This is a genomic window from Micromonospora sp. NPDC005161 (assembly GCF_053599855.1).
In genome coordinates this window covers 283,399-339,665 of sequence record NZ_JBSFYQ010000002.1, presented here as the reverse complement: position 1 = coordinate 339,665, position 56,267 = coordinate 283,399, and the positions used below count along the sequence as shown (strand labels likewise).

Below are 56,267 nucleotides of genomic sequence, written 5' to 3'. Positions count from 1 at the left end.
TCTTCCCGGTCCTGGGCGAGGACACCGAGGGCCGGATGATCGAGCTCGACGCTTCCCAGGTCCTGACCTTCCCGCAGGTGTTCAAGGCCCGCGAGGTCGTGCGCCGCGGGTTCCTGTCGAACCTGCTGTTCGCGAATGTCGCCGGCATCTTCCGGTACTCCGAGCACGTCAAAGAGATCCTCGACAAGCTGCCCACTGCGAAGCAGGGCAAGGTCACCAACGGGCAGCCCATCGAGATCCCGCAGCCGCCGCCTGTCACCGACCCGGAAGGGAAGGTCCAGGTCGACGTGGAGACCGTCATCAACCCCAAGGTCGCCGAGCTCGGCAAGCCCGTCTACAGCATCGAGGACATCCCAACCGTCGAGCCCGACGCGCCTGCGCACACGGCGGCGACGCAGATCGCGAAGGCGGTGACCGAGCAGAGCCGCCAGAAGCGTGGGGAGCTGAAGGAGGCTTACGGGCTCACGGTCAAGCAGGTCGAGCGCGACGAGAAGCGCACCGAGCAGGCCGTGAAGGACCAGGTCGAGCGCGCCTACACCGAGCACGGCATCGCCAGCAAGCATCTGGAAGACGAGCTGAGAAACGCGGCCACCGAGGCCGAGGCCCAGGTCGTCGAGGCCAAGAAGGTCGAGCAGGACAAGGCGTTCAAGACGAACATCCTGGCCATCGTCGAGGGAACGATGGACTCGATCGTGCCCGAGGTGGTGACGCGCGAGGAGACCAAGAAGGAGCAGAAGCGCGCGAACCAGACGATGGACGACGCCCGCTCCCACCTACGAGGATTCGCCCGCACGATACCCATGTTCCTCATGGCATACGGGGACCGTGGCATCCGCCTGTCGAACTTCGACGACTACACGCCCGACGACGTGTTCGAGGAGATCACAGGGATCACCGAAGCCGAGTTCCGGCTCCTGCGCGACGGCCAGGAGGTCACCGAGGAGAACGGCACCGTTACCAAGATCCCGGGCTTGTTCGACGAGGCGGTCTTCGACCAGTCCGTCCAGGAATTCCTGGACAAGAAGGAGGCCCTGGCCGACTACTTCGACGACGCGCAGACCGAGAACATCTTCGCCTACATCCCGCAGCAGAAGACATCTCTGGTCTTCACCCCGCAGCCGATCGTGAAGATGATGGTCGACACCCTCGAGGCCGAGAACCCGGGCATCTTCACCGACCCGGCCAAGACCTTCGCGGATCTGTTCTCCACCGCCGGACTATTCCTGATGGAACTGGTGCGTCGTCTCGACACGGGCCTTGCCAATGTCTTCCCTGACCAGGACGTCAGGCTGCGGCACATCCTGACCTCACAGATCTTCGAGATGAGCCACAACGAGATCCTGCATCGCATCACAATCGAGGCCGTCTCCGGGGGCGTGCCGGAGCGCAAGGCCTGGATCAAGGACTCCGGCCACTTCAAGGTCGGCAACCTCGCCCGAATGCGCCAGACGGAGCGGCAGAAAATGGTCGACGACATGCTGACGGAAGGGCACTGACGATGAGCAAGAAATTCGACGTCGTCATCGGCAACCCGCCCTACCAGGAAGAGGCCAAGGGCGGCGGCACCCGCGACACGCCGGTCTACCACCTCTTCATGGATGCGGCCTACGAGGTCGGTAAGAAGGCCGTGCTCATCACCCCGGCACGCTTCTTGTTCAACGCGGGATTCACCCCCAAGGCATGGAACGAGAAGATGCTCGCCGACCCCCACCTGACCGTCCCGCACTACGTGCCCAACAGCGACGACCTGTTCCCCGGCACGACCATCAACGGGGGCATCGCCGTCACCTGCCGTGACTCCGGACGCAAGGGTGAGCCCATCGGGACGTTCACGAGCTTTCCGGAACTCAACACGATCCTCCACAAGGTGTTCGAGTCCGGCCCTACCCCACTGGAGCGAGTTGGAATCACCAGTTCGCGCTCCTACCGCTACACGGACAAGTTGTACGTAGACCACCCCGACCTGCTCGCGCTGAGGCCCAAGGGCAACGAGGGCCTGGTCGAGACCAACGCATTCGACCAGTTCTCGAAGATTTTCCACGAGTCCAAGCCTGATGACGGTCACGAGTACGTGAGGGTCCTTGGCCTGAAGAACCGTGCTCGGGTCTACCGGTGGATCCGCTCCGACTACTTCGATGGACCGGAAAGCCTCTATAAGTACAAGGCCATTGTTCCAAAGTCGCGCGGGCACCTTGGAACACTCGGCAATCAGCCCGCCTTGGTCATCGGGGAACCGCTGATTGGCGAGCCGGGAGTAGGAACGACCTACACCTTCATCACGATCGGCGCGTTCGACGATAAAGACGCGATGCAGGCGTGCCTCAAGTACATCAAGACGAAGTTCGCCCGCACCATGCTCGGCGTCTCCAAGGTCACCCAGCACAACCCGGCGACCACCTGGAGGTACGTTCCCCTGCAGGACTTCACGTCGGCTTCAGACATCGACTGGTCCAAGTCGATCCCGCAAATCGACCAGCAGCTGTACGCCAAGTACGGGCTCGACTCCGAGGAAATCGCCTTCATCGAGGCCAAGGTCAAGCCGATGGAATGACCGCTGGAGAGGCGTGCCAGAGGTTGACAGCGAGCCCCACACTCCTGGCCCCGCCCCAAGTTTTGCGCGCCGCCTTGCGTGCCGCCCGTAACGGCCAACCGATCGTGCCATCTGCATGGACCCGACAGAGCGACAATCGACTCCATATCAGGCCCCTTAGCCGGTGACGGCTATGGCCTCCGCTGGTGGGCCTTCGGGAAAGACCGCCCAGGGACAGGGAAGCGATCGGAATTGGCGGGCGACGCATTGCCGTGGTCCCGAAATCGCGACTAGTGACGTGATCTCAACAAGAATCCGGTAGGTATCGGTATTCGAAATGGGTGAGGTGAAGAGCGGCGCGGACGATGTCGCCGACCTGCCTTGGGCTGGCTGTGCTGTGACGCAGGGTCCGCCAGCGGCCGACGAGGATCGCGAAGCCGCGTTCTCCGAGGCACCGCATGGATCGAAGGACGGCGTTGTAGGTCCGGTTGTCGACGGCGAGCCGGCGGCCGTCGGCGGGCTGCTTGTACGGAGCGTGGATGCCCTGGCCAGCGCCTTCGTAGCCTGAGTCGGCCAGGGTCGGCAGCCGCAGTTCGGAGGCCGCCCAGTAGAGGGCGCCGGTGACGTCCAACCGCTGGGCGCAGGTCAGGTCATGCAGATGTCCGGACATCGCATCCGAGGTCCAGATCGGTAGCCCGTCGGGGCGCATCACAGCCTGAATGTTCGCCCCGAAGTCGCGGTGTTTCCCGGAGTACCACGCGTCGATCGTGTCGCCTTTCACGCTCACGGTGGTCTCGGCCAGGCGGTCGGTGTCGAACAGCTTCCCGTCGAGGATCACGTGCGACCAGCCGTCGGCGGCGACCCGGCGCAGCGCGTCGTGCAGGGTGGGTGTCTGCGCCGCCAGGACCCGCACGGCCTCGGCAACGTACCGGTAGGCCGTAGCCCGCGACACCCCGAACCCCGCCCCGAGGGTGGCCTTGTCCGCACCCTTGCGAAACCACACCAACACCAGGACCGCCTGGTAGAAGCACGTCAGCGCACGGGTTCCCGGTCGGGTGCCCACCGCCCGACGCTCGGCGCGAAGCAGCCGCGCCACGTGCTGTACGAGTTCCCTGGGCACGTCGAGCCTGGCAGAATAGGCGATCACGTGGAGCCCTCTCGAAGACTGGATTCTGTCGCAAGAACCTGTCTATCGATGGCTCCACGTCCATATCCAACACCGTCCGGTATGGACGTTACGCCCGTGTCATCCCCACTCGGCCGCCGAACCTTGCTGAGATCACCTCAGTGATCGTCTGCCTGTCGGACGCGAAACCGAACAGCCAGGCGTGCCGCTGGCGTGCCGCTGCTTGCCCGGCGGCGTTCAACAGCGTGCGGACCCGCCCGGCGTGGCCATGGCCCGCCGACAGTAGCGAGGTGGCCTCGTTCTTGGTCGGCGGCCATCCCGGCACGTCAAACGCGATCTCCGCGGTTCCCTCGGTGCCATTGGGGAGCTCAGTCATGTCGTCGATTGAACCAGCGTGCATCGGAGTTTCTTGGCCGCGTAGACGGCCAGAAGCTGGGCGACGAGCGATGGACTAGTATCGATCATCTGGCACAAGCCGGGCACAACCGACGCCGACAAGGGCTGTAAACCGCTGCAAGGCAACGAGAGAACCTGCCCAGGCCAGGACGTCGATCCGCCTGATCTGCGATGGTCGGCGGCCCGCTGGACGGGTTCAGGGTTCCAGTCCCTGGCGGCCCCGCACCGCGCCGGTCGTCCGCCCTGCGACAGGGGTCGCCTAGTTGATCGAGTCAGATGGGCCGAGACGGACGGGCCGGGACGTAGGGCATGCTCGTCGTACGAGCACCATTCGAGCACCAACACGTCCATCAGGACGAACAACAAGAGGCGGCTGACCCCTGTTGCGGCAGGTCAACCGCCTCTTAATCTTGTGCGCCCGAAGGGACTCGAACCCCTAACCTTCTGATCCGTAGTCAGATGCTCTATCCATTGAGCTACGGGCGCAGGTGCTCAGCCAGTGTACACACCCGGCTTTCGCGCGGAGACTCCGGGATTCGAACCCGGGAGGGGCTTTAAGACCCCAACCGCATTAGCAGTGCGGCGCCATAGACCAGACTAGGCGAAGTCTCCCTGGTGGCCCGTAGACCACCGCGCCCGAGGATACAGGTCGCCACCCACCGGGAGCAAAGCGACTTCCGACGTACGCCCACCGAGGCCGCCGGCCCCGTGTTTCCACGCTGTGCGCCAGCATGATCGGGACTATGCTCCATCGATATGCAGGAGCAGCCGCCCGCCGAGCCGACCCGCCGAGAGCCTGCTGACCGCGCGCGCCGGCGCCCCCCACGGCCGACCTTCACTCCGCCGACGGCCGCCGAGCAGTCCGTGGAAAAGGCGGCACCGGCGCCAGCGGCACCGGCCACCCCCGGCACCCAGCGCCCCCGACGGGCCAAGCCCGCCCCGGCGGTGCTCTTCCAGCCACCGGAGCCGGACCGCCCCCTGCCCCGCCAACCGGTCCCCGCCGCAGGCAGGAATGACGAGGAGGAGCCCGGACGGCACTCCCGCGCGAGCGGTAGCACGACGGGCGCCAAGCAGCCCGGCCCGGCAGCGGGCGTAGACCAGCCGAGCCCACCGGACAGTTCCGGGAAGGTCGACCAGCCAGCCAGTGCCGCGCCGACCGACCCGGGCAGCAACTCGGCGGCATCGGCGGATGAGCCAGCACCCGGGGGCAGCCCGCAGCAACCGGCCGGTCCGCCGCCTCGGACGCCGAAGGCCCGGGCCAGCCGTGCCACCCCGGCCCGCAAGGCCGCCCCCCGGAAGGCAGCCGGCACGTCGACCGGGGAGGGGACCGCTACGACATCGCCGACAGCCGACGTGACCCCGGCCACGCCGGCCGCCGCGCCGACCAAGCGCACCGCGCGCTCTACCGACGCGGCGGCCACCCCGACCAAACGCACCACGACCCCGACCAAGCGGGCGGCAGGTCCGCGGACGAGCGCGGCCCCGAAGCAGGCCGCCCCCGCACCGCCACAACCAGCGGAACAGACCCCGGCCGAGCAGCCGCCGTCCGCGCCCGTGGCCGGCGACCCCACCCCGACGGCCCACGAAACCCAGGCGGCCCAGGCGCAGGAACGGGCCGCACAAGGTCAGCAGCAGCCCGCACCAGCCCGAGAGGCAATGCCAGTTCGGGAGGCAGCGCCCGCCGAGCAACACTCCGCGCCGGCTTCGGTGCGTACCCCCGAATCGGAGCTGCGGGCGGTCACCGCGCACCTGCTCGACCACCCCGGCTTCGCGCCGGAGTTGCTGGCCCTGGCCGCGGTGCGGGCTCTCGGCCCCGGCGCGGCCGCCTGGGCCGAGCGGCTGCGGGCCCGGTACCCGGACGCCCCGGCGGACGGCCTGGCCCGCCTGGCCACCCGGCGGTTCGTCCGCGCGGCGGGCGCGGGCGGGGCGGCCGCCGCGCTGGCCGGGCTCTTCGCGCCGCTGGCCGAGCTGGCCTCGGTGCTCTGGACGCACTCGAACCTGGTGCTGCACCTGGCGGCGGCGTACGGCCGGGATCCCGCGCACCCCGACCGGGCGGTCGAGCTGCTGGTGCTCACCCAGGTGCACCCGGATGCGGAGAGCGCGCGTGCCGCGCTGGCCGCGGCCGGAACGACGGACGACCCGGTCGAGGGCACGTGGCCGCGGGCGGCGGAGGTCGCGTGGCGGCTGGCCGCGCCGCTCACGGCGCAGGCCGGTGGGTGGCTGGCGTTGCGGCTGGCGTCCCGGCTGCTGCCGGGTGCGGCGGTGCTCGCCGCGGCGCTGGGCGACTCGGCTGCGGCCGACCGGCTCGCGGCCCGGGCGGTAGCCGCCTACCGGCCGTCGCCGGGCGATGTGGCGGGTCGACCGGTCAGAGCCAGTTGAACCAGTCCTGGGGCAGCAGCGCGTAGCCGACGAAGGCGACCACGTCGAGCAGGGTGTGCGCGATGACCAGCGGCATCACCCGCCGGGTACGCAGGTAGAAGTAGCTGAACACGACGCCCATCACCGCGTTGCCGACGAAGGCGCCGAAGCCCTGGTACAGGTGGTACGAGCCGCGCAGCAGCGCGCTGGCCGCGATGATCGCGCCGAGCCGCCACTGGAGCTGACGCAACCGGGTGACCAGGTAGCCGACCACGATCACCTCCTCCAGCACGGCGTTCTGCACGGCGGCGAGGATCAGCACCGGGACGGCCCACCAGACCTCCGGCAGCGAGGCCGGCACCAGCGTGGCGTTGATGCCGAGCTGCGCCGCCACCCAGAACAGGGCCAGCCCGGGCAGGCCGATCAGCGCCGCCAGGCCGGCGCCGCGCGCCAGGTCCTGGCCGGGTCGCCGGGCGTCCAGGCCGAGGGACCGCGCCGGGTCGCCGGGGTCGCGGCTGAGCAGGTGTACGGCGAGCAGCACCGGCAGCAGCGCGAAGACGATGCCGAGCAGTTGGTACGTCAGGTCCAGCCAGGGTCTCGCTGACGCGGAGGTGTTCAGCGAGGCGGTCTGCTTGGAGAGCGGACCGTCGGCGGTCAGCTTCGCGATGATCGAGACCACCGCGTAGACCGCGGACTGGCCGAGGGAGAGACCGAGGACCAGCAGCGTCTCGGTCCCCAGCAGCCGGCGGGACACCGGGCGGGTCAGCTCAACGGTCACCGCACCACTCTGCCCGACGGGCGGCGCCGGTTGCACGGCCGACCGGCCGGCATGAACCGATCGCACATTCTGTGCGACCGGTGAGCACGCTCCGTGGAGATTCTATGGGCGCCCGATCCGCTGCCGTCTGGAGAAGGAGCGCCCCCCGTGGACAACGTCGCACGGTTGCTGAAAGAGAGCTGGACCCTGGTCGAGGAGGACCGGGTCCGGCTGAGCAGCCACTTCTACGCCCGGCTGTTCCTGCTCGACCCTGCCCTTCGGCAGCTCTTCCCGGTGCAGATGACCGGCCAGGGCGACCGTCTGCTGGAAGCGATCATCACGGCGATCCACACCGTCGACGACCCGGAGAGCTTCGACGAGTTCCTCCGGGCGCTGGGCCGCGACCACCGCAAGTACCACGTCGACGAGCAGCACTACAAGACGATGGGCGTCGCGCTGCTGGACGCGCTGCGCAGCACCGCCGGCGACGGCTGGAACCTGGAGTACGACCAGGCGTGGACGGACGCGTACGCGGCCATCTCGGCGAAGATGCTCGCCGGGGCGGCGAACGACGAGAACCCGCCGTTCTGGCACGCCGAGGTGCTGACCCACGAGCGGTACGGCCCGGACACCGCCGTGCTGACCTGCCGGGCGTTGCAGCATCCGCTGCCGTGGCGGGCGGGCCAGTACGTGAGCCTGGAGGTGCCGCGCCACCACCCTCGGGTGTGGCGGACGTACTCGGTGGCGAACGCCCCGAACGACGACAACGTGCTGGAGTTCCACGTGCGGTCGTCCGGGGCCGGCTGGGTGTCCGGTGCGCTGGTCCGCCGGGTGCGCCCGGGTGACCTGCTCCGGTTGGCGGCGCCAATGGGGTCGATGACGCTGGACCGGTCCTCGGAGCGGGACATCCTCTGCGTGGCCGGCGGGGTGGGGCTGGCCCCGATCAAGGCGCTGGTGAAGGAGGTGGCCAGCTACAACCGCACCCGGTGGGTGCACGTCTTCCACGGCGCCCGCCAGGCAGCGGATCTGTACGGCCTGGCCGGGTTGCAGGAGCTGGTCGCCGTACACCCGTGGTTGTCGGTCACCGCGGCGTGCAGCGAGGACCCGGACTTCGACGGCGAGCTGGGTGACATCCCGGACGTGGTGGCCCGGTACGGCCCGTGGACCACGCACGACTGCTACGTCTCCGGGTCGGCCCGGATGGTCCGGTCCACGCTGCGGGTGCTGGCCGCGGACGAGGTGCCGCCGCAGCACATCCGCTACGACACCTTCGGTGACCTCTAGGCGTTCCTCCCCCCACACCGGGGCGCGTGCCCCTGCCCCCTGGGGCACGCGCCCCGGTCCCGCCCCTGTCTCAGTAGCGCCAGGGGTGCCCGGTCTCCCGGTACTCCTCCACCGGCACCAGCGGCACGCCGGGCGCCATCCGGTCCACGTAGAGCCGGCCCTCCAGGTGGTCGATCTCGTGCGCGACCAGCCGGGCCATGCCGAACTCGAACGAGGTGATGATCCGGCTGCCGTCCCACTGGGCGTGCTCCACGTCCAGTCGCAGCGGCCGGGGCACCAGGCCACGGTGGTCGAAGAAGGAGAGGCAGCCCTCGTACTGCTCGTCGGTGTCCGGGTCGGCGTCGACCACCCGGGGGTTGAGCAGCACGACCGGCTCCGCCGAGCGGTCGGGGGGCCGCACCACGGCCGCCGCCCGACCGATGTCGAGCTGCGGGGCGGCGACGCCGACCCCCTTGCTGAACGGATGCAGCTCGTCGAGCCGGGCCAGGGCCGTGCTGAGCCGGTCGACCACCTCCCGGGCGACCTGCTCCTCGGCGGGCAGGTCGAACGGGCGGCCGCGCTGGCGGAGCAGGTCGGCGCCGCGCTGGACGATGCCGAGCCCGCGCATCCGGTCGCTGGGCCGGACCCGGGCCCCGCCGGGGCCGACGTCCGGGTCGGTGTCCGGGCGCGCCCGGAATCGCCACTGCATGCGATAGCGGGCGTTCAGCGGTGGGTCATCGGTCTGCCAGTCGAAGATCGCCCGGCCGCCCTCGTCGCGGCGCTGCGGCGCCGTTCGCAGCGGGCCCTCCTCCGCCGAGAGCGAGGTCTCCACCCCCCAGACCTGCGCGTCGAGCGCCGCCGGCAGGTCCAGGCGGACAGCGAGCTGTCGGGTGGGCAGCCGCACGGCCCGCTGGAACCAGGGACCCCACTTCTCCTGCCCGACGGAGTACGCGTACTCGATGGTGGCCCGGTCACCGGGGTAGAGCGGGAAGCGCCGCTCGCTGTTCTCGAAGAGCAGCCAGATTTCCTTGAACGCGTCCCGGTCGTGTTTCGCCCGCCAGTGCATCGGCTCCGGGTCACCGCCGCCGTCGTCCCGGCGGGCCTGTAGTTGCAGCTCGGCGAAGGTGAGTGGGTGCTCGCGGTGGTGCCGGTTGGAGCGACCGGGGTCGTTCGGGTAGCGGTCGACGGCGACCCGGACCAGGTAGCGGTTGATCGGCTCGGTGCCGGCGTTGTAGAGCTCGCGGTGGATGACGCACCGGTAGCTGTCGTCGGTGTGGGTGAGGGTGAGGGTGGCGAGTTCCCGCTCCACGACGAGGCCGGTGCCGGGTGGCAGCCACTGGCCGGGCAGGTGCGGCTCGCGGTGCTGTTGACCGGCGCGGGCGTGCCGTAGTTCGTCGTACTCCCGGAAGCGCTGCCAGATCGCGCCGCTGGCCTCCAGGACGGCCTCGGCACGGCGGGCGAAGTCCTCGGTCGGGCGGTGCCGGCGCCCCTCGACGTGGCTGACGTAGGACGGGTCGAACCCCATCAGGACGGCCAGTTGCTTCTTGGACAGCCCCCGCCCGGTCCGCTGCCGGGCGAGCTCGGCCGCGAAGGAGTCGGCAGCCCGTTCGAGGGGGGAGGTCGTCATCGGCTTCCTCGTGGCCGGGAGTATCAGTTTCACGTTCCGTGCCCGTACGCACACGCATCTGCCACCTTGCCGACACTTTGCTTGACAATCCACCGACCGACATCGATCCTGCGCCGGTGTTTTCCGAGGCCGCGGCCGGGTAGAAGGCCGGGGCGGAGCGCTGCTCCCGCCGGGAGCGGAGTGACCCTGACCTCCCGATACGGCTCAGGTGAGGCTTCCCTTAGACCTACGCGTGTGGTTAGGCTAGCCTTAGCTCAGGACGGCAGGGTCGTCCGCCGAGGTGCTCCTCGGTCACGCGGACGGGGGATGACACGGTGACAGCGGTGATGCCGAGGCGGGACGTGACCGCCACGCCGCTCGCCCCCGTCACCGCGGCACTGCGTGCCATGTTCGGCACCGACGATCTTCCCGGGCTCGCACCGGGCCTGCTGGTCGACGACGAGTTCGGCTGGGCGCCCGCGACCACCCTGATCGACGGCAGTCGGCTGCCCGATCTGCTGCACGCCGCCACACTGCGCTGGGGCGGCACGCCGCACGCCTGCGCCGCGCTGGCCTGGAAGTCGTACAGCTACTGGACGGCGCTGCCGGTCGTGCTCGGCTGGGCCTCGGCCCGGCGGGTGCCGCTGCTCGACCCGTCCGACGTGCTGATCCACTTCGAGGACCACCGGCCGCTGCTCACCCTGGGTCTGCGCCGCAGCACCACCGTGGCGGTGCTGCCGAACGACCCGCTGGCGCTGGCCGGCCACCCGGAGGTGCGGGTCGTCGCCGGCGAAGCGGAGCTGCTGGCCGCGCTGCGCGCCTCGCTCCTCGACGCCCACCTGGCCCCGCTCATCGCGGCGATCCAGGCGGAGGTCCGGGTCGGCACCCGGACGCTGCTCGGCTCGGTCGCCTCCGGCATCTCGCACGGCATCCTGCGGGCCGCGGACGGGCTGCCCGGCCCGACGGTGCAGACGATCGACACCCTGCTCGGCGCGCTCGACCTGGCGGACCTGGTCGAGCTGGTGCCGGGGCCGACCGGTGAGCCGAGCGTGCAGCGGCGCACCTGCTGCCTCGCCTTCACGCTGCCCAGCCCGAAGGTCTGCCAGGGCTGCTGCGTCCGCCAGGCCTGAGCCTCGGTCAGTCGGTCAACGGCCGCACGTCCCACACCCACACTCCGCCGGTGAAGATCGGCTGGATCCCGGTCAGCTCGGTCATCCCCCGGCGCAGTGCCGCCTCGTACTCCTGTGGCCCGAGGATGACCACGCCGGCCCGCCAGTAGCGCAGGTCGTCGACCGCCTTCACCCGGCTCTGGGGGGTGATCGGCGGCACCGCGCCGGTGCGCCGGATGGTGCCGAAGAAGCTGCTGGTGGGGCGGGGTGGTGCGGTGAACAGCGCGATCCGCGGCTTCTCGGCGTTCCGGCGGGTGTCCGGGCCGAGGAAGTAGCCGCGGGCCAGGGGCATGTCCAATCGGGTCGCTGCGGACCAGCGCAGCGGCTCCGCGTAGTTGGTGTCCGGCAGCGGCAGGGTCACCACACTGCGCCCGCCGGCCACGTACGGCCGCCAGGCCCCACTGGTGACGAAGGCGGGGACCGGGTCGAGGCGGGCCACCGGTAGCGGGGTGGGCAGGATCGGCAGCAGGGCCATCGTGAGCACGGTGGCCGTGACGAAGCGGATCTGCCGTCGAGCGACCGGCTGCGACTGGGCCAACTCGCGCGCCCGCTCGGCGCCGTAGGCGAGCAGCAGCCCGATGATCGGGGTGATCGCCAGGGCCCACCGGGTCGGCACCACCGAGTGCAGGACCGGCAGATTCTCCAGCGCCGCCCAGGGCCCCGGCACGCCGGTGCCCCTGCCGGCGAACCGGATCACCCGGCCCAGTGAGAGCACCGCGAAGAGCAGCCCGAGGGCGGCCAGCCCGAGCACGACGACCGAGCGGCGCAGCCACCAGACCAGGGCGATCACCAGCACCAGCAGCGGCCACCCGAAGAAGCTGTTCTCCTCCGTCGGGTTCTTGGCCAGGCTCGCCGCCGTACGCGGGCTGCCGGCAAGCGACTCCCGGGAGTACGCGACGAACGAGGCGAGGTCGCTGGAATAGCCGCGGATCAGGCGGGACAGCCCGGAGTACGCGCCCGGCCCGAAGAACTGGACGTAGAGCGGGTACGCCAACAAAAGCCCGGCGACCCCGGCGGCGACGGCCAGACCGGCGAGGAACGGCCGGGCCCGTGATCGCAGCTCCCGGCGGCCGAGGGCGAGCGCGCCGACGATCACGCCCAGCCCGATCGCCGTCATCAGCAGGATCTCCAGGTTGAGGAAGGCCTGCCAGACGATCACCAACGCGAGGAGCACGCCGTTGCGCAGCCAGCGGCCCGGCTCGCCCAGCCGCAGCGTTCGCCAGATGATCAGTGGGACCACGAACTGCGACACGATGTTCGGATGCGCATTGGCGTGCGACACCATGGCCGGCGCGAACGCGCAGAAGCCGGCACCCAGCCAAGCCGGCCCGCGGGCGCCGATCAGGACCCGGGAAAGCAGGAAGTACCAGGCCGTGGCGGTGGCAATCATTCCAGCGGTGAGAAAGAGCAGGAATGCCGCGCGCGGTCCGAGGAGCACGGTGACCGGTGTCATTGGCAGCGAAACGGATAATACGGATGTATTCGCCATGAGATTGACGCCGTCCGGCACGTTCATCCGGTCCGAATGGAACGGATATGCGAAATGGGTGACGACCCGTGCACCGTGCGCCATCATCCATTCGAACTGCGACTGATCTGAGCGGTTGTCCCGTACCCCGCTGCCCGGTTCCAGCCAGAGCCGCCCGGTGACCCAGAAGCCGAGCACCACGAAGCTCAGCACGGCGGCCAGATCGGCCCGCTTGCCGCTGCCGGCCGCACGGACGCCATCGCCCTGCGCCGTCGACGCGGCGACCGGGCCGCCTCCGGGCGCGTCCGATTCAGGAGTAGTCATGGCAATTCATAGGGTAGTCAGCGTATGGCACTGCCGTGACATGTTTCGGGGTACTGCCGTACTATGTGCCGGGTTCGCCGACCGCCGATCACGTGCCCACCCCCGACCGCAATTCGGCCACGCCGCTGCCCCGATTCTTCTGCCATCCGAGCGGATGATTCACTCTGTCGGTCCAGGCACGGGTCGAGTTCATATCGTGAGGAATCGACGCATGGCAGAAATCACTGGGGATCAGCGCGTCCAGTCCGAGGTTCTGGAAGGCCTGGCGACCGCTGTCAACCACCGTCGCTGGTTCGTCGAACTGGCGGTGCCGTACCTCGGTGACGACCCGATCGAGATCGGCAGCGGTCTCGGTGACTACGCGCTGGAATGGTCGCGGCGGCTGCCCCGGTTCACCGCCACCGAGGCCGATCCGGACCGACTGGTGCAGCTCAAGGAGCGCCTCGCCGACCAGCCGAGCATCGATGTCCGGCAGATGCTGCTGCCGCACAACGATCGGGGCGACTACAGCGCCGCGGTCTCGTACAACGTGCTGGAGCACATCGAGGACCACGTGGGCGCGCTGCGCAGCATGCGTGACCTGGTCCGACCCGGCGGTGCCGTGATCATCATCGTGCCGGCGTTCCAGTTCGCCATGAGCCCGGCCGACATCGCCACCGGGCACGTCCGCCGCTACACGAAGAAGACGCTCGGAGCGGCGATGACCGAGGCGGGCCTGACCGTGGAGAAGATCCACTACGCCAACGCGCTGGGGCTGCTCGGCTACTTCATGGCCACCAAGGTCTTCCGGCTGATGCCGAAGGAGGGCCCGATGGTGAAGGTGTACGACACGATCGTCCTCCCCGCCACCAAGGCCGCCGAACAGCGCATCCGCCCCCCGTTCGGCCAGTCCGTCTTCGCCGTGGCCCGCGTCCCCGACTAACCCCCACCCCCGCCCCACCCCGCCCACCCCGCGATCTTGCACTTTCGGTCGTCGACATGCCCCTCATGCCGGGTATGTCCGGGCAGGAAGTGCAAGATCGCGCGGGTCTGGGGGTGGGGGGAGCGGGGGGAGGGGAGCGGTTAGTCCTTGATTTGGTACGTCGGGCGGATCACCGCTCGGGCGAGGGTGTGGAACGTGAGGTTGAAGCCGACGTAGGCGGGGCTGGCGTCGGGGGTCAGGTCGAGACGGTCGACGTCCAGGGCGTGCACCGCGAAGACGTACCGGTGCGGGCGGTCACCGGGGGGCGGAGCCACGCCGCCGTAGCCCTGCTCGCCGTAGTCGTTGCGGACCGAGAACGCTCCACCGAGATCCGCGCCCGCCGCGCCACCCGCGCCGCTGGGCAGCTGGGTGACGCCGAGCGGCACGTTCACCAGCACCCAGTGCCAGAAGCCGCTACCGGTCGGCGCGTCGGGGTCGTAGCAGGTCACGGTGAAGCTCTTCGTCTCGGCGGGGAAGTCCGACCAGGTCAGCTGCGGGGAGACGTTGTCACCCCCCGTGCTGCCGTGCGCGTGCCGGGCATCCATCGGCTCGCCGTTCTGCACGTCGTCACTGGTCAGCGTGAACGAGGGCACCGTCGGCAGCAGCTCGTACGGGTCCGGGGCGATCGGTCGTTCCAGGGTCATCGGGACGCGTCCTTCCGGTTTTCGCGGAGATTCCTGCCCCTTCTTACCCCTTCGCGGCCTCTCCGACGACCGGAAAGCGGTAGTGCCGGGTCAACGGCGCTACCGTTGAGTCTGGGCCAACGCTCCACAGGGGGACCTCGTGGCCGGGATCTGGCGGGACTTCGTAGCAGCCGTCTTCACCGCGCTGCGCCGCCGGGACGAGCGGGCCATCGCCGAGGAGCGCCGGCGCGCGATCGAGCGGCTGGCCGACGAGACGATCCGGGAGAGCCTGCGGGCCACGGACCCACCGGAGTGACGGCGGCGAGGGGTACGGAACCAACCGCTGGCGCGTCTCTCCGCGACGAAAAGCCAGCCACCGGACGCCGGCGCGCCGCTCGGGTTGCCTGAATGACGCCAGCGCGGCGTGGCGAGCGATGAAGATGAGGTGATGGGGCGGATCTTCCGGTCACGGCCGGTGGTGACCGCAGAGACGCACCGTACGACCCTTTTCGAGATCTTCTTCGATCTGGTGTTCGTCTTCGGGTTCATCCGGGTCACCGAGTTCATGAGCGCACGGCCCGCGCCGGTGACCCTGGTGCAGGGTTTCCTCGTCCTCCTGCTGTTGTGGAACTCCTGGCTGGTGTACTCCTGGTTGGGAAACCAGGCCCGAATCGATGTCGGGCTGATCCGTGCCGGCGTCACCGTCGGGATGGCAGCCGTCTTTCTCGCCGCTCTCGTCATCCCCGACGTGTGGGAATCCGGACCGTCAGCGTTGGGACCCCGGCTGATCCTGGTACTGGCCTACATCGTGGTGCGAGTGATCCATCTGGTCCTCTACCACTGGGCAGCGGTGGGCAGTCCACGGCTGCTCCGGACCATTCGCGTGTACGCCCTCACCACCCCACTGTCCTGGGTCCCACTGGTCGTTGGTGCCGTGTTCGGCGGCACCGCGCAGATCCTGCTCTGGACGGCAGCGCTCGTGATCGACATGGGCGGCGGGGTGGTCGCCTCCGTGCTGAGCGGATGGCCCGTGCGCAGCCCGGGCCACTTCACGGAGCGGCACAGCCTCGTGGTGATCATCGCGCTCGGCGAGTCCCTGATCTCGGTGGGCGCCGGGGTCGGGGCGGAAATGATCCGTGGACCGGTCCTGGTGGCCGCGCTCCTCACGCTCGCCGCCACGGTCTGCCTGTACTGGCTCTACTCCCATAGCGCGGCGGCCGCACGGCAGGCGCTGACCATGAATTTCGGCCTGCGACGGGATCAGGTGGCCGCCAACGCCTACACCCTTGCCCACTTCCCGCTGATCGCCGGCACCATCTACCTGGCGCTGGGGGTGGAGCAGGTGCTCGCCGGCCTGGTACATGACGAGTCGCACAGAACCGACGCCGTGAACTGGATCCCGGCCGTCGCCCTGTTCGGCGGGACGGCCCTCTACCTCGCGGGCAGGGCGACGTTCCTGAGTTTCAGCGTCCGGTCCGTGCGGCCGGGGCAATTCCTCGCCCCCGGCGTGGCACTGCTGTTACTTCCCGCCGGACGGTATCTGCCCGGCCTGACCGGTCTCGGCCTGCTCACCGCGTTCCTCGTCGTTCTTGTCAGCTACGAGGCGGCGGCCGGACGCGGGCGAGGGCCCGGTGCCCGGTCGGACCCGGAACTCACGGCCCGATGACGACGTTCGCGAGCGGCTCGCCCGCGGCGTACCGCCGGACCTGGTCGACCAGCAGCCGGCGGGCCCGGGGCGCCAACGCGGCGGTCAGGCCACCGACGTGCGGGCTGATCAGGACGTTCGGTGCGGACCACAGCGGGTGGTCGGCGGGCAGCGGCTCGGGTTCGGTGACGTCCAGGGCGGCGTGCAGCCGGCCCGTGCTGAGCTCGGCGAGCAGCGCATCGCTGTCCACCACCCGCCCCCGTGACACGTTCACCAGCAGGGCGCCGTCGGCCATGCTGGCGAGGAACTCCTTGTTCACCAGGCCCTCGGTCTCCGGGGTCAGCGGCGTGGCCAGGATGACGACATCCGCTTGCGGCACCATCTCCGGAAGATCGGAAACTGGCCGTACGCCGGGGCGGGGGCTCCGCGCCACCCGGCTGATCTCCACCTCGAACCCAGCGAGCCGGCGCTCGATCGCGGCGCCGATCGAGCCGTACCCGACGATCAGCACCCGGGCGTCAGCCAGCCCGGTCGACCAACCCGAGGCCCAGCGGCCCTCGCCCCCGGCCCGGACGAACTCCGGCAGCCGACGCCGGGCGGCGAGGGTGAGCGCCACGGCCAGCTCGGCGGTGGCCGCGTCGTGCACGCCCCGGCCGTTGGCCAGAGTCAGGCCGGGCCGCAGGTACGGCAGGACATGGTCGTAACCGGCGGTCACGGTCTGCACCACCTTGAGCCGGGGCATCCGGGCGATCGGCTCGCAGAAGCGCGGATCGATGATCCCGTACGGAACCGCGTAGAACTCGACGTCGTCCAGATTCTCGGGCACGGGTCGAGTGCCGTCGTACAGCGCAACGTCCAGATCGCCAAGCTCGGCCAACGCGTCTGGGTGAGAGATCAAGTAGCGCACGCCCACAATCATGCTGGATCGCCCCGAGCGGGACCGCTCGCCGTCCACAGACACGTCCCCTGACCGGCGTTTGCGCTGGTCAGGGGGCATTTAAGCTGTTCCGGGGGGCGGAGGGTGTGGGATTCGAACCCACGAAGACATCGCTGCCTTACCGGTTTTCAAGACCAGCGCCATCGGCCACTAGGCGAACCCTCCCGGGCCGCCACCCGGGGGTGCGCGGCCGTGCCTAGTCTGCCATGGCACCGGGCGCGCGGCCCGGCGTCCCTCCCCGACGGGGTGGCGCGGCGCCGGAACCACGTCTGATCGTCCACAGTGGGCAACGGGACGGGATCGAGTGCGCCTGCGGCCCGCAGTGTCATCGGGTAAGACTGAGCCCATGCGAGCCATCACCATTCCGCAGCCCGGTGGACCCGACGCGCTGATCTGGGCAGAGGTCCCCGATCCCGAGCCCGGCCCGGGCGAGGTGATCGTGGATGTGCGGGCCGCCGGAGTCAACCGCGCGGACCTGCTGCAACGGCAGGGGCACTACCCTCCGCCGCCCGGCGCACCCGAATACCTGGGGCTGGAGTGCTCCGGGGTGATCAGCGCGATCGGTCCGGAGGTGACCGGGTGGGCGATCGGCCAGCAGGTCTGCGCCCTTCTGACCGGCGGCGGGTACGCCGAGCGGGTCGCGGTCCCCGCCGGGCAGTTGCTGCCAGTGCCGGCCGGCGTCGACCTGGTCGACGCCGCGGCGCTGCCCGAGGTGGCCTGCACCGTCTGGTCGAACCTGGTCCCGGTGGGCCGCCTGAACTCGGGCGACACGCTGCTGGTGCACGGCGGCGGCAGCGGGATCGGCACCTTCGCGATCCAGTTCGGGGCGGCCCTGGGCGCCACGATCCTGGCGACCGCTCGCGCGACCAAGCATTCCAGGCTGCGCGAACTAGGCGCGGCGCACACGATCGACTACCGGGAGCAGGACTTCGTCGAGGAGGCCCGGCGAGCCACCGACGGCCACGGCGTCGACGTCATCCTCGACATCATGGGTGCGGCCTACCTGGACCGCAACGTCGCCGCGTTGGCCACCGGTGGCCGGCTGGTGGTGATCGGGCTACAGGGTGGCCGCAACGCCGAACTGGATCTCGGCGCTCTGCTGACCAAGCGAGCCAGCGTTCTGGCGACGACCCTGCGCGCCCGGCCGCTCACCGAGAAGGCGGAGATCGTCCAGGGCGTACGGGACGAGGTGTGGCCGTTGATCGAGGCTGGCAGGATCCGGCCGGTGGTGGACCGGCGGCTGCCGATGACCGAGGCAGCCGAGGCGCACCGGCTGGTCGAGTCGAACGATCACGTTGGCAAGGTGCTGCTCACCGTCGGGTGACGCCGGGAACCGGGCGGGGCGGGGTGCGCGTCAGGCGGACGCGTCGGCCGCCGGGCGGGGCAGCATCAGGCGGGCGCCAGGCCCCTCCCCGCCGAGGGCGTCACCGGGGTTGTAGAGCGTGCAGCGCTGCAGGGACAGGCAGCCGCAGCCGATACAGCCGTCCAGGTCGTCGCGGAGCTTGGTGAGCAGCCGGATCTTCTCGTCCAGCCGACCACGCCAGCTGGCGGAGAGCCGCGCCCAGTCCTGCGGGCTGGGCGTACGCGCCTCGGGCAGCGAGTCCAGCGCCGCGCGGATCTCGTCGAGCGAGACGCCGACCTGCTGGGAGATCCGGATGAAGGCGACCCGGCGCAGCTCGGCGCGGGCGTACCGGCGCTGGTTGCCGCCGGTACGGTCGGCGCGGATCAGACCGAGCCGCTCGTAGTAGCGCAGCGCCGACGGCGCCACGCCCGAGCGGACGGACAGCTCCCCGATGGTCAGTGAGTCCTGCATCACCCGGTCCTTGAGTTGAAGTGCCCTTCAACTCACAGGCTATCCAGATGACGATGACGACTGCCAACGCGGCCCTGCCGCCGGTGCCGGGGCCGGTGGCCGGCCCGCTGGAGCGGCTACGCGCCGGCCGGGAGTTCGGCGCCAACGTGTACTCCACCATCGATGTGCTCTGGGTGCTCTACCACCGCGTCCTGCGGATCACCCCGGGCACCGTCGACGATCCCGAGCGGGACCGGTTCCTGCTCTCCAAGGGGCACGCCGTGGCCGGCTACTACGCGGTGCTCGCCGCCAAGGGCTTCCTCCCCGCCGGCTGGCTCGACGACCAGGGCGGCCCGGCGAGCCGCCTCGGCGACCACCCGGACCGGACCCTGGTGCCGGGGGTGGAGATCGGCTCCGGCTCGCTCGGGCACGGCCTCGGCCTGGGCGTGGGCACCGCGCTCGGGCTGCGAGCCCAGGGCCTGCTCACTACCCGGGTGTACGTGCTGCTCGGCGACGCCGAGCTGGACGAGGGATCGAACCACGAGGCGATCGCGTACGCCGGCGCCACCGGCCTCGGAAACCTGACCGCCGTGGTTGTCGACAACCACTCGGCCACCCACGGCTGGCCTGGTGGCCTGGCGGCCCGGTTCACGGTGAACGGCTGGACCGCCACCACCGTCGACGGACACGACCACGACGCGCTGCACACCGCCCTCACCAGCCAGCACCGGGACCGGCCGCACGTCGTCGTCGCGGTCGCCAAGACGAAGGAGTGACAATGCGCGACATCTTCACCGCCACCACCACCGAGTTGCTGGCCGAGGATCCGCACACCGCGCTGGTGCTCGCCGACATCTCCGCCGCCGCGTTCGCCCCGGCCGCCGCGCGGCATCCGGACCGGGTGCTCAACGTCGGCATCCGGGAGCAACTGATGGTCGGAGTGGCCGGCGGGCTCGCCCTCACCGGCCTGCGGCCGATCGTGCACAGCTACGCGCCGTTCCTGGTCGAGCGGGCATACGAGCAGCTCAAGTTGGACCTGGACCACCAGGACGCGTCCGCGGTGCTGGTCGGCGTCGGAGGCTCGTACGACCGCGCTGCGTCCGGCCGCACGCATCTGTCCCCGGCGGACGTGTCACTGATCGACACCCTGCACGGCTGGACGGTGCACGTCCCCGGCCACCCGGGGGAGGTGCCCGCGCTGCTGCGGAACGCGGTGGCCGGCGACGGCTCGGCGTACCTGCGGCTCTCGGTACTGCAGAACGACCGGCCACGCGGCGGCGACGGCTCGCTCGCGGTGGTGCGTGACGCCGGGCCCGGGGCCCCGCTGCTGGTGGCGGTCGGACCAGTGCTGGACGCGGCGCTGGCCGCCGTCGCCGACCTGCCGGTCACCGTGGCCTACACCCACCGGCCGCGACCGTTCGACACCGCCGGGCTGCGGGCACTGGCGGGAACCGAGGTGATCCTGGTCGAGCCGTACCTGGCCGGCACGTCCAGCCGGGTGGTGTCGGCGGCACTGGTGGACCGGCCACATCGGCTGCTCGCCCTGGGGGTGGGGAGGAAGGATCTGCGCCGCTACGGCTCGCCCGAGGACCACAACCGGTGGCATGGGCTCGACAGCGCCGGCCTGCGCCGTTCGGTCGACGCCTTCCTGGCCGGGGCGCTGCTGGCCGCCGGCCGCTGAGCGGTCAGCGAGCCGGCGTGGTGGGACGGCGGCGGGCGCGTTCCCGGCCGAGGATCCAGATCGCCTCGACGCCGTCCTTCCAGGTGATCTTCTTGCCCTCTTCCCGGCCACGCGCCCGGTAGCTGATCGGCACCTCGTACGGCCGGATCCGGCGGCGCAGCAGCTTGCCGGTCACCTCGGCCTCCATGCCGAAGCCGCGCGAGCGCACGTCGAGCGACCGGTAGAGCGCCACCGGCATCAGCTTGAAGCAGGTCTCCAGGTCACCGATGTACGAGTTGAACAGCACGTTCGCCGCCATCGTGACGCCCTTGTTGCCCATCACGTACCAGAAGCTGTAGGCGCTGTGGCTGCCGAAGGTGCGATTGCCGTAGACAACGGTGGCCCGCCCGTCGAGCACCGGGTCGAGGAGCTTGGGGATGTCCTGTGGGTCGTATTCCAGGTCGGCGTCGAGGATGACCATGTAGTCGCCCTCGGCGCTGTCCACCGCCGTCTTGATGGCCGCGCCCTTGCCGGCGTTGCGCTGGTGGGTGATGACCCGCAGGCGGGCGTCGTCGGCGCAACCCAGGATCTCGCCGGTGCCGTCCCGGCTGCCGTCGTCGACCACGACCAGTTCGATCTCACACGGATAGTCCACCGCCAGTGCCTGCTTGAGGGCATCCGCGATGCGTTCTTCCTCGTTGTAGACCGGCATGAGGATCGAGAGCTTCACGGAAATCTCCACGGTGGCGACAATACGTCGGGCATAGCCTAGCCTGGCTGGTCGGGCGAACGCCGGCCGTCACCACCGGGCAGTCAGCGTGGCGGATTCAGCCGGATGGTGTTTACTCTCCGCCATGTCGGCTGCCGGCTCCCTGCTCGCGGCGGTTCCTGCCGCCGCGGTGCTCCTGCTCACCGTCGCGACGAGACCGCGCGGGGTCGACGCGGTGGCACCGCTGCGGCTCGCGGTGGTGCGCGCCACCCTGCTCACCGGCGCGTACGCGGTGCTCGTCGTCGAGTTGCTCGGCGCGCTGCACGCGCTCACCCGACCGGCGTTCGTCGCCGCCTGGCTGCTCTTCCTGACTGCCGCCGCGACGGCCGCAGGGCTGCGGTGGCGCCAGGTGACCTGGCTCGCGCAGCCGGCCGCCGCGGCACCCCGGCCGGTCGCGGTCGGCGCCACCATGGCCGCTGGCACCGGCCCGGAGACGCCCGCCCCGCCCGCCGACGGCGGTGGAGCCGGGCGTGACTCCGTGCCGCGGCGGGTCGATCGGACTCTCGCCGGCCGGCTCGGCAGGGCGGTCGACACCTGGCGTACGGCGGGTCGGGGCGAGCGCTTGCTCGCCGGCACGGTCGGCGGGCTGGTCCTGCTGGAGTTGCTGGTCGCGCTGCTGGCCGAGCCGAACAACTTCGACTCGCAGACGTACCACCTGCCCAAGGTCGAGCACTGGGTGGCCCAAGGCGACCTCGACTTCTGGGCCACGGCCATCCACCGGCAGGTGACCATTCCGCCCGGCGCCGAGTATCTGCTGCTGCACCTGCGCCTGCTCACCGGTGGGGACCAACTGCACAACCTGGTGCAGTGGGCGGCCGGGGTGGCCTGCCTGCTGGTGACCGCGCGGATCACCGCGCAACTCGGCGGCGGCCGGCGGGCCCAGTTGATCACCGCGTTCGTACTGGCCAGCACACCGATGGTGGTGCTGCAGGCAACGAGCACGCAGACCGACCTGGTCTGCGCGGCGTGGGTGGCCTGCGCGGCCACCCTGGTGCTGGACGGGCTGCGCCGCCGTACCGGCTGGGGCACCCTGCTCGCGCTCGGCGCCGCCACCGGCCTGACCGCGGTGACCAAGACCAGCGGCCTGATCGCTGTCGGCCCGCTGCTGGTGCTCTGGGGATTGGCCCAGCTCCGGCTGGCCCTGACCACCGACCGGGCACCGGCCGACGCGACGGCGGTCGGTGGGGTGCGTCGGCCGCGGCCGACCGGCGCGGTGGCGCGCACCGTCGGCGGTTCGGCGCTGATCCTCCTGGTCGCGGCCACGGTGGTCGGTCCGTTCCTGGCCCGGGTGACCGTCGAGTTCGGGCATCCGCTGGGGCCACCCCGGCTGCGCGAGTCGATCCCGATGGAACGACACGACCCGCCGTCGATCCTGGTCAACGCGCTACGGATCGGGCACACCGCGTTCGACACGCCGCTGGCGCCGCTGCGCCGGGTGGGCGCCGAGGCGATCATCGGCGGGGCGGACCTGATCGGCGTCGACCCGCAGGACCGGGCGATCACCTTCGGCCGGGAGGTCTTTCCGGAGCCCGCCTGGTACCCGGACGAGGACCGGGTGGCGTACCCGATCGCCGGAGCACTGGCGCTGATCGGCGCGGCGGTCGCGCTCGTCCGGCCGCGCCGGATCGACCCGGGGCAGGCCGGGCCGATGCGTGGGTACGCGGTGGTGGTGCTGGCCACCGTGCTGCTGCACACCGCGATGATCAAGTGGCAACCGTGGGGAAACCGGCTGCTGCTCTACGCCCTGGTGCTCGCCGTGCCGCTGGCCGGGCTGTGGCTGGACGCGCTCTTCCGCCGCCAGTTCGGCGCTGCGGCAGACAGGCCCGGGACCGACCGGGGGCGGCGGTCGGTGGCCACGGTGGCGGCGGTCAGCGTGCTGGCCACCTCGGCGCTGGCCGGGGTGCTCGCGCTGTCGTACGGGTTCCCACGCCGGCTCGTCGGCAACGGATCGGTCTTCACCACGTCGGACTGGGACACCCGGTTCCTGCGTCGCCCACAGTGGGCCGACGAGTTCCGCTGGGCCGCGGCAGCGGTCCACGACAGCGGTGCACGCCGGATCGGTCTGGTGGAGCAGAACGACAACTGGGAGTACCCGTGGTGGCTGCTGCTGCGGCAGCCGGACGGACGCTCGCCGGACCTGGTGGCGTTGCAGTCGGTGCTGCCGGAACGCCCGCCGGCCGACCCCACCTCGGTGGACGCGATCGTCTGCACCGGCAGCCAGCCGGCGTGCGCCAAGCTGGTCCCGGCCGGCTGGCGACTGGAGTTCCGCGGCTACGTCGGTTACGCGCTGCCGCCCGGCCGCTGACCGCCGGACCGCATCGCCCGCAGCGAGCCCGGACCACCCACCCCGCACCCACGCCGCCCGGATCGTCCGATCCGGGCGGTTCTGCATCCCGCGCGCAAGGATCCGAAGCGTATTCACATCCGTTGATCAGCACGTTACCGTCTGGTAACTCAATCGACGTCCCGCGATTGAGCCGAAAGGAGTGCGTCGATGCCTGCTACCCCCGCCAGGCCCGAACGCGCGACCCGACGACGGGCTCTCACCGTCGCCGTCGCCGTCGCCGCTCTCGTCCTGCCGATGCTCGCCGGACCGGCCGCCCCCGCCACCGCCGCCGACCGGCCGAGCGTCCAACCACTCCCCGCCAACCTGGAGGCCATCCGGGCCGCCGAGGCGACCGCCCTCTACGGCACCCCGGCGATCCGCCCGATCGACCAACGCCGCACCACGCTGATCACCATGGGTGACAGCGAGATCTCCGGTGAGGGGGTCGGCAACTACGTCCCCGGCACCCACGAACCCGGCAACTGGTGCGACCGCTCGTACGACCAGGCGCTGTTCCGCACCGGCATCCCCTCGGACGCGCAGTACAACCTGGCCTGCTCCGGCGCCACCCCGTGGAACCTGATCGCCGGCGGCCCGACCCAGCACAACGAGCTGAACCAGGGCGACTACCTGGGAATCAAGGCGCGTAACACGCACGTGAAGCTCATCTGGGTCGTCGTCGGCGCGAACGGCGACGGCACCATCCAGTTCGGCCCGGTCGCCACCGACTGCGCGATCAGCCGGGTCTTCTTCCAAGGCCCCTGCTACCCGCGCTACACCGACCAGTGGACGATCCGCACCGACGGCAGTCGGCAGGCCGTGGTCGACGCGCTCAACGACATCCGGCAGACCATGACCAACGCCGGCTACCTCCGCTCGGACTACGAGCTGGTGCTCATGTCGTACCCGAGCCCGGGCAGCCCGGACGTGGAGGACAACCCGAACTTCCCCGGCTGGTACTCCGGCGGCTGCCTGCTCTACCTCGCCGACGCGGCGTTCGCCCGGAACAAGGCCGTACCGATGTTCGAGTCGGCGCTGCGCGCCGCGGCCACCCAGACCGGCACCCGCTACCTGGATGCCAGCCGGCTCTTCCACGGCCACGAGGTGTGCACGGACAACACCTCGGTCCGCGGCCTCTACATCGAGTTGGGAATCTGGGACGAGAACGCCGCCCGACAGTCGTTCCACCCCAACGCCCGCGGACACGGCATGTTCGCCCAGTGCATCACCCAGTTCTGGAACTCGGGGCAGGATCGGGCCAGCTGCGTCGACCCGGCCAGCACCGGCGGCGGCGTGCTCTACCCGGGGTTGCTGGAGTTCAAGCAGCTGCGCAACCTGGCCACCGGCACCTGTGTCGACGGCAAGGGGTACGACTCCCGCAACGGCACCGTCCAGCAGCCGTACGCCTGCCACGGTGGGCGTAACCAGGGCTTCTGGTACGACCCGGGCCGACGGTCGCTGCACTCGGAGCTGTCACACGACCGATGCCTCGACATCGCGAACGGGTCGCTGACCTCCGGCACCGCGGTCAACATCTACGACTGCAACGGCACCCCCGCCCAGCAGTTCGTCTTCGCCGGCAACCAGATCAAGCCGGCCGGCGCCAGCAACCTCTGCGTGGCGTTCGACAACCCGTGGCTGGGCAGTCCCCGGCTGCGGTTGGCCGGCTGCTCCACCAGCACCCGGCAGCAGTGGTCGTTCGAGCCCCGGACCGCCGCCAACCCGGTCGGCTACGGTCACGACGACTTCATCGGCTCCCGCGTCTACTGACGAAGTGAAAGGAAGGGCCCCTTATTAACGCCTGGCGTTAATAAGGGGCCCTTCCTTTCACTGGGCGCTTACTTGGCGCGGGGGATGAGGATGAGGCGGGCCACGCCCTTGTCGCCGTCCTTCGCGCCGGCGACGCCGAGCGTCGTACCGACCTTCACGTCGCTCGGCTGCACGGTGGCGCGCCGCTCGACGACCCGCAGGTCGTCACCGAAGGTCCACGTCATGGTGAAGCCGTCGGTGGACTTCACGGTCATCGAGTCGCCGTCGATCGCGGTCACCTCGCCGCGCTGCACGGCGACCGTCTTCGTACCGCCGTCCTTCGTCTGCACCACCGCCTCACCGTGCAGGGTGTTCCTGCGCAGCAGCACCCGGGCCTGGCGGCGCTTGCGCCACTCCTCGCCGCGCTTCTGCCGCGCCTTCTCCTGCGCGCTCGGGGAAGCGCCGGGCGTGGCCGACCCGCCGGGTGCCGGGGCGGCCGGCGCGGCGACGGTCTGCACGTCCAGGTCGTTGGCGTCGAAGCCCATGGCGGCCAGTGCCTGGCCCTCCACACCCATCGCCGCGGCGACCTCGACCGCGGCCTCCCGGGCGGGTTGGCTGGCCACCTCGGCCGCGCCGCAGCCGCTGACGCCGAGCGCGACCACCGCGAGCAGTGACGTGGTGACTGCCGCAGATCCCCAACGTGGCATGACTCTCCCTCTCGTCCGTGGAGCCCTAAGCCTGCCCGGCGACGACGAGCGGATCATCAGGCCGATGTTCGGGTCTGGTAAGGATCTCCGGGCAGCCGGACCGTGAACGCGGCGCCGCCCTCCGGCGCGTGACCCGCGACGATTTCTCCGCCCAGCCGGCGGACCAGCCCGGCGGCCAGTGCCAGCCCCAGCCCGCTGCCCACCTTGCGCACCCCCCGGTAACGCTGGTGCAGCGCACCGCGCTCGAACGCCACCGCCAGATCGTCGTCGGTGAAGCCGGGCCCGCCGTCGCGGACCTCCAGCACGCCGCCAGCGGCCGGGTCCGCGCCGGCCGCCCGGACCGCGAGCACCACCGGCGCCCCCGGGGGTACGACCCGCAGCGCGTTCTCCAGGAGCCCGTCCACCACCTGCCGGATCCGCCCCGGATCGGTGTACACCGGCACCGGCCCGCCCGGCGTCTCCACCCGGAACGGCACTCCGACCGCCATACACCGGCCGGACCAGGTCGCTTCGGCGTCGACGGCCAGCCGGGCCAGGTCCACCGGCACCGGTTCCAGCGGGAAGTCGGCGGCCTCCAGCCGGGCGAGCGCCAGCAGGTCGCCGATCAACCGGTCCAGGTGCTGGGCCTCGGCCAGCACCGTCCGGCCGGTGCTGGCCGTGCCGTCCGCGTCGATCACCCCGTCGGCCAGCGCCTCGGCGTACCCCCGGATCGCGGTCAACGGGGTCCTCAGCTCGTGCGAGACGGAGAGCAGGAACTCCCGCTGCCGGCCCTCGCTGGTGGCCAGCGCGGCGGCCAACCCGTTCAGCGCCTCGGCCAGGTCTGCGACCTCGTCCGGCGGCTCGACCGGCACCCGTATGGTGCGGTCCCCGGCGCGCAGGCGAGCGGCGGCGGTGGCCGCGGCACGAATCGGCCCGGCCAGCCAGCGGGCCAGCAGCAGCCCGGCCACCACGCCGGCGGCGAGCCCGGCCAGCAGTGGCAACCAGAGGCTGAGCAGCACCTGCCGCCACAGCCCGGTCCCCGAGGCGCGGGAGAGGACCACCCCGTTGCCGCCGGGCAGCGCCCGGCCCTCGACCAGTGCGCGCCTGCCGTTGACCGGGCGACGGACCGACACGTTGCGACCCTGCTCGATCCGCTGCACCACCCGAGGCGGCAGGCCCGGCCGGTCGACCGCCCCCCGCCGGATCAGGTACGCGTCGATGTCCTGGGCGCGCAGTTGCTGGATGAGCCGCTCTTCGTCGGCGGTACGACCCCGGTCCAGCCGGGTCCGCAGCACCTCGGCGGCGAGTCGGGCCTGCGCGGCGAGCGCCTCCTGATCGCGTCGCTCCGCGCCCTGGATCGCCAGCGGGACCGCGACGATCGCGGTGACCAGCACCGACACCAGCGCCACGGCACAGGTGACCAGCACCGCCCGGGCGGTCAGCGTCCGACCGAATCGGCTGCGCCGGGACGCGGCCGGGGGTTGGGCGCCGACCACCGGCAGCGCCATCGTCGGCGACTCCGGTCGCGCCGCGGGCTGCTGCCAACCGGGACGGTCAGGCATCGGCCGCGTACCCCACGCCGCGGTGGGTCCGGATCACGCTGGCCGGGCCAAGCTTCGCCCGCACCTGTGCGACGTGCACGTCGACGGTGCGGGTGCCGGCGTGTGCGGCGTAGCCCCACACGCCGGCCAACAACTCCTCCCGGGTGAAGACCCGCCCGGGCCGGGCCATCAGGTGGGCCAGCAGGTCGAACTCGGTGGAGGTGAGCTGCACCGGCGCGCCGGCGGCGGTGACCGTCCGCCGGGCGGGGTCGAGCGTCACCGGACCGACGACACGGGCCCGGTCCGCACCCTCCGGGCCGCCGGCGGAGCGGCGTAGCACCGCGCGCACCCGGGCCACCAGCTCACGGGGGCTGAACGGCTTGGTGACGTAGTCGTCGGCGCCCAACTCCAGGCCGACGATCCGGTCCACCTCGTCGTCCCGGGCGGTGAGGAAGATGACCGGGGTCCAGTCGCCGCCCTCGCGCAGCCGGCGGCAGATCTCCGTGCCGGGCAGCCCGGGCAGGGCGATGTCCAGGACGCAGGCCACCGGGCGCAGCCGGCGGGCGGCGGTCAGGCCGGCCTCGCCGTCCCGTTCCAGATGGACCCCGAACCCGTCGCGGGTGAGATAGAGCCGGACCAGGTCGGCGATGGCCGGCTCGTCCTCGACCACGAGGACGAGCCCGCGGTGCGGCGGTTCGACGGTCACCGGCCCATGATTGCCGACCCGGTGCGCTCGGTGCGATCAGCGCGTGTTCGAGTTCGGTAAAGGCGGGGCGAAAGGCCGCCGCGAGCGGTGGAGCGGTGGGGCGTCAGCGCGCCACGACGGGTCGCGGCACGCTGGGCCTCGCAGCGACCGGCACCTCGCCGATGGTGGCGACGATCCGCTCCCGGGGGGTACGCAGACGAGTCCGGAAGGCGTGGTTGAGCAGCGCGTCGAGCTGCCACACCCGCTTCGGATGCGTGGTGTGGATCAGGAACCGCTCGCGGATCCCATCGATGGCGGTGGCGGCCAGCTCGACCGAGTGCAGCCGCGGGTCGGGGCTCCAGGTGACGTTGCTCAGCTCGCGCAGCTCGGTGTTGAGATGCAGGCGCAACCGGTGCAGCAGCCGGGTCTGCTGGGTCACCACCAGCCGACGGTGGGTGAGCAGCAGCAGGTAGTCGCCGGTGACCGGACGGTCCGGACGGCTGCAGCGGGTGACCAGGATGGTGGCGTCACCGGAGCCGACACAGCGCCGGAAGACCGGCATGTGCCGGTTCAGGGTCTGCGCGGCCAGGCCAGCCTCGGCGGCGGCCGGAAGGAACGTTCGGGAGAAGACGTCCATGACCTGCCCAACGACCTCCTCAGCGGAGGTGACGTGGGTCACGCCGATTTTTTGGAAGTTCCACGCGGCGCGTCGCACCGCCTGTCCGACTTCCCACCCGTACGGATCGTGGTCAGAAGTGGGTCAGAGCGGGCTGGGCTCGAACAGCTCGCCGAGCCAGCCGGGGACCGCGTCGGCGTACTCGGCCCGGGCCGGATCGGCCGTGTCCAGAGCGCGCCGCCAGGAGAGCGACCGGCTGACCGCGCCCAGGTTCATCGCCAGGTCCGCGGCCTCAACCAGGGTCCGACGGTCGTACCGGTCGGTCCACGCCTCCAGGTAACCGTCGCGCAGCCGGGCCAGCCGGGCGTCGTCGGCAGCCAGGTCGGTGGCGTACCGGATGGAGCGAAGGGTCACCAACAGCGTGCCGAACGGGTGCGCCACCGAGGCGTCGCCCCAGTCGAAGTAGCGGTACCCGGTCGGGCCGGCGAACACATTGCCGTCGTGCAGGTCGTCGTGCTGCACAGTGGCCGGGATGCCGAAGTCGGCGAGCCGGCGGCACCGCTCGGCGTACGCCGGCAACTCGGCCTGCAGCCGCTCGTACGTCTCCGGGCTGAGCCCGCCCTCGTCGCCGATCCGCAGCGACTCGCGATCGTCGAGCAGTTGGGCGAGCAGCCCGGCGAGCACCTCGGGACGGTGGTCCGGCACGCCGAGGGCGATCAGTTCCTCGGCCCGTGACGCGGTGGCCAGTTGAAGCGCGGCGTAACCGGGCAGCGCCCGCTCCCAGTGCGCCAGGTCCGCGTCGCGGCCCAGGACGTCCCGCAGCGACTCTCCGCCGTCGGGCAGCAGCGACCAGCCCCGAGCCGGGTCCACCGCGATTGGTGCGAGCACCCGCTCGGGCGCCAGCCCGGCCAGCGCCGCGATCAGGACGGCCTCGTGCACGGTGCCCGGGTTGTTGGCCTTGAACCAGACCGGCCCACCGTCGGTGGGCACCCGCCACACCAGCGACCACGGCCGCACCCGCGGCTCCACGGGCCCGGTCACCCGCCGGCCGGCCCGGCTCAGCTGCGCATCCACCCAGGAACGGGCCCGCACCTGCCACTGCTCTCCGGACCAGTCGGGGGCGCGCTCACCGGCGATCGTCGTCACAGCGCGCACCCTAGGCGGCCGAGCCGGGCCGGGGCGAGGCCTTTTCCCGTAACGAGCCGGGTGGAGGTCAGAGAAGCTCGACGATGGTGGCGTTGGCCATGCCGCCACCCTCGCACATGGTCTGCAGGCCGTAGCGGATCCCGTTGTCCCGCATGTGCTGGAGCATCGTGGTCATGATCCGGGCACCGGAGCCGCCGAGCGGATGACCGAGGGCGATCGCCCCGCCGCGCGGGTTGAGCCGCTCCGGGTCCGCCTCGGTCTCCGCCAGCCAGGCCAGCGGCACCGGGGCGAACGCCTCGTTCACCTCGTACACACCGATCTCCTCGATGCCCAACCCCGCGCGGCGCAGCGCCTTCGCGGTGGCCGGGATGGGCGCGGTGAGCATGGTGACCGGGTCGTCGGCGGCGACCACGGCGGTGTGGATCCGGGCCAGCGGACGCAGCCCGTGCCGGCTGGCCCACTCGCCGGTGGTGACCGCGAGGGCCGCCGCGCCGTCGGAGATCTGGGACGCGGACCCGGCGGTCACCACCCCGTCGGTGCGGAACGGGGTGGCCAGCTCACCGAGCTTCTCCAGCGAGGTGTCCCGGCGGATGCCCTCGTCGGCGGCGAACTTGCCGCCGTCGGTGAGCGGCACCGACGCGAGCTCCGGGTCGAACGCGCCGGCGTCCTGCGCGGCGGCCGCCTTCTCGTGGCTGGCCAGCGCGAACTCGTCGAGCTGGGTACGCGAGAAGCGCCACCGCCGGGCGATCAGCTCGGCCCCGACCCCCTGGTTGAACGGCAGCGCCGCGTCGTCGGCGAAGCCCTCGACGCCCCGGTAGCGGTCCCGCAGTTGGTCGCTGAACGGCATGCCGCCGGCCACACTGGAGCCCATCGGCACCCGGGTCATCGACTCCACCCCGCCGGCGACCACCAGATCGGCCTGGCCGGAGAGGACCGTCGCGGCGGCGAAGTGCAGCGCCTGCTGGCTGGAGCCGCACTGCCGGTCCAGCGTGGTGCCGGGCACGGACTCGGGCCACCCGGCGGCGAGCACGCCGTTGCGGGCGATGTTCCAGGACTGCTCACCGACCTGGGACACGCAGCCCCAGAAGACGTCGTCGACCAGTGCGGCGTCGAGCCCGGTGCGCTCGGCGAGGGCGCGCAGCACGTGTGCTGAAAGGTCGACCGGGTGGACGCCGGCGAGGCTGCCCTTGCGCCGCCCGACCGGAGTGCGTACCGCGCCGACGATGACCGCGTCACTCATGTTTACTCCCGGGTAACTTGGGCTGTCCCGATCCTACGTCGTCCACGGACCGGTCGTCCGCCCCCGGTCTGGCCCGGCCGCGAACGGGTGCCGGCGCGGTCCCCCGGCGAACGCTGGCATGCTGGCCGGATGGATGCCGAAGCTTTCCCGGACCGGCAGTGGCGGGTACCGGCGGGCGTGCCGCTGGCGAAGCTGGCCGGCGCGGTCGTCCTGGTGGCGCTCGGCCTGCTCCTCGCCGAAGGCGACCCGGTGCAGCTGGCGCTGATCGGGCTGGTCGTCGCCGGCCTGCTCGGCTGGGCGCTGCGCGACCTGCTGGCGCCGGTCCGACTCGCGGTCGACCCGGCCGGCGTGGTCGTCGCCCATGGTTACGCCGGCCGCCGGCTGCTGCCCTGGGCCACGGTCGAGCGGATCACCGTGGACCGTCGACCCCGGCTCGGCCTGACCACCGAACTGCTGGAGATCGACGCCGGGGAGTCGCTGCACCTGTTCGGCCGGTACGACCTGGGGGCCGCCCCGGACGAGGTGGCCGAGGCGCTGCGGGCCGCCCGCCCGGCGTGATCGCCGCCGGACAGTGAGCCGGTCGGTCAGCCGGCGAGCAGCTGCGCGGTGCGGAACAGGACCAGCCCGAGCAGTATCAGCAGGATGATCGCGCCACCGGCGACCTGGACCAGCGTGCGCCGACCGCGCGGCGCGTACGCGAGCACCAGGGCCATCGCCCCGCCGACCACCAGGCCACCCAGGTGCCCCGGGATGGAGATGCCCGGCACGGTCAGCGTGAACACCAGGTTGATCACCAGGATCGGGATCACCTGGGAGATGTCCCGGCCCAACTTGCGTTCGATGATGATGAGCGCGGCGAAGAGGCCGAAGACGGCGGTCGACGCGCCGGCGGTGGCCGAGTTCTGGGCGCTGAACAGGTAGGCCGAGACGTTGCCGCCGAGACCCGCGATCAGATAGAGCGCGCCGAAGCGCAGCGGCCCGAGGTTGGCCTCCAGCGACCGGCCGAGCACCCACAGTGCCCACATGTTGAGCAGCAGGTGGATCACGCCGTAGTGCAGGAACATCGCGGTGACCAGCCGGTACCACTCGCCGTCGGCGATCCCACCGAGCGTGCCGTCGGGGAAGACCGCCAGCCCGAGCACCGAACCCCAGTTGGTCAGCGGCGTGCTGCCGCCCATCAGGCCGCCGAAGCCGGAGCCGCCCACCGCCGCGTCCCCACCACGGTCGGAGGCGATGGAGAGCAGCATGAGCAGCACGTTCAGCGCGATCAGCGCCTTGGTGACGTAGCCGTGCCGGCCGGCGGTACCACCACCGAAGGCGGTACGCGCCGGCCGGACACTGCGGCGTCCCTCGTTGACGCACTCCGGGCACTGGTGCCCGACGGACGCCTCCCGCATGCAGTCCGGGCAGATCGGCCGGTCGCAGCGGGTGCACCGGACGTAGGTCTCCCGGCCGGGGTGCCGGTAGCAGACCGGGGTGGTCGGCGGAGACTCGCTCACCGGGCCGACCCTCCGTCCGCCACCGCGCGGTCCACCGACGCCAGCCGGTGCGGTGCTCCGGAGCGCTCAATCATGCGAGCAAAGGTACCTCGCCTGTCGATCAGGCAGCGGACCGCTCGATCTCGACCCGCTCGATGACGACGTCCTGCAGCGGACGGTCGCTCGGGCCGGTCGGGGTGCTCGCGATCGAGTCGACGATCTTCACCGACTGCTCGTCGGCCACCTGGCCGAAGATGGTGTGCCGGTTGTTGAGGTGCGGCGTCGGGGACACGGTGATGAAGAACTGCGAACCGTTGGTGCCCGGTCCGGCGTTCGCCATCGCCAGCAGGTAAGGCCGATCGAAGCGCAGCTCCGGGTGGAACTCGTCGGCGAACTTGTAGCCCGGCCCGCCCCGACCGGTGCCGGTCGGGTCGCCCATCTGGACCATGAAGCCGCTGATCACCCGGTGCGAGATGGTGCCGTCGTAGTACGGCCCGCTGCCCGGCTGACCGGTGCGCGGGTCGGTGTACTCCCGGTTGCCCTCGGCCAGGTCGATGAAGTTGCGAACCGTCTTCGGCGCGTGGTTGGGGAAGAGCTCCAGCCGGATCGGGCCAGCGTTGGTGTGCAAGGTGGCGTAGACAGCCTCGGCCACGGGTACTCCTCACTCGTTGGTCAGTTCCATGCGGATCCTCCCATGTGCCCGATCTGGCATCGCGGAGGCATCCGAAGGTGGAGGATGACGAAGGAACAACTCCCAGGAGGTGGGACCGTGTTTGGAATCGGGCGGCGTAAGTCCGAGGGGCAGCTGGCCAGGGCCGAGCTGAACCAGAGCATCAGCCACCTGATGCAGGCAGCCAGCCACGCCGCCAAGGGCGCGGGCGCGACGGTCGGTCCACGGGTGCAGATGGCCCGCGGCTACGTCGAGCCGGCCGCGGCGAAAGTGCGCGACAGCGCCTCGACCGGCTGGGGGACGACACTCACCACGCTGGCACCGCTGGCCGCGGCCGCCCGTGACGGCGCCGCGCAGGCGGGGCCGCTCACCAGGAAGGCCAGGTCGAACAACATGCGGATCACCGGCAAGAAGAAGCAGCCGCGCCGTCGCGGATCGAAGATGACCGGGCTGCTCGCAGCGGGCGCCATCGTCGGGTTGGCTGGCGCGGTCGCGCTGCGCCGCCGCCGCGAGCAGCAGGAGTGGGCCGAGTACGACCCAACCCGCAACCTGGAGCCGATGCGCGACGAGGTGGATTCGATCGAGGTACGGACCCCGTCCACCACCAAGGGGACCGACGGGTCCAGCATGGCCGGGATGACCGCCGCCGGTAGTTCGGCGGTGGCCGGTGGCGACAGTGCCAGCACCACCGGTGTCGCCAAGCCGGCCGGCGTCCGCCCGACCGACAAGGTCCCCTCGGTCGCCGAGGGCGCCAAGGACACCTCCGGGCGCCCGGCCGACGACCTCACCAAGGCGCTGGGCAAGGACACCACCCGCACCAACGGCCGCCGCTGACCCAGCGGCAGCGCATCGAGCGCCGGCGACGCGGGTTCCCCGTTCCCCGCGCCCGCCGGCGCTTTCGCGCGCGGCGTCAGAGCCAGCCGTTGCGGCGGAACCATCGGTAGAGGGCCAGGGAGACGCCGAGCATCAGGGCGAGTACGACGGGATAGCCGTACGTCATGTTCAGCTCGGGCATGTTGTCGAAGTTCATCCCCTCGACGCCCGCGATGGAGGTCCAGACCGCGGCGATGGCCGCCCACGCGGCGATCTTGCGCATGTCGTTGTTCTGGTCGACGGTGACCTGGGCCAGCCGCGCCTGGAGGATCGAGTTCAGCAGGTCGTCGTAGGAGTTCACCTGCTCGACGGTGCGGCTGAGATGGTCCTGCACGTCCCGGAAGTAGCGCCGAATCTCCTTCGGAACCTCCCGGTTGACCTGCGAGGTCAACGTCATCAACGGCCGCTGCAGCGGCACCACGGCCCGCTTGAACTCCACCAGCTCCCGCTTCATCTGGTAGATCCGCTGAATCCGCCCATGGCCGTTGCGGTCGAAGACCTCGGCCTCCAGTACGTCGAGGTCGTCCTCGATCTGCTCGGCGACCTCCAGGTAGAGGTCGACCACCCGGTCGGTGATCGCGTACGCGACCGACCACGGGCCCTGGAGCAGCAGGTCCTGCTTGGTCTCCAGGTCGGCACGGACCGGGGAGAGCCGGCAGGCGTCGCCGTGCCGGACGCTGATCAGGAAGTTCGGGCCGATGAAGAGCATCACCTGGCCGGTCTCGACGACCTCGGAGTTCTCGTTCAGCTCGGCATGCTCGCAGTACCGGGCGGTGCGCAGCACCAGGAAGCTGACGTCGCCGAACCGCTCCAACTTCGGACGCTGCTGGGCCTTCACCGCGTCCTCGACGGCCAGCTCGTGCAGCCCGTAGGTGTCCGCGATGGCGGTCATCTCGGCCAGTTCGGGCTCATGCAGCCCGAGCCAGACGAAGCCGTGCTCCTCGCGGCGGGCCGCGGCCAGCGCATCGGCGTACGTCCAGTCGCCGGGTTGCCGCTTGCCGTCGACGTAGAGCGCGCAGTCGACGACGCCGCTGCGCCCGGTGCCGGCCGGGGTCGGCACGGGCGGCGAGCCGTCGGCGTTGAGGATCCGGGTCATCGCCCGGACCGGTGACGGCCACGCCCGGGGTCGCAGCACCCGAGCGGCGTGCGACGGTGTGGTCCCGTCCTGACCTGCCCGATCCGTCATCGCGCCACCTCCCCGCGCTCGGCTGCGGCTTGAGGCTACGCCGATCCCGGCGGAGGGCACGTGTGACGGCGGTCGCGTGGGGCGACGCCGGGCGGGCCGTGCCGCATCGGGGGGTGTGGGGACGACACGGCCCACCCGGCGCCTGTGGGGGCGGGGGTTGTGCTGCACGCGTCACCGGGGCGGGGGTTGGCCCGGGAAAACCGGACGGCGATCTCCACTGCACCTGACGGGTGACGCTCGCAGCATTGTGAGCCGCCGGCCGCCCCGGCGGGAGTCCCGCGACGACCGGCATCGTCGTTCTGTCAGGAAATTGACATAAAGCTCAGCCGCGGACGGCCTCGACGGCCGCCGCGAGCCGGCGGACACCCTCGTCGATCCGGTCGGCGGTGACCGCCGAGAAGGCCAGCCGCAGGGCGTGCTGCCCGCCGTCCAGCATGAAGTCGCTGCCCTTGACCACGGCGACCCCACGCTCGGCCGCCGCGGAGGCGAGCCGGTCGACCAGCACGTCGTCCGGGAACTCCACCCAGAGGAAGTAGCCGCCGTCCGGCTCCACGAACCGGGCCTGCGGCAGGTGCCGGCGCAGCGACTCGGCGAGCACCCCGGCCCGCTCGCCCAGCGCCGCCCGGACGGTCTCGATCGAGCGGTCGATGTCGCCGGAGACGCAGAACTGGTGCACGATCGCCTGGGACACCATGCCGGGCGAGATGTAGAGGCTGGTCGCGTTCTTGGCGATGTCGGCGATCAGATCCGCCGAGCCGACCAGGTATCCGACCCGCACGCCCGGGCAGACCGTCTTGGTGAAGCTCGACGCGTGCACCACCACGTTGCGGGTGTCCAGCGAGAGCATCGACGGCAGTGCCTCGCCGCGGAACCGGACGTCCGCGTACGGGTCGTCCTCGAAGATCGTGAACTCGTACTCCGCGGCCAGGTCGAGCAGCTCCCGGCGCTTCTCCAGGGAGAGCGTCATGCCGGCCGGGTTCTGGTAGTTCGGGATGACGTGCGCCAGCCGGGGCCGGACCCCGGACTCCAGCAACTTGCGCAGCTCGGCGGTGTCCAGGCCGTCCGGCTGGACCGAGACACCGTGCAGCTCGCTGCCCATTCGCTGGAGGTTGAGCAGCGTCCGGTCGTACGTCGGCCGTTCCACCACCACCGCGTCGCCGGGGCGGACCAGGTGGTCGAAGAGGAACGCGTCGGCCTGCAGCGACCCGTTGGTGACCAGCACCTGATTGGCTTCGACCCCGTGCTTCTCGGCGATCCACTTTCGCAGCGGACCGTAGCCGACGGAGGTGCCGTAGGCCGTGACCCCGGCTGGGTCGGCGTCGAAGGCGCGGATGGCGGCGGCCTTGAGCCCCTCGACATCGACGATGTCCAGCGAGGGAGCCCCACGGGCGAAGGAGATCAGCTGCTCGGCGGTCATGGATGTTGAGCGTACGGGCGGCGGCGGGGGACGCGCCGACGGCACGGCGATGTCCGCATCCTGAGCCACCGGGTCGGGTGACCCGGCTCCACCGGTCGGCGTCAGATCAGACCGGAAGGCCGAGCGAGTCGTGCTGCGCTCCCCGGGAAAGTCCCTCCAGCTGCACGCCGAGCGCGTCGAGGAGCTGGCTCCAGTCGAAGTAGGACCGCCAGGCGACGATCCGTCCCCGGCGGGCCCGAACCACGTCGGCCACGTCCCAGCTCACCGTGCGGCCGGTGGGCGCGACGGTGCCGAACGGCGAGTGCAGCGTGCCGGCGTGGGTGCCGCTCAGGCGCAGCTCCACGGCCGCGCCCCCGGCCGTGCGCACCGCGCCCAGCGGGTCGACCCGCAGGTCCGGGAAGGCGCCGGTCCAGGTCCGCAGCAGCGCGGGCAACTCGATCGGGCGGACCGTGACGCCCGGCATGGAGTAGAACGCCTCCGCGGCGTAGAGGTCCGGCAGCCGGGCCACGTCCCGACGCAGGAGCATGGCGTACTGCTGCTCGACCAGGCGCTCCGCGTCGCGCATCGGACCCTCCCCCACGGGCCACGGCGTCTCCGCTCCCGCAAGGTATCCCTACCCGTCGATCCGGCCGGCACACCTGCCCGCCCGAACCCCGGTGCGCCCGGTCAGATCGCGGCGACCACCTGGCTCTCCGCCCAGACCCGCATGATGTCCCGGACGGAGATCACCCCCGCCACCTCACGGCCGTCCAGCACCACCAGGTGCCGGAACCCGCCCCGGGCCATCGCGGCGGCCGCCTCGGCCACCGTCCAGTCCGGGCCGGCGTAGACCACGTCCCAGGTCAGGTGAGCGCCGGTGCGTTCCACGTCGCAGTCCAGGCCGGCGCCGATGGCCTTCAACACGTCGCGTTCGGTCATGATCCCGATCCCCTCGGAGTCCGGGTCGATCACGACCGCCGACCCGACACCACGGGCCGACATCATCCGGGCCGCCTGGCGGAGCGTGTGCTCCGGACCGACGACGAGGACCTGGCTGGACATCGCTTCCCGTACCTGCATCACGCATCACCCCTTTGGGACGGTGGCATCCGGTACCGACATGGTGGTCCGTGAATGACTCCTGGACAAGACCGGGCATCGCCGTTTCGCCGGCACGCTCGCTACTGTCGGACGGTGTCCACCGAGCCCCTGCGCTGCGCCGGCGCGCTGATCGTCGACCACGACGGCCGGATCTTCTTTCAGCGCCGCTCGCCGCACCGGCGCCTCTTTCCCAACTGCTGGGACATCGTCGGCGGCCACCTGGAGCCGGGCGAGGACGTCGACGAGGCGCTCCGGCGGGAGGTCACCGAGGAGACCGGCTGGACCCTCTCGCACGTCCTCGGTCAGGTGGGTGAGTACCACTACGTCGGCGACGACGGTCTCGCCCGGATCGAGCACGACTTCCTGGTCCGGGTGGACGGCGACCTGGGCCACCCGAAGCTGGAGGCCGGCAAGCACACCGAGTACCGGTGGCTGGCCGAGCACGAGGTGACCGTTCTGGACGAGCACCGCCACGTCAACGACGGGCTGATCCGGCGGATCGCGGAGGAGGGCTTCGCCGTCCTGCGGTCGATCGGTCTGTGAACACCGTCGAGCTGGCGCCGCACCGGTTCGCCGGTCTGCTCGCCCCGGCCGTGGACCGGGCCTTCGTCGCCGGCATGCTGGCCGGTCGGAACGGTGGTGGCGCCGAGCTGAGCCAGCGGTACGGCGGGCCGGCCGCGACCGGCTTCCTGGTGGAGCTGCGCACCCGGCTGGCCGCACCCAGCGGCACGGTGGACGGGCCGGGGTTCGCGGCGATCACCCGGTACCGCGACCCGGTCGTCTGCCACCGGAGCGTGGACAAGCACGTGGCGCACGGCATGATCCACCGCCGCCCGGACGGCGGGCTCTCCGCCACCGACCGCGGTGCCGCGTTCCTCACCGAGCTGTACCAGGTGCACGCCGAGGTCACCGAGGAGCTGTGGGCCGGGCAGGACGAGCGGGTGCCGCGGCTGGTCGCGGCGCTCGGCCGGCTGCTGGCGTACGCCCTGGTGCTGGCCGACGAGGAGGGGGACCGGGACGCGTCGGCGTTCGCCGCGATGGCGCCCCCGTACGAGCCGGACGGCACCCCGCCGGGCGTGCTGCTGCTCAACCGGCTCGGCACGATGCGCTACCACCGGGCCGACGCGCACGCCGCCGCCTGGACCGCCGCCGGGCACACCGCGTCGAGCATCGCCGCCCTGCCGGCCGGCCCGGAGCGGCTCGCCATCGAGCTGGAGACCGACCGGCGGGCGGCCGGCCCGTACGCCGTGCTCAGCGCGGAGGAGCGGTTGACCATGCTCGCCGACCTGGCGGCGCTGCCCGGCTGACCTGGTTGACCGGAGCGGCTCGTCCACGCGGGGCTATCCTCCACCGGTGACGGGGAGCAGGACGAGGGAGGATGTCGGGATGATCGGGATGGTGCTCGCGGCCGGGGCAGGGCGCCGGCTGCGCCCGTACACCGACACGCTGCCCAAGGCGTTGGTGCCGGTGGACGGGGAGACCACGATCCTGGACATCGCGCTGGGCAACCTGGCCGAAGTCGGGCTCACCGACATCGTGATCGTGGTCGGCTACGCGGCGGACGCGGTCCGCGAGCGGCAGGCCGACCTGGAGAAGCGGTACGGGGTCACGCTCACCCTGGTGCAGAACGACAAGGCCGAGGAGTGGAACAACGCCTACTCGCTCTGGCTGGCCCGGGAGTACTTCGCGCGCGGGGTACTGCTGGTCAACGGGGACACCGTGCACCCGGTGAGCGTGGAGAAGACCCTGCTCGCGGAGCGTGGGCCAGGCATCCTGCTCGCCGTGGACACGCTCAAGCCGCTGGCCGAGGAGGAGATGAAGACCATCTTCGACGCCGCCGGCCAGCTCACCCGGATCACCAAGGTGATGGACCCGGGCGAGGCGTACGGGGAGTACATCGGCGCCACGCTGATCGAGCCGCAGGTCGCCGACGCCCTCGCCGACGCGCTGGAGGCCACCTGGCGGCGCGACCCGAACCTGTACTACGAGGACGGCTACCAGGAGTTCGCCGACCGGGGTGGCGAGGTGCGGGCGGCGCCGATCGGCGACGTGCCCTGGGTCGAGGTCGACAACCACGCCGACCTGGCCCGCGCGCGGGAGATCGCGTGCCGCTACTAGCCCGAAGCGTGCTGACCCCGCTCCACATCGACGTGCGGCGGGGCGCGGTGGCCGACCTCGGCGCGATCCTGGCGGACGGGCGAATCTCCGCCGGCGGCGACGTCGCGGTGGTGGTCGGTCCGGGCCAGGGTGCCCAGATCGCCGAGCTGATCCGACCGTCACTGCGGTCGGCCGACGTGTTCACCGTCGCCGGGGCGACTCTGGACGCCGCCGACGACCTGGGCGGCAAGCTGCGCGCCCGCTCGTACGACGCGGTGGTCGGCATCGGCGGCGGCAAGACCATAGACGTGGCGAAGTACGCGGCCACCCGGCGGGGCCTGCCGATGGTCTCGGTGGCCACCAGCCTGGCCAACGATGGCATCGCCTCCCCGGTGGCGAGCCTGATCACCGATGGGATCAAGGGTTCCTACGGGGTGCACATCCCGATCGCGGTGATCGTTGACCTGGACTTCGTGGAAAGCGGTCCTGACCGGCACAACCGAGCCGGCATCGGTGACGTCATCAGTAACATCAGCGCGTTGGCGGACTGGGAGCTCGCCCGCCAGGTACGCGGCGAGCCCGTCGACGGACTGGCCGCGTCACTGGCCCGGGCGGGCGCCGAAGCGGTGCTGAACCATCCGGGCGACATGACCGACGACGCGTTCGTCACCGTGCTGGCCGAGGCGTTGATCTCCAGCGGCCTCGCCATGGCGGTCTGCGGCACCAGTCGCCCGTCCAGCGGCGGCTGCCACGAGATCATGCACGCGGTGGACGCGCTCTTCCCCGGCACCGCCTCGCACGGCGAGCTGGCCGGGCTGGGCGCGCTCTTCTGCACCTGGCTGCGTGGGGATCTCCGCCGCTTCGGGGAGATGTCGGCCTGTCTGTCCCGGCACGCGCTGCCCCGGCTTCCCGCCGAGGTGGGGCTGACCGACGACCAGTTCGTCGAGGCGGTGCAGTTCGCACCGCGCACCCGACCGGACCGGTACACGATCCTCGAGCACCTGGCGTTGTCGCCTACCGAGACGCGGGAGCGGCTGGCAGACTACGCCGGTGCAATCCGCGACCAGCTTGGCTGACCCCCGTCCCACCATCGCCGACTTCCACCGGGTGAACCGGGGCGGTGGTCTGTTCAGCGAGTCGATCAGCCAGTGGCTGGGCGCCGCCTTCGCGCTGGTCGCCCAGCGGCTGGGGCTGCGGCCGACCACGCTGACCATCACCAACCTGGTGCTCGGGTTGGCGACCTCGGTCACCGTGGTGGCGCTCGCCGGCCCGGTCGCGGCCGGTGACGTGCCGGCCTGGGTGGTCGGCGTGCTCGCCCTGGTGGGCTGGCAGGTGGCGTACTCCCTGGACTGTGCGGACGGGCAACTGGCCCGGGTGACCGGCCAGGGCAGCGCGGCCGGTGCCCGGGTCGATGTGCTGTGCGACGTGGCCGCGCAGATCGCCCTGGTGGCGGCGCTGGCCGCCACGGCGGTGGCGCAGGAGCCGTCGACCCCGACCTGGCTGGTGGCGACCTTCGCCGGCACCTGGATGGTCAACCTGGTCACCTCGGTGATGCAGGCCGGCCCGAACGCGGCCAGCATGGTCACCTCGACCTCGCTGCCGGTCCGCCTGGTGAAGCTGGTCCGTGACTACGGCGCGGTGATCTTCGTGGCCGCCCTGGTGCTGGCCGTGGCCCCCGCGCTGGTCCTCTGGGTGATCGTCGCGTTCACCATCGTCAACGGCGGCTTCCTGCTGGCGAGCATCGCCTTCTCCGCCCGCGCCTCCATGCGCTGACCCCCACCGGGTCCGCCGGTGCGCCGGCCGCCGGAAGGGGGGACGGCCACCCTGGGAAGCAGCGGGCGGTGGGCGTGGCGGGCGGTGGGCGGAAGCACGGCCGAGGTCAGCGGCGGTGCGCGGTACGGGCCATGCCGGCATAGATGTTGATGAGCTGCTTGGTGACCACGTCGGGGTGGAAGGTCCGCTCGTAGCGGGCGCGGGCGGCCGGGGCCAGCCCGGCGGCACCGGCCCGGGCCACCGGTAGCGCGGCGGCCAGCGCGGCCGGCTCCGGGGCGACCACCCAGCCGGCCTCACCCTGACCGATTCCGGCCGGCATCGGCGACCCGCCGCCCCCGGCGACGGCGGAGGCGACCTCGGCCGGCCCGGTGCCGGCGGGCTCGTGCGGGGCGTCCGCCCCAACCAGGTACGGGATGCCACCCAACGCGGTGCCGAGCACCGGCCGGCCACTGGACATCGCCTCGATGATCACGGTCGGCAGCACGTCGTGCCACATGGCGGCGGCGATCACCACCGCGCTCGCCTCGACCGCCGCCCGCACTCCGGCCCGGTCGAGCTGACCGAGGTAGACCACGTCGGGTCGCTCGGCGGCGGCGGCCTCCACCAGCGGGCGCAACTCGCCGTCCCCGGCCACGCGCAGCGGGCCCAGTGCGCCCACCGGATGCCGGCGCCAGGCGTCCAGCAGCAGGTCGACGCCCTTCTCGGGGCTCAGCCGGGCCATGAAGAGAAAACCGTCACCGAGCGGCGCGGGCCGGCCCGGATCTGGCACGGCGTTCGGCTTCACCACGATCCGTTCGTCCGGAATGCCGTAGTCGCTCAGGTGGTCGGCGATCGCCGTGGTCAGCGCGATGTACCGGTCCACCGACCGCCAGGTTCCCCGGTGCACGGCCAGGGTGGTCGCCATCAGCGCACTCTGCGCCGCCGAGTCGCGGTAGCAGCGATGCTTGATCGCCGGCACCCCCAATGCCCGGCCCTTGCAGTCCTGACAGATCACGCCGTCGCGGAAGTAGATCCCCGAGGAGCAGACCTGTCGGTAGTTGTGCACCGTCTGCACCACCGGCACGCCGTGCCGGTGCGCGGTCCGCACCACCCAGGGCGAGAGCAGCGGGTACGGGTTGTGCAGGTGCAGCGCGTCCGGCCGATGCTCGGTGAGCAGCCGGCTCAGGTCGTGCTGGGCCCGGGGCGCCCAGATCGGCGAGATCGGCAGCAGCGCCTTCGCCACCTTCGACATCGACGGGATCTCGTCCGAGCTGCGAATGAACGGCAGCACCTCCACGCCGGCGGCGGCGAGCTGAGCGATCTCCGAGTCGACGATCGTGTTCTCGCCGGAGGGCTGGGCTTCCCGGTACCGGTTGTGTGCCACCACGATTCTCACGGGAAAGAAGGCTACCGTTGGCTGGTGCCCGAACTACCGGAGGTTGAGGCGCTCGCGGGTTACCTGCGACAGCGCGCGGTGGGGCGGCGTGTCGACCGGCTCGAGGTCGCCGCGATCAGCGCCCTGAAAACGTACGACCCGGCACCGACCGCGGTCGCCGGGCGGGCGGTGGTCGACGCCCGCCGGCACGGCAAGTTCCTCGACGTGCTCGTCGAGGGCGACCTGCACCTGGTGGTCCACCTGGCCCGGGCGGGTTGGCTGCACTACCGGGAGGCGTTCCCGGCCACCACCCCGCTGCGCCCCGGCAAGGGCCCGATCGCGCTGCGGGTCCGCCTCGACGACGGTTCCGGGTTCGACCTCACCGAGGCCGGCACGCAGAAGAAGCTGGCCGCGTACCTGGTCACGGACCCGTCGGCGGTGCCCGGCGTGGCCAAGCTGGGCCCGGACGCGCTCGCCGCGGACCTGCCCACCTTTGCCGAGCGGCTGCGCAGCCGGCGCGGGCAGGTCAAGGGGGTGCTGACCGATCAGGCGGTGCTGTCCGGGGTGGGCAACGCGTACTCCGACGAGATCCTGCACGCGGCGAAGCTGTCCCCGTTCGCGATCACCGACCGGCTCACCGACGACCAGCTCGCCACTCTGCACGCGGCTACCCGGCAGGTGCTCGGCGACGCGGTCCAGCGGTCCCTCGGGCAGCGTGCCGCGGAGCTGAAGGGCGAGAAGCGCTCCGGGTTGAAGGTGCACGCCCGCACCGGCCTTCCCTGCCCGGTCTGCGGTGACACCGTGCGGGAGGTGTCGTTCGCTGACTCGAGCCTTCAGTACTGCCCGACGTGCCAGACCGGCGGCAAGCCGCTCGCTGACCGACGGTTGTCCCGCCTCGTACGGTGAGTAATCCCACTCGGCGATTACGGAGCGGAATCGACCCGACTGGGCCGAAGCGCCGGTCCACGGTTCCCGCCACACGCGCATCCATCGGTATAGTGGCCCGGTCCCCGGCTTCTGAAATGGTGCGGAGCCGGCCAGATCCCGCCGGCACCATCGGTCGCCAATCCTTTCCGGGGCCGCGACCGGTCGGATCCCGCGTGGGAGACTGGGACGGTGGGCGACCCGGGCCCTCACGGCGAGTGAGCGGCACGTGTCATGCGGGAGGACATGGGTGAGGTGACGGCAAGCCTCCAGCGCCCGGTAACCAACGAAGGCCGGAGCAGACTCGTGCGGCACGTCGACAGCTTCGAAATCCAGCCGCCGACCCCGCCGTCGCACAACGGCGTCCCCCGGTCGGCATGGGCCAGGGCGCGACGCCGTGTCTCCCGCTGGCACCGCCCCTACACGGCGATCCTCCTCGTGCTCGATTTCGGGGCGGCGGCCTTCGCCAGCTGGATCGCGATCCAGCTCTTCGATCAGGCGGCCTCCGGTTTCTCCGGCACCAAGCAGGACCCGACCTGGTTCCACACCATCTCCTATCTCCTGCTCCCACTCGGTTGGGTGATCATCCTCTGGGGCAACCGGGCCTACGACCGGCGTTACCTGGGGCTCGGGCCGGACGAGTTCAAGCGCGTGATCCGGGGCGCGGTGACGGTCGCCGCGAGCGTCTCGTTCCTCGCCTTCGCCACTGTGACCCAGCTCTCCCGGTACACGGTGGGCACCGCGCTGGTGGGCGCCACCGTGCTGATCCTCTGGGGCCGTTTCGTGGCCCGCTGGGCGCTGCACTACATCCGCCGCCGGGCCGGCCAGGCCGCGCACCGGATGGTGCTGGTCGGCACCCTGCCGGAGTGCCTGGAGGTCTACGCGGCGGTCACCCGCAGCCCGAACGCCGGGCTGGTGCCGGTCGCCATCCACATCACCGACGGCTACGCCGCGGCCCGGGGGATGCCGACCCCGGTGCCGGTGCACGCCGGCCGGGACGTGCTGGCCCTGGTCCGGGAGGTCGGCGGGGACACCATCGCGATCTGCGGGTCGGCCAGCGCCGAGCCGGGTGAGCTGCGCCGGCTGGCCTGGCAGTTGGAGGGCTCCGGCGTCGATCTGGTGGTCGCGCCCCAGCTGACCGACATCGCCGGTCCCCGGGTGCACATCCGGCCGATCGAGGGTCTGCCGCTGCTGCACGTCGAGGAGCCGACCCTCTCCGGGCCGGCGCTGCTGGCCAAGAACCTGATGGATCGGGTCGCCGCCGGCCTCGGTCTGCTGCTGCTGGCTCCGCTCTTCCTCTCCATCGCCGTGGCGATCCGGATCTCCGACCCCGGGCCGGTCTACTTCCGCCAGCCGCGGGTGGGGCACGAGGGACGCACGTTCCGGGTGTGGAAGTTCCGGACCATGTACGTCGACGCCGAGGACCGGCTGGCGAGCCTGGTCGACCGGAACGAGACCGACGGCATGCTGTTCAAGATGAAGGAGGACCCGCGGGTCTTCCCCGTGGGCCGCTTCCTGCGGGCCACCTCGCTGGACGAGCTGCCGCAGCTGATCAACGTGCTCTGGGGTGAGATGTCGCTGGTCGGGCCCCGCCCGTTGCCGGCCGACGATGGCGACTTCCTGGGCGACGTGCGCCGCCGGCTGCTGGTCCGCCCCGGCATGACCGGCCTGTGGCAGGTCTCCGGCCGCTCGGACCTGTCCTGGGACGAGTCCGTCCGGCTCGACCTCTACTACGTCGACAACTGGTCGTTGGCGTACGACCTGAGCATCCTGTGGCGCACCGTGGGGGTCGTGCTCGCCCGCAAGGGCGCGTACTAGGGGTTGGCTCGCCGGCCCGGAGGGGCCAGGATCGCTGCGTGGGTGGCAACCTCTCCGCCGTCGTCGGCGTCGTCTCACTGGTCACCGCGCTGACCGCGGCCCTGTTGGCGGTGCTGCGCCTGCGTGCCCGCCGGGGCATCGCCACCGCCACCCAGCGGGCCACCTACGAGGTGCTGCACACCGCCGGGCTGGCCGCCGAACCGCTGCGGGCGGGGCTGAGCGCGGCGGGCGCGGCGAAGGCCGTACGCCATCTGCGGGCTCTGGTGGGGGCGGTCGGGCTGGCGCTCACCGACGCCGACGTGGTGCTCGCCCTCGATGGACGCGGCGCGCACCACGGCGAGCAACTGCTCGCGGCGGCCCGCCGGGCGATGGAGACCGGGCGCTCGACGGTGCTCGGTGAATCCGAGCTGCGCTGTGACCGGGTGGACTGCCCGATCCGGGGAGCGGTGGTCGCACCCCTGCAGGGCGCGGACGGCCGGGTGGTCGGCGCGCTGGTGGCGATCGCCGACAGCCCGCCGGCGCCCGGGCTGGTGCAGGCCACCCTGGAGACCGCGCACTGGGCCGGCAACCAGCTCGCCCTGGCTGAGCTGGACTCGTCGCGGGAGCGGCTCGCGCGGGCCGAGATCCGGGCGCTGCGGGCGCAGATCAGCCCGCACTTCATCTACAACGCGCTGACCGCGATCGGCTCGTTCGTGCGCACCGACCCGGAGCGGGCCCGCGAGCTGATCCTGGAGTTCGCGGAGTTCACCCGGTACTCGTTCCGGGCGCACGGGGAGTTCACCACGCTGGCCGAGGAGCTGCGGTCGATCGACCGCTACCTGACCATCGAGCGGGCCCGGTTCGGCGACCGGTTGCAGGTGCGGTTGCAGATCGCCCCGGAGGTGCTGCCGGTGACGCTGCCGTTTCTCTGCCTGCAGCCGCTCGTGGAGAACGCGGTCCGGCACGGGTTGTCCCGCAAGCCGGGCACAGGCATGGTGAGCATCGAGGCCCGGGACGCGGGTGCCGAATGCCACATCACCGTGGAGGACGACGGGGTGGGAATGGATCCGACCACGCTGACCGCCGGCATCGCCGAGCTGGCCCGCAGCACCGGCGACCCAGGCGACGAGACGGGCCAGCACGTCGGCCTCTCCAACGTCGACGAGCGCCTGCGGTCCGTCTTCGGGGACCGGTTCGGCCTGGTCGTCGAGACCGGACTCGGCTCGGGCACCAGGGTGAGCATGCGGGTGCCGAAGTTCCATCCCGGCGTGCGGGCCGGGTCGTGAGCGCATCCGGTTTCCTCCGGGTGCTGGCGGTGGACGACGAGCCGCCCGCGCTCGACGAGCTGGCGTACCACCTGCGGGCCGACCCCCGGGTGGCCCGTCTGCACACGGCGGGGGACGCCACCGAGGCGCTGCGGCTGCTCCGCGACGGTGACGTGGACGTGGTCTTCCTGGACATCCGGATGCCCGGCCTGGACGGCATGGAGCTGGCCCGGGTGCTGCGCCGGTTCGCCCGGCCACCGGCGATCGTCTTCGTCACCGCGTACGACGACGGCGCGGTGGACGCCTTCGACCTGGGGGCCACCGACTACGTACGCAAACCGGTGCGCGCCGAGCGGCTGGCCGAGTCGCTGCGCCGGGTGATCGGTTCGCGGGTGGTGCCGTCGCATCCGGCGGCGCTGGCCCGGGCCGAGGAGGACCCGACCATCCCGATCGAGTTGGCCGGCACCACCCGGATGCTGCCCCGCTCGGCGGTGCGCTGGGTGGAGGCCCAGGGGGACTACGCCCGGTTGCACACGGCGGAGGGGTCACACCTGGTGCGGGTCTCGCTGGCCACGCTCGCCGAGCGGTGGGCCGACGCCGGTTTCGTCCGGGTGCACCGGTCGTACCTGGTCCAGCTGAAGTTGATCGCGGAGCTGCGGCTGGTCAACTCCGGCTACGTGGTGGTGATCGACGGGACGGAACTGCCGGTGAGTCGGCGGCACACCCGGGAGCTGAAGGACAAGCTGGTGCGGGCGGCGAAGCAGGACTGGAACCGGTGACCCCGGCTCCCAGCCCCGCTCACCCTCGTCGGATCCTCTCCGCCTCGGCGATCGTCAGGCCTTGACCTGGTCGGCGATCGCCAGTGCGATGGCCTTCAGCTGCTCCATGGACAGCGGAGCCTGCGCCTGCGCGGGAACGGCCGACTCGTCGACCCCGACCATGTTCAGCACGTCCGCCTGGAGCGCCCGGTTGCCGGGCAACTGGATCGCGACGAGGTACTGCACGCTCTTCTGCCGCTTACCGGTCAGCGTCTCGATCTTCATCTGGGCGCCGCTCGGGGTCGTGCCCGCCTCGCACATCCTGCGGTAACGGCTGTCCTCGTGGATGCCCGGCGGCAGCTGGCACGGCCAGTGAAACCCGGCCGGTCCGTCGGACGCGTCCGGATACACGTCCGGTGTGACCGACACGCCCAGGGAACCCTTGCGCCCCTGGTAGGAGATGCCGGAGGAGGTACCGACGAAGTCCGGGGTGCCCCGGTGGGTGAACTCTGGCGGCTGCCCGTCCGGCTTGCGAGGCTCGCCGACGTAGTCCGGCATCCAGGTCCACTTCGCGCCGGGCGCCACCGTCCGCAGCGCCCGGTCCAGCTCCTGGCTGAGGCGCTTGGCGGTGGCGTCGGCCGTCTCGTCGGTGTCGAAGACCAGGCGGAACCGGGTGTCCGCAGCGGGCGAGGAGGCAGCGGCCTGCGGCGTGGTCGGTGCCGCACCGGGCTCCTGATGGCGTACGGCGGCGCTGACGCCGCCGGCCACCGCCAGAGCCAGCACGGCGGCGAACGAGCCGCCGAGCCGCCGGGCGGCCCTGGCCCGCCGCTCCCGCCGGACGATGCCCCTGACATCGACCTTGGGCGGCGGGGGGGTGCCGATCAACTCGTCGAACAGTTGGTGACTCATCTGGTGCCTCCCGCTCAGTACTGACGGTTGACGGCGGTGCGCAGGTTCGCCAGCCCGCGTGCGGACTGGCTCTTGACGGTGCCGGCGGAGATGCCGAGCATCCTGGCGGTCTCCTCGACCGAGTAGTCGAGGTAGAAGCGCAGGACGAGCACCGTCCGTTGCTTCGGGGCGAGCGAGCGCAGCAACGCGGCGAGCCCGTCGCGATCGGTCACCGTCTCCGGCACGGCGCCGGCCACGTCCGGCACCTCCGCCCACGACTGCTCCCGGTTGCTCCAGGGCCGGCGCCGCTCGTCGAGCCAGGAGCGGGTCAGGACCCGCTGCGCGTACGCGTCGCGGTTCTCCGCCCGACGCACCGTGCGCCAGCTCCGGTAGAGCTTCGCCACCGTGACCGAGACGACGTCGTCGGCGGCGTGCCAGTCCTGACAGAGCAGGAACGCGCTCCGTCGCCAGCGGTCCATCCGGTCCGCGACGAAGTCGTGGAAGTCGTCCTCCTCGGCCCGCCTCACCGCGGTCTTCCCTCTTTGCTGACCATCACGGTCGTACGACGGAGTCGTCGCCCACGAGGGTTGCATCACGCAGCGGGAATAACCCATCCTTGTCGTACGTCGTACGGTATCCCGAGCGAACGACGAATGGAGCCCGCCCGTGTTCGACGCCGCCACCGAATTCGACCGCCAGCTCGACCGCCTGGTGGAGCTGGGATACCCGGCGCTCGCCGACCTGACCGAGGACGCCTTCCGTGCCGTGGTCGCCCCACTCCGCGCGGCGGCGATCGCGGGCGCGGCCGGGCTGCCCGCACCGACCGAGGGCCGGGTGCCGTTCCTGCTGGTCATCACCCGCGACCTGGCAACGGTCGAGCAGCGGCTGGCACTCACCACGCTGGCCGGCAAGCGCAAGCCCGGCTTCCTCGACCGGCACTACGGCGAGGACGACCTGCCGAAGTTCGATCCGATCAAGGAACTGGAGGTGCCGCCGGGTCCCGCGTACCTGCTTTTCGATGTGGACCGCGGTGAGGAGACGCTGAACCTGGCCCCCGCGTCTGCGATGGAGGTGATCATCGGCCAGGACCGACTGCCGCTCACCATCGACGAGGGGCTCGCCTTCGTCACCCTGTACCCAGCGGCGCTGGCGAAGAACAAGTGCTTCTCGCTGGTCGGCTCGCGCTGCGGCGACAAGCGGGTGCCAGCGATCTGGATCAGCCAGGGCGCGCCAAAACTGGGCTGGTGCTGGCACGGCAACCCGCACACCTGGCTCGGCTCCGCCTCCGCCCGCCCGGAACGCGTCGGGCTGGAGTGAGGACGACGCCGGTGGGCTGCCAGGCGGGGCCCGCACGGCGATGCCCACTGGGTTATCCACAGGGGTGACCCGTTCTCCACAGGTTATTCACAATGCCACCCACTGCGCTGGTGAACGAGACTGCTTGACATTCCGGCAGGGCGGGTGAGACTGCCGGGGTGGCCGAGCGACTCCCAGACGTGGGGCCCGGCGGTACGGCACCGCCGCCCCGCCGGACCCGGATCGTGCTGGCCGACATCACCCGGCAGGACACCCGCGCCGAGCGGACCCGCGCCGAACTGGCGCAGCAGACGCAGGTCGGCGAGGCGCTGGTCCGCGGCCTGGTCCGGGCCCAGCTCGCGCTGGCGCTGCGGCTCTCGCTCGTGGTGGCCATCGGGCTCGGCGGGCTGCCCTGGCTGTTCGCCATCGCACCGTCGCTCGGCCGGACGACGGTCGCCGGCGTCAACCTGCCCTGGCTGCTGCTGGGGGTGGCGTCCTTCCCGTTCCTGATCGCGGTGGGCTGGGCGTACGTGCGGCTGGCCGAGCGCAACGAGCAGGACTTCACCGACCTGGTGCAGCGGCCGGAGCGCTGAGGTGGGCAACGACTACGTGGTCCCGGCTATCGTCGCGGTCACCCTGGTCACCGTCGGGATCGGCTTCTACGGGCTGCGGCTGGCCCGGACCACCTCCGATTTCCTGGTCGCCTCCCGGGTGATCAGTCCGACCTGGAACGCCGCCGCCATCGGCGGGGAGTACCTGTCGGCGGCTAGCTTCCTCGGCATCGCCGGCCTCGTCCTCAAGTACGGCGTGGACGTGCTCTGGTACCCGGTCGGATTCGCTGCCGGCTACCTCGCCCTGCTGCTCTTCGTGGCCGCACCGCTGCGCCGCTCGGGCGCGTTCACCCTGCCCGACTTCTGCGAGCTGAGGCTGGGATCGCGCCGGCTGCGCATCCTGGCCACCGCCTTCGTGATCTTCATCGGGTGGCTCTACCTGGTGCCACAGCTCCAGGGCGCGGGGCTCACCCTGGCCACGGTGACCGGCTCCCCGTACCCGCTCGGCGCCCTGCTGGTGGCAGCCGTCGTCACCGCGAACGTGGCGCTCGGCGGGATGCGGGCGATCACCTTCGTCCAGGCGTTCCAGTACTGGCTCAAGCTGACCGCGCTCGCCGTACCGGCGATCTTCCTGGCGTTGCAGTGGCAGGCCGATGCCCGGCCGGCGGTGACCCCTCCCGACGGGCCGACGTTCCGGACCGCGACCACCGTCGTGGTCGAGCACCGCGCGACCCTCACCCTGCCCGACGGCGACGTCCGGGAGGTGAGCCCCGGCGATGAGCTGACCTTCACCGCGGGCGACCCGGTGCCGGAGGTGTCCGGAGTCGCCACCGACGCCGGCGACTGGCTGCTGCCCAGCACCGCCGGCGACGACGACCGGGGCCTGTTCGCCACGTACTCGCTGATTCTGGCCACCTTCCTGGGCACCATGGGTCTGCCGCACGTGCTGGTCCGCTTCTACACCAATCCCGACGGCGCGGCGGCCCGCCGGACCACGCTGGTCGTGCTGGCCCTGGTCGGCGCCTTCTACCTGCTCCCGACCCTGTACGGGGTGCTCGGTCGGATCTACACCCCGCAGTTGCTGGTCAGCGGGCAGACCGACGCGGTGGTGGTGCTGCTGCCCGGCGCGGCCCTCGGCGACGGGCTGGTCGGGCGGCTGCTCGCCGCGCTGGTCGCGGCGGGCGCGTTCGCGGCTTTCCTCTCCACCTCGTCCGGTCTGCTGACCAGCGTCGCCGGGGTGATCTCGACGGACGTGCTCGGCCGAGGCTCGGTGCGCGGCTTCCGGCTGGCCACGGTGATCGCCGGGGGCGTGCCGGCGGTGCTGGCGCTCAACCTCGCCGGGCTGGACGTGTCGCAGGTGGTCGGGCTCGCCTTCGCGGTCGCCGCGTCGAGTTTCTGCCCTCTGCTGGTGCTCGGCATCTGGTGGCGCGGATTGACCGATCTGGGCGCCGCCGCCGGTGTGCTGGTTGGCGGCGGCGCGGCGATCGGCGCGGTGCTGGTCACCGTGCTCGGCCCGCCGCTGTCCGGCTGGCCGGCCACGCTCACCGCGCAGCCGGCCGCCTGGACGGTGCCCCTGGCCTTCACCGTGATGGTCGCGGTGTCGGTGGCGACCCGTCGGCGGGCCCCCGCCGACGTCGCTGCCACCATGCTCCGCCTGCACACCCCCGAGGCCCTCCGCATGTAGGAGACGTCCGTCCTGGGGATGACGACGGGTCCGCCTGCCGCCGGAGCGCGCAAGTGGTAGCCGACGGATAACGTCGGCTCATGACTGGTGAGCATCCCGCGCTGGCGCTGCGTGGCCTGGCGAAGCGGTTCGACGGCACGATCGCAGTGGCTGGCGTCGACCTCGATGTCCCCGCCGGCTCCTTCTACGGCCTGCTCGGCCCGAATGGCGCCGGCAAGACCACCACGCTGTCGATGGCGGTCGGGCTGTTGCGGCCGGATGCCGGTTCGGCCTGGGTGCTCGGGCACGACGTGTGGCGGGACCCGGTCGCGGCCAAGCGGCTGCTCGGCGTGATGCCGGACGGGGTCCGGCTGTTCGACCGGCTGACCGGGGCGGAGCTGCTGGCGTACAACGGGTTGTTGCGCGGGATGGACCCGGCGGTGGTCGACCAGCGGGCCGCGGAGCTGCTGGACGTGCTGGCCCTCGGCGACGCCGGCCGGACGCTGGTGGTGGACTACTCGGCGGGCATGAAGAAGAAGATCGGCCTTGCCTGCGCGCTGCTGCACGGCCCCCGGGTGCTGGTGCTGGACGAGCCGTTCGAGGCCGTCGACCCGGTCTCCGCCGCCCTGATCCGGGACATCCTCACCCGGTACGCGGCCGGCGGCGGCACCGTGGTCTTCTCCAGCCACGTGATGGAGGTCGTCGAGCGGCTCTGCTCGCACGTGGCGATTCTCGCCGGGGGCGTCATCAAGCGGGTCGGCACGATCGGGGAGGTACGCGGCGACCGCTCGTTGGAGCAGGTCTTCGTCGAGGTGGTCGGCGGGCGTACCGCGACCGGTGAGGAGCTGTCGTGGCTCTCCCGGTGAGCACCGCCGGCGCGCCCGCCGGGCCGGTCCGCGCCGTCTCCGCCCGGCACTTCCTGCGGCTGAAACTGCGGGTGATGGGCAACAGCTTCCGCGGCCAGGGCTGGCGGATCGCGATGTTCATCGGCGGCGCGCTGGTCGGGCTCTGGTTCGCCGCCAGCGGCTTCTTCCTCTTCGCCGTGCCGGGCATGACGGACAACGGCCGGTACGCGATGCTGGTCGCGGCGGGCGGTGGCGGGCTGCTGGTGCTCGGTTGGCTGCTGCTGCCGCTGGTCTTCTTCGGGGTCGACGAGACACTGGACCCGGCCCGGTTCGCGCTGCTGCCCCTGCCCCGCCGCACCCTGGTCGTCGGCCTGTTCTCCGCGGCCCTGGTCAGCGTGTCGGCGCTGGCGATGCTGATCGCGACGTTCGGGTTGGTGCTCACCGCCTGGACGCTGGGTGGTTGGTCCGCCGGAGTGGTGGCCGTCGTCGGTGTGGTCGCCGGGCTGCTGCTCTGTGTGGCCGCCAGCCGGGCGGTGACCAGCGCCTTCGCCAGCATGCTGCGGTCGCGCCGGGTGCGTGACCTGGCGGCTGTCCTGCTGGCGGTGACCGCCGCGCTGCTCGGCCCGCTGCAGATCTTCGGCCTGGCCGCGCTGCGCGAGACGGACTGGGACCGGCTGACCGGGGTGGCGACCGTGATCGGGTGGACGCCGTTCGGCGCACCGTGGACCGCCGGCATCGACATGGCCCAGGGGCGGGTCTGGGCCGCTCCGGTCAAGCTGCTGATCACCGTGGTCGCGCTCGGCGCCCTGCTGGCCTGGTGGTCACGGTCGCTGGAGTCGGCGATGGTGGGAGCGGTCAGCTCCGGCCGGGCCCCGGTCCGGCGAGGCGCCGCCGGTGGCGCGGTCGCCCAGCTGTTTCCCCGGATCACCGGCCGGATGCGTCGGGACCGGTTCGGCGCCCTGGTCGCCCGGGAGGCCCGCTACTGGTGGCGGGACGCCCGCCGCCGGGCCAACCTGATCACGATCGCGGTGGTCGGCATCTTCGTGCCGGTGATGACCAACCTCGGCGGTGCGGGCTTCGTCGAGGGCGAGCAGGGCATGACGATGAGTGCCGCCGACAGCTCACCGGTCCTGGTCACCATCTCCATGCTCTTCGTCGGTGTGCTCGCCTCGGTCACCCTGGCCAACCAGTTCGGCTTCGACGGCAGCTCGTACGCCGCGAACGTGGTGGCCGGGGTGCCCGGCCGGGTCGAGCTGCGTGCGCGGATGACGGCCTTCTCGTTGTACGTGCTGCCGATGCTGACGGTCGTCGCGGTGGCGCTGTCGCTGCTGCTCGGCCACCCGGGCTGGATCGGGCTGACCGCCGGCAGCATGGTCGCCACCTACGGTGCCGGGCTGGCGGTGAGCAGCTTCGTGTCGGTACTCGGGGCGTACTCGCTGCCGGAAACGAGCAACCCGTTCGCGATGAACACCGGTGCGGGCATGGCGAAGGGCCTGCTCACCCTGCTGGCCATGGTCGTCGCGGCGGTCGCCGGGGTGCCGATGGTGGTGGCCGCGGCGCTGCTCGATGACGCCTGGCTCTGGTTGGCCCTGCCGGTCGGTGCGGCGTATGGGCTGGGCGCGGCGCTGCTGGGTGCGTACCTGGCCGGCGACGTGCTGGACCGGCGGCAGCCGGAGCTGCTGGCCACGGTCACCCCGCGCCGCTGAGCACGGCCCGCCGACCTCTGATCGGACCTTCGCCGGTCGGGTCCTCGGAGAGGGGCGGTGGGGTCACAATGTTTCACGTGAATCATGAGCCGGGCGCCGAGATCCACCACACCGACCCATTCGCGGTGCCGGCCGGGCAACGGTCGCCGGTCCGCCGGCTGCGTGGTCGGCTCGCCGCGCCGGTGACCCTCTGGACCGCGCCGGGCCCGGCCGGACTGACCGTCTCCTCCACCCTGGTCGCCGAGGGGGAGCCCGACCGGCTGCTCGGGCTGATCGACGCGGAGTCCGATCTCTGGGCGGCGATCGAGGACGCGGGCCGGTTCGCGGTCGCGCCGCTCGGCCCGCCGCACCGGCAGCTCGCCGACCGGTTCGCCGGCCTCTTCCCCGCCCCGGGTGGGCTCTTCGCCAGCGGGGCATGGACCGACACCCCGTACGGGCCGGTCCCGACGGACGCCGGCGGATGGGTCGGCTGCCGACTGGACACCGCCCGGGAGTACGGCTGGGCGCTGCTGGTGGAGGCCACGATCGAGGCGGTCGACCTGGCCGAGGAGGCCAGCCCGCTGCTGCACTACCGCGGTCGCTACCACGAGCTGCCCGGCTGAACGCAGGTCCTGACGGCCGTCGCGACGACCGACCGGTCACCGGAGTGACCTGGGTCACTCGGCGCAGCCAGTCAACCGCTCGGCGCACTCGCTGACCGGCGTCGATCTCGGCCTTCCCCGGCGGGGAGCGCGCTCTTTACCGTGCGCGAAACTCCTCCAACGCCTGTGAAGGTGGTGATCCACAGATGTCCACGGACACACCCGCGTCGACCGCTTCCCAGCCGGACAGATACCTGGCCGTACAACGGTCGGACGAGTTCGCCGGGCTGCGGCGCGCGCTGCGCGGCTTCGTCTTCCCGATGACCGTCGCGTTCTTCCTGTGGTATGCGCTCTACGTCATTCTCTCCGCGTACGCCCGGGACTTCATGGGCACGAAGCTGTTCGGCAGCAACATCAACGTCGCGTTGATCTTCGGCCTGCTCCAGTTCGTCTCCACGTTCGTGATCGCCTGGCTCTACTCCCGGTACGCGGACCGGAAGATCGACCCGGTCGCCGACCGGATCCGTGCCGAGATCGGGGAGGTGACCCATGAAGACGGTCCTCGCGGCTAACCCGCTCCTCGCGGCCGAGGCGGGCAGCAACACCGCCCGCAACCTGACCATCACGCTCTTCCTGGTCTTCGTGGCCGTGACCCTGGCCATCACCATCTGGGCCAGCCGGCAGACCAAGAC

At 71.6% G+C, this 56,267-nt stretch carries 55 protein-coding genes, 3 tRNA genes and 1 pseudogene (2 of these 59 only partly in view); 32 read left to right on the top strand and 27 right to left on the bottom strand.

The window, feature by feature from the left end:
• Both ACWD5O_RS03780 and ACWD5O_RS03775 read left to right on the top strand, forming a co-directional pair.
• Positions 1-1,496: the end of a DEAD/DEAH box helicase gene (locus ACWD5O_RS03780; protein ID WP_449941007.1), read on the top strand. Its footprint begins 1,537 nt before the window's first position; only the last 1,496 of its 3,033 coding nucleotides appear in the window; its start codon lies off the left edge, out of view; it ends in the stop codon at positions 1,494-1,496.
• A gap of 2 nt (positions 1,497-1,498) precedes the next feature.
• On the top strand, positions 1,499-2,551 hold the full coding sequence (locus ACWD5O_RS03775; protein WP_449941004.1) for an Eco57I restriction-modification methylase domain-containing protein: 1,053 nt from the start codon (positions 1,499-1,501) through the stop codon (positions 2,549-2,551).
• 283 nt (positions 2,552-2,834) lie between these two features.
• On the opposite strand, the gene ACWD5O_RS03770 is transcribed toward ACWD5O_RS03775, so the two are convergent.
• The 4 genes from ACWD5O_RS03770 to ACWD5O_RS03755 form a co-directional block, all read right to left on the bottom strand.
• On the bottom strand, positions 2,835-3,677 hold the full coding sequence (locus ACWD5O_RS03770; protein WP_450084477.1) for a transposase family protein: 843 nt from the start codon (positions 3,675-3,677) through the stop codon (positions 2,835-2,837).
• 88 nt (positions 3,678-3,765) lie between these two features.
• Entirely contained in the window at positions 3,766-4,032 is a 267-nt protein-coding gene (locus ACWD5O_RS03765; RefSeq protein WP_450084476.1) for a hypothetical protein, read from the bottom strand.
• A gap of 433 nt (positions 4,033-4,465) precedes the next feature.
• Positions 4,466-4,538, bottom strand: a tRNA-Arg gene (locus ACWD5O_RS03760).
• Positions 4,539-4,573: 35 nt separating this feature from the next.
• A tRNA-Ser gene (locus ACWD5O_RS03755) sits at positions 4,574-4,664 on the bottom strand.
• A 252-nt stretch (positions 4,665-4,916) separates the two neighbouring features.
• Between ACWD5O_RS03755 and ACWD5O_RS03750 the strand changes: the two genes are divergently transcribed.
• A complete protein-coding gene (locus ACWD5O_RS03750; protein ID WP_450084475.1) occupies positions 4,917-6,431 on the top strand; it encodes a hypothetical protein in 1,515 nt (504 codons plus the stop codon).
• Here ACWD5O_RS03750 and ACWD5O_RS03745 read toward each other — a convergent pair.
• Positions 6,418-7,188 carry a CPBP family intramembrane glutamic endopeptidase gene (locus tag ACWD5O_RS03745; RefSeq protein ID WP_450084474.1) on the bottom strand — a complete coding sequence of 257 codons (771 nt, stop codon included), beginning with the start codon at positions 7,186-7,188 and terminating at the stop codon, positions 6,418-6,420. The two genes, ACWD5O_RS03750 and ACWD5O_RS03745, sit on opposite strands and share 14 nt — an antisense overlap.
• A gap of 147 nt (positions 7,189-7,335) precedes the next feature.
• On the opposite strand from ACWD5O_RS03745, the gene ACWD5O_RS03740 reads away from it, so the two are divergent.
• Complete coding sequence (locus ACWD5O_RS03740) at positions 7,336-8,451, top strand: globin domain-containing protein (protein ID WP_450084473.1); 1,116 nt, start codon at positions 7,336-7,338, stop codon at positions 8,449-8,451.
• Between the two features lie 70 nt (positions 8,452-8,521).
• On the opposite strand, the gene ACWD5O_RS03735 is transcribed toward ACWD5O_RS03740, so the two are convergent.
• The gene (locus tag ACWD5O_RS03735; RefSeq protein WP_450084472.1) at positions 8,522-10,057 is read right to left on the bottom strand and encodes a peptide deformylase; all 1,536 of its coding nucleotides are present in this window, start codon (positions 10,055-10,057) and stop codon (positions 8,522-8,524) included.
• 326 nt (positions 10,058-10,383) lie between these two features.
• Here ACWD5O_RS03735 and ACWD5O_RS03730 point away from each other — a divergent pair, with 326 nt between their 5' ends.
• Positions 10,384-11,166, top strand: a complete 783-nt coding sequence (locus tag ACWD5O_RS03730; protein ID WP_449936798.1) for an IucA/IucC family C-terminal-domain containing protein — start codon at positions 10,384-10,386, stop codon at positions 11,164-11,166.
• A 7-nt stretch (positions 11,167-11,173) separates the two neighbouring features.
• Here ACWD5O_RS03730 and ACWD5O_RS03725 read toward each other — a convergent pair whose 3' ends face one another.
• The gene (locus ACWD5O_RS03725) at positions 11,174-12,997 is read right to left on the bottom strand and encodes a hypothetical protein (protein ID WP_450084471.1); all 1,824 of its coding nucleotides are present in this window, start codon (positions 12,995-12,997) and stop codon (positions 11,174-11,176) included.
• 211 nt (positions 12,998-13,208) lie between these two features.
• Here ACWD5O_RS03725 and ACWD5O_RS03720 point away from each other — a divergent pair, with 211 nt between their 5' ends.
• Positions 13,209-13,919: a class I SAM-dependent methyltransferase gene (locus ACWD5O_RS03720; protein ID WP_450084470.1), complete on the top strand. Its 711-nt coding sequence runs from the start codon at positions 13,209-13,211 to the stop codon at positions 13,917-13,919.
• Positions 13,920-14,059: 140 nt separating this feature from the next.
• Here ACWD5O_RS03720 and ACWD5O_RS03715 read toward each other — a convergent pair whose 3' ends face one another.
• Positions 14,060-14,602, bottom strand: coding sequence for a YbhB/YbcL family Raf kinase inhibitor-like protein (locus ACWD5O_RS03715; protein WP_354967208.1), 543 nt, complete (start codon positions 14,600-14,602; stop codon positions 14,060-14,062).
• A 139-nt stretch (positions 14,603-14,741) separates the two neighbouring features.
• Here ACWD5O_RS03715 and ACWD5O_RS03710 point away from each other — a divergent pair, with 139 nt between their 5' ends.
• Together ACWD5O_RS03710 and ACWD5O_RS03705 are read left to right on the top strand one after the other, a co-directional pair.
• Positions 14,742-14,897 (top strand): hypothetical protein, encoded by a 156-nt coding sequence (locus ACWD5O_RS03710; RefSeq protein WP_354967207.1) that lies wholly within the window; start codon positions 14,742-14,744, stop codon positions 14,895-14,897.
• Positions 14,898-15,029: 132 nt separating this feature from the next.
• Positions 15,030-16,247, top strand: a complete 1,218-nt coding sequence (locus ACWD5O_RS03705; RefSeq protein ID WP_449936746.1) for a low temperature requirement protein A — start codon at positions 15,030-15,032, stop codon at positions 16,245-16,247.
• Here ACWD5O_RS03705 and ACWD5O_RS03700 read toward each other — a convergent pair.
• Both ACWD5O_RS03700 and ACWD5O_RS03695 read right to left on the bottom strand, forming a co-directional pair.
• Positions 16,234-17,133 (bottom strand): 2-hydroxyacid dehydrogenase, encoded by a 900-nt coding sequence (locus tag ACWD5O_RS03700; protein ID WP_449936748.1) that lies wholly within the window; start codon positions 17,131-17,133, stop codon positions 16,234-16,236. The genes ACWD5O_RS03705 and ACWD5O_RS03700 overlap by 14 nt on opposite strands.
• 108 nt (positions 17,134-17,241) lie before the next feature.
• Positions 17,242-17,328 (bottom strand) — tRNA-Ser (locus ACWD5O_RS03695).
• Positions 17,329-17,509: 181 nt separating this feature from the next.
• On the opposite strand from ACWD5O_RS03695, the gene ACWD5O_RS03690 reads away from it, so the two are divergent.
• Positions 17,510-18,487 (top strand): NAD(P)H-quinone oxidoreductase, encoded by a 978-nt coding sequence (locus tag ACWD5O_RS03690; protein ID WP_387325118.1) that lies wholly within the window; start codon positions 17,510-17,512, stop codon positions 18,485-18,487.
• A 30-nt stretch (positions 18,488-18,517) separates the two neighbouring features.
• Here ACWD5O_RS03690 and soxR read toward each other — a convergent pair whose 3' ends face one another.
• Positions 18,518-18,976 (bottom strand): redox-sensitive transcriptional activator SoxR, encoded by a 459-nt coding sequence (gene soxR / locus ACWD5O_RS03685; protein ID WP_074315362.1) that lies wholly within the window; start codon positions 18,974-18,976, stop codon positions 18,518-18,520.
• Between the two features lie 47 nt (positions 18,977-19,023).
• On the opposite strand from soxR, the gene ACWD5O_RS03680 reads away from it, so the two are divergent.
• Together ACWD5O_RS03680 and ACWD5O_RS03675 are read left to right on the top strand one after the other, a co-directional pair.
• On the top strand, positions 19,024-19,731 hold the full coding sequence (locus tag ACWD5O_RS03680) for a transketolase (protein WP_449936751.1): 708 nt from the start codon (positions 19,024-19,026) through the stop codon (positions 19,729-19,731).
• Between the two features lie 2 nt (positions 19,732-19,733).
• Entirely contained in the window at positions 19,734-20,636 is a 903-nt protein-coding gene (locus ACWD5O_RS03675) for a transketolase family protein (RefSeq protein ID WP_449936753.1), read from the top strand.
• 4 nt (positions 20,637-20,640) lie between these two features.
• Here the strand turns inward: ACWD5O_RS03675 and ACWD5O_RS03670 are convergent, their stop codons facing one another.
• On the bottom strand, positions 20,641-21,345 hold the full coding sequence (locus ACWD5O_RS03670; RefSeq protein WP_354967225.1) for a glycosyltransferase family 2 protein: 705 nt from the start codon (positions 21,343-21,345) through the stop codon (positions 20,641-20,643).
• Positions 21,346-21,469: 124 nt separating this feature from the next.
• On the opposite strand from ACWD5O_RS03670, the gene ACWD5O_RS03665 reads away from it, so the two are divergent.
• Positions 21,470-23,689 (top strand): hypothetical protein, encoded by a 2,220-nt coding sequence (locus tag ACWD5O_RS03665; protein ID WP_449936755.1) that lies wholly within the window; start codon positions 21,470-21,472, stop codon positions 23,687-23,689.
• A 189-nt stretch (positions 23,690-23,878) separates the two neighbouring features.
• A complete protein-coding gene (locus tag ACWD5O_RS03660) occupies positions 23,879-25,480 on the top strand; it encodes a ricin-type beta-trefoil lectin domain protein (RefSeq protein ID WP_449936757.1) in 1,602 nt (533 codons plus the stop codon).
• 68 nt (positions 25,481-25,548) lie between these two features.
• Here ACWD5O_RS03660 and ACWD5O_RS03655 read toward each other — a convergent pair whose 3' ends face one another.
• The 6 genes from ACWD5O_RS03655 to ACWD5O_RS03630 form a co-directional block, all read right to left on the bottom strand.
• Positions 25,549-26,166: a hypothetical protein gene (locus ACWD5O_RS03655; protein ID WP_354967199.1), complete on the bottom strand. Its 618-nt coding sequence runs from the start codon at positions 26,164-26,166 to the stop codon at positions 25,549-25,551.
• 56 nt (positions 26,167-26,222) lie between these two features.
• Positions 26,223-27,653 carry a sensor histidine kinase gene (locus ACWD5O_RS03650; RefSeq protein WP_449936801.1) on the bottom strand — a complete coding sequence of 477 codons (1,431 nt, stop codon included), beginning with the start codon at positions 27,651-27,653 and terminating at the stop codon, positions 26,223-26,225.
• A 46-nt stretch (positions 27,654-27,699) separates the two neighbouring features.
• The gene (locus ACWD5O_RS03645) at positions 27,700-28,392 is read right to left on the bottom strand and encodes a response regulator transcription factor (protein ID WP_354967198.1); all 693 of its coding nucleotides are present in this window, start codon (positions 28,390-28,392) and stop codon (positions 27,700-27,702) included.
• Positions 28,393-28,495: 103 nt separating this feature from the next.
• Positions 28,496-29,008 carry a hypothetical protein gene (locus ACWD5O_RS03640; protein WP_449936804.1) on the bottom strand — a complete coding sequence of 171 codons (513 nt, stop codon included), beginning with the start codon at positions 29,006-29,008 and terminating at the stop codon, positions 28,496-28,498.
• A gap of 123 nt (positions 29,009-29,131) precedes the next feature.
• Complete coding sequence (locus ACWD5O_RS03635) at positions 29,132-30,133, bottom strand: aminoglycoside phosphotransferase family protein (RefSeq protein WP_387325100.1); 1,002 nt, start codon at positions 30,131-30,133, stop codon at positions 29,132-29,134.
• Positions 30,134-30,200: 67 nt separating this feature from the next.
• On the bottom strand, positions 30,201-31,373 hold the full coding sequence (locus ACWD5O_RS03630; protein ID WP_387325097.1) for a thiolase family protein: 1,173 nt from the start codon (positions 31,371-31,373) through the stop codon (positions 30,201-30,203).
• Positions 31,374-31,502: 129 nt separating this feature from the next.
• Here ACWD5O_RS03630 and ACWD5O_RS03625 point away from each other — a divergent pair, with 129 nt between their 5' ends.
• Complete coding sequence (locus tag ACWD5O_RS03625; RefSeq protein WP_387325094.1) at positions 31,503-31,931, top strand: PH domain-containing protein; 429 nt, start codon at positions 31,503-31,505, stop codon at positions 31,929-31,931.
• Positions 31,932-31,957: 26 nt separating this feature from the next.
• Here the strand turns inward: ACWD5O_RS03625 and ACWD5O_RS03620 are convergent, their stop codons facing one another.
• On the bottom strand, positions 31,958-32,872 hold the full coding sequence (locus ACWD5O_RS03620) for a rhomboid family intramembrane serine protease (RefSeq protein WP_387325091.1): 915 nt from the start codon (positions 32,870-32,872) through the stop codon (positions 31,958-31,960).
• Between the two features lie 100 nt (positions 32,873-32,972).
• Positions 32,973-33,503 (bottom strand): peptidylprolyl isomerase, encoded by a 531-nt coding sequence (locus ACWD5O_RS03615; protein WP_354967193.1) that lies wholly within the window; start codon positions 33,501-33,503, stop codon positions 32,973-32,975.
• Positions 33,504-33,587: 84 nt separating this feature from the next.
• Here ACWD5O_RS03615 and ACWD5O_RS03610 point away from each other — a divergent pair, with 84 nt between their 5' ends.
• Positions 33,588-34,355, top strand: coding sequence for a hypothetical protein (locus ACWD5O_RS03610; protein WP_354967192.1), 768 nt, complete (start codon positions 33,588-33,590; stop codon positions 34,353-34,355).
• Between the two features lie 76 nt (positions 34,356-34,431).
• Here ACWD5O_RS03610 and corA read toward each other — a convergent pair whose 3' ends face one another.
• From corA to ACWD5O_RS03590, 4 genes are all read right to left on the bottom strand, one after another.
• On the bottom strand, positions 34,432-35,580 hold the full coding sequence (corA, locus tag ACWD5O_RS03605; protein ID WP_354967191.1) for a magnesium/cobalt transporter CorA: 1,149 nt from the start codon (positions 35,578-35,580) through the stop codon (positions 34,432-34,434).
• A gap of 322 nt (positions 35,581-35,902) precedes the next feature.
• Positions 35,903-36,997, bottom strand: a complete 1,095-nt coding sequence (locus tag ACWD5O_RS03600) for an aminotransferase-like domain-containing protein (protein ID WP_387325086.1) — start codon at positions 36,995-36,997, stop codon at positions 35,903-35,905.
• A 106-nt stretch (positions 36,998-37,103) separates the two neighbouring features.
• On the bottom strand, positions 37,104-37,562 hold the full coding sequence (locus ACWD5O_RS03595; RefSeq protein WP_387325083.1) for an ester cyclase: 459 nt from the start codon (positions 37,560-37,562) through the stop codon (positions 37,104-37,106).
• 101 nt (positions 37,563-37,663) lie between these two features.
• A complete protein-coding gene (locus ACWD5O_RS03590; protein ID WP_387325080.1) occupies positions 37,664-38,056 on the bottom strand; it encodes a CBS domain-containing protein in 393 nt (130 codons plus the stop codon).
• Between the two features lie 114 nt (positions 38,057-38,170).
• On the opposite strand from ACWD5O_RS03590, the gene ACWD5O_RS03585 reads away from it, so the two are divergent.
• The 5 genes from ACWD5O_RS03585 to ACWD5O_RS03565 all read left to right on the top strand — a co-directional run bounded on the left by ACWD5O_RS03585 (position 38,171) and on the right by ACWD5O_RS03565 (position 41,947).
• Positions 38,171-38,620 carry an NUDIX hydrolase gene (locus tag ACWD5O_RS03585; protein WP_387325077.1) on the top strand — a complete coding sequence of 150 codons (450 nt, stop codon included), beginning with the start codon at positions 38,171-38,173 and terminating at the stop codon, positions 38,618-38,620.
• On the top strand, positions 38,617-39,384 hold the full coding sequence (locus ACWD5O_RS03580) for a hypothetical protein (RefSeq protein WP_387325074.1): 768 nt from the start codon (positions 38,617-38,619) through the stop codon (positions 39,382-39,384). The genes ACWD5O_RS03585 and ACWD5O_RS03580 overlap by 4 nt, the downstream gene beginning before the upstream one ends.
• Positions 39,385-39,463: 79 nt before the next feature.
• A complete protein-coding gene (locus ACWD5O_RS03575) occupies positions 39,464-40,195 on the top strand; it encodes a phosphocholine cytidylyltransferase family protein (protein ID WP_354967186.1) in 732 nt (243 codons plus the stop codon).
• Positions 40,183-41,250 (top strand): iron-containing alcohol dehydrogenase family protein, encoded by a 1,068-nt coding sequence (locus tag ACWD5O_RS03570; protein WP_449936769.1) that lies wholly within the window; start codon positions 40,183-40,185, stop codon positions 41,248-41,250. The genes ACWD5O_RS03575 and ACWD5O_RS03570 overlap by 13 nt, the downstream gene beginning before the upstream one ends.
• Positions 41,225-41,947 carry a CDP-alcohol phosphatidyltransferase family protein gene (locus ACWD5O_RS03565; RefSeq protein WP_354967184.1) on the top strand — a complete coding sequence of 241 codons (723 nt, stop codon included), beginning with the start codon at positions 41,225-41,227 and terminating at the stop codon, positions 41,945-41,947. Before ACWD5O_RS03570 ends, ACWD5O_RS03565 begins: the two co-directional genes overlap by 26 nt.
• A 106-nt stretch (positions 41,948-42,053) precedes the next feature.
• Here the strand turns inward: ACWD5O_RS03565 and ACWD5O_RS03560 are convergent, their stop codons facing one another.
• Positions 42,054-43,322: a glycosyltransferase family 4 protein gene (locus tag ACWD5O_RS03560; protein ID WP_449936771.1), complete on the bottom strand. Its 1,269-nt coding sequence runs from the start codon at positions 43,320-43,322 to the stop codon at positions 42,054-42,056.
• Between the two features lie 24 nt (positions 43,323-43,346).
• Here ACWD5O_RS03560 and ACWD5O_RS03555 point away from each other — a divergent pair, with 24 nt between their 5' ends.
• From ACWD5O_RS03555 to ACWD5O_RS03540, 4 genes are all read left to right on the top strand, one after another.
• Positions 43,347-44,207 (top strand): Fpg/Nei family DNA glycosylase, encoded by an 861-nt coding sequence (locus tag ACWD5O_RS03555; RefSeq protein ID WP_354967182.1) that lies wholly within the window; start codon positions 43,347-43,349, stop codon positions 44,205-44,207.
• 264 nt (positions 44,208-44,471) lie between these two features.
• Positions 44,472-46,043 carry a sugar transferase gene (locus ACWD5O_RS03550; protein WP_354967222.1) on the top strand — a complete coding sequence of 524 codons (1,572 nt, stop codon included), beginning with the start codon at positions 44,472-44,474 and terminating at the stop codon, positions 46,041-46,043.
• 38 nt (positions 46,044-46,081) lie between these two features.
• Complete coding sequence (locus tag ACWD5O_RS03545) at positions 46,082-47,308, top strand: sensor histidine kinase (RefSeq protein WP_354967181.1); 1,227 nt, start codon at positions 46,082-46,084, stop codon at positions 47,306-47,308.
• Entirely contained in the window at positions 47,305-48,066 is a 762-nt protein-coding gene (locus tag ACWD5O_RS03540; protein ID WP_089018492.1) for a LytR/AlgR family response regulator transcription factor, read from the top strand. Before ACWD5O_RS03545 ends, ACWD5O_RS03540 begins: the two co-directional genes overlap by 4 nt.
• Positions 48,067-48,120: 54 nt before the next feature.
• Here the strand turns inward: ACWD5O_RS03540 and ACWD5O_RS03535 are convergent, their stop codons facing one another.
• Both ACWD5O_RS03535 and ACWD5O_RS03530 read right to left on the bottom strand, forming a co-directional pair.
• Entirely contained in the window at positions 48,121-48,954 is an 834-nt protein-coding gene (locus tag ACWD5O_RS03535; protein WP_449936775.1) for a hypothetical protein, read from the bottom strand.
• Positions 48,955-48,968: 14 nt separating this feature from the next.
• Positions 48,969-49,460, bottom strand: coding sequence for a sigma-70 family RNA polymerase sigma factor (locus ACWD5O_RS03530; protein ID WP_449936777.1), 492 nt, complete (start codon positions 49,458-49,460; stop codon positions 48,969-48,971).
• Between the two features lie 139 nt (positions 49,461-49,599).
• Between ACWD5O_RS03530 and ACWD5O_RS03525 the strand changes: the two genes are divergently transcribed.
• The 8 genes and pseudogenes from ACWD5O_RS03525 to ACWD5O_RS03490 form a co-directional block, all read left to right on the top strand.
• Positions 49,600-50,250: a DUF5701 family protein gene (locus tag ACWD5O_RS03525; protein ID WP_354967178.1), complete on the top strand. Its 651-nt coding sequence runs from the start codon at positions 49,600-49,602 to the stop codon at positions 50,248-50,250.
• A 158-nt stretch (positions 50,251-50,408) separates the two neighbouring features.
• A complete protein-coding gene (locus ACWD5O_RS03520; RefSeq protein WP_354967177.1) occupies positions 50,409-50,822 on the top strand; it encodes a DUF485 domain-containing protein in 414 nt (137 codons plus the stop codon).
• A 1-nt stretch (position 50,823) separates the two neighbouring features.
• A complete protein-coding gene (locus ACWD5O_RS03515; protein WP_449936780.1) occupies positions 50,824-52,464 on the top strand; it encodes a sodium/solute symporter in 1,641 nt (546 codons plus the stop codon).
• Between the two features lie 80 nt (positions 52,465-52,544).
• Positions 52,545-53,309, top strand: a complete 765-nt coding sequence (locus ACWD5O_RS03510; RefSeq protein WP_354967175.1) for an ABC transporter ATP-binding protein — start codon at positions 52,545-52,547, stop codon at positions 53,307-53,309.
• Positions 53,294-54,994, top strand: a complete 1,701-nt coding sequence (locus ACWD5O_RS03505) for an ABC transporter permease (RefSeq protein WP_387325056.1) — start codon at positions 53,294-53,296, stop codon at positions 54,992-54,994. Before ACWD5O_RS03510 ends, ACWD5O_RS03505 begins: the two co-directional genes overlap by 16 nt.
• Before the next feature lie 50 nt (positions 54,995-55,044).
• Positions 55,045-55,596, top strand: a pseudogene (locus ACWD5O_RS03500) (flavin reductase family protein); the annotation flags it as partial.
• A 185-nt stretch (positions 55,597-55,781) separates the two neighbouring features.
• Entirely contained in the window at positions 55,782-56,147 is a 366-nt protein-coding gene (locus ACWD5O_RS03495) for a DUF485 domain-containing protein (protein ID WP_449936782.1), read from the top strand.
• A protein-coding gene (locus ACWD5O_RS03490) for a solute symporter family protein (protein ID WP_449936784.1) crosses the window boundary here: on the top strand, positions 56,125-56,267 show its beginning. Its footprint extends 1,549 nt past the window's final position; only the first 143 of its 1,692 coding nucleotides appear in the window; the start codon lies at positions 56,125-56,127; its stop codon lies beyond the right edge, outside the window. The genes ACWD5O_RS03495 and ACWD5O_RS03490 overlap by 23 nt, the downstream gene beginning before the upstream one ends.

Bases quoted from the DNA above. Each gene is read 5' to 3' on its own strand.
- ACWD5O_RS03735 (WP_450084472.1), bottom strand. From the start codon at position 10,057: ATGACGACCTCCCCCCTCGAACGGGCTGCCGACTCCTTCGCGGCCGAG.
- ACWD5O_RS03640 (WP_449936804.1), bottom strand. From the start codon at position 29,008: ATGGACGTCTTCTCCCGAACGTTCCTTCCGGCCGCCGCCGAGGCTGGC.
- ACWD5O_RS03675 (WP_449936753.1), top strand. From the start codon at position 19,734: ATGCGCGACATCTTCACCGCCACCACCACCGAGTTGCTGGCCGAGGAT.
- ACWD5O_RS03720 (WP_450084470.1), top strand. From the start codon at position 13,209: ATGGCAGAAATCACTGGGGATCAGCGCGTCCAGTCCGAGGTTCTGGAA.
- ACWD5O_RS03765 (WP_450084476.1), bottom strand. From the start codon at position 4,032: ATGACTGAGCTCCCCAATGGCACCGAGGGAACCGCGGAGATCGCGTTT.
- ACWD5O_RS03550 (WP_354967222.1), top strand. From the start codon at position 44,472: ATGGGTGAGGTGACGGCAAGCCTCCAGCGCCCGGTAACCAACGAAGGC.
- ACWD5O_RS03730 (WP_449936798.1), top strand. From the start codon at position 10,384: ATGCCGAGGCGGGACGTGACCGCCACGCCGCTCGCCCCCGTCACCGCG.
- ACWD5O_RS03600 (WP_387325086.1), bottom strand. From the start codon at position 36,997: ATGACCGCCGAGCAGCTGATCTCCTTCGCCCGTGGGGCTCCCTCGCTG.
- ACWD5O_RS03690 (WP_387325118.1), top strand. From the start codon at position 17,510: ATGCGAGCCATCACCATTCCGCAGCCCGGTGGACCCGACGCGCTGATC.
- ACWD5O_RS03535 (WP_449936775.1), bottom strand. From the start codon at position 48,954: ATGAGTCACCAACTGTTCGACGAGTTGATCGGCACCCCCCCGCCGCCC.
- ACWD5O_RS03590 (WP_387325080.1), bottom strand. From the start codon at position 38,056: ATGCAGGTACGGGAAGCGATGTCCAGCCAGGTCCTCGTCGTCGGTCCG.
- ACWD5O_RS03665 (WP_449936755.1), top strand. From the start codon at position 21,470: ATGTCGGCTGCCGGCTCCCTGCTCGCGGCGGTTCCTGCCGCCGCGGTG.
- ACWD5O_RS03715 (WP_354967208.1), bottom strand. From the start codon at position 14,602: ATGACCCTGGAACGACCGATCGCCCCGGACCCGTACGAGCTGCTGCCG.
- corA (WP_354967191.1), bottom strand. From the start codon at position 35,580: ATGACGGATCGGGCAGGTCAGGACGGGACCACACCGTCGCACGCCGCT.
- ACWD5O_RS03625 (WP_387325094.1), top strand. From the start codon at position 31,503: ATGGATGCCGAAGCTTTCCCGGACCGGCAGTGGCGGGTACCGGCGGGC.
- ACWD5O_RS03725 (WP_450084471.1), bottom strand. From the start codon at position 12,997: ATGACTACTCCTGAATCGGACGCGCCCGGAGGCGGCCCGGTCGCCGCG.
- ACWD5O_RS03630 (WP_387325097.1), bottom strand. From the start codon at position 31,373: ATGAGTGACGCGGTCATCGTCGGCGCGGTACGCACTCCGGTCGGGCGG.
- soxR (WP_074315362.1), bottom strand. From the start codon at position 18,976: ATGCAGGACTCACTGACCATCGGGGAGCTGTCCGTCCGCTCGGGCGTG.
- ACWD5O_RS03595 (WP_387325083.1), bottom strand. From the start codon at position 37,562: ATGCGCGACGCGGAGCGCCTGGTCGAGCAGCAGTACGCCATGCTCCTG.
- ACWD5O_RS03655 (WP_354967199.1), bottom strand. From the start codon at position 26,166: ATGCCACGTTGGGGATCTGCGGCAGTCACCACGTCACTGCTCGCGGTG.
- ACWD5O_RS03775 (WP_449941004.1), top strand. From the start codon at position 1,499: ATGAGCAAGAAATTCGACGTCGTCATCGGCAACCCGCCCTACCAGGAA.
- ACWD5O_RS03610 (WP_354967192.1), top strand. From the start codon at position 33,588: ATGACGAAGGAACAACTCCCAGGAGGTGGGACCGTGTTTGGAATCGGG.
- ACWD5O_RS03575 (WP_354967186.1), top strand. From the start codon at position 39,464: ATGATCGGGATGGTGCTCGCGGCCGGGGCAGGGCGCCGGCTGCGCCCG.
- ACWD5O_RS03495 (WP_449936782.1), top strand. From the start codon at position 55,782: ATGTCCACGGACACACCCGCGTCGACCGCTTCCCAGCCGGACAGATAC.
- ACWD5O_RS03660 (WP_449936757.1), top strand. From the start codon at position 23,879: ATGCCTGCTACCCCCGCCAGGCCCGAACGCGCGACCCGACGACGGGCT.
- ACWD5O_RS03650 (WP_449936801.1), bottom strand. From the start codon at position 27,653: ATGGCGCTGCCGGTGGTCGGCGCCCAACCCCCGGCCGCGTCCCGGCGC.
- ACWD5O_RS03705 (WP_449936746.1), top strand. From the start codon at position 15,030: ATGGGGCGGATCTTCCGGTCACGGCCGGTGGTGACCGCAGAGACGCAC.
- ACWD5O_RS03510 (WP_354967175.1), top strand. From the start codon at position 52,545: ATGACTGGTGAGCATCCCGCGCTGGCGCTGCGTGGCCTGGCGAAGCGG.
- ACWD5O_RS03680 (WP_449936751.1), top strand. From the start codon at position 19,024: ATGACGATGACGACTGCCAACGCGGCCCTGCCGCCGGTGCCGGGGCCG.